This is a genomic window from Cellulophaga geojensis KL-A (assembly GCF_000568425.1).
GTDB classification, from domain to species: domain Bacteria; phylum Bacteroidota; class Bacteroidia; order Flavobacteriales; family Flavobacteriaceae; genus Cellulophaga; species Cellulophaga lytica.
The window spans coordinates 115,343-173,013 of sequence record NZ_ARZX01000002.1 but is presented as its reverse complement, the minus strand read 5'-3'; the positions used below and the strand labels follow the sequence as shown (position 1 = coordinate 173,013).

General features: G+C 30.9%; 57 protein-coding genes, 1 pseudogene and 1 riboswitch (1 of these 59 cut by a window edge). Of the genes and pseudogenes, 40 read left to right on the top strand and 18 right to left on the bottom strand.

Features of this window, described 5'->3' with window-relative positions; translation table 11 throughout:
- Both KLA_RS03090 and KLA_RS03085 read left to right on the top strand, forming a co-directional pair.
- Nucleotides 1-197 carry the 3' end of an AraC family transcriptional regulator gene (locus KLA_RS03090; protein ID WP_034643705.1) on the top strand. The gene continues 619 nt to the left of window position 1, outside the view, so 197 of the gene's 816 nt are visible here — the last part of the coding sequence; its start codon lies beyond the left edge, outside the window; the stop codon is at nucleotides 195-197.
- A gap of 81 nt (nucleotides 198-278) precedes the next feature.
- The gene (locus tag KLA_RS03085; RefSeq protein WP_152536821.1) at nucleotides 279-2,789 is read left to right on the top strand and encodes an outer membrane beta-barrel protein; all 2,511 of its coding nucleotides are present in this window, start codon (nucleotides 279-281) and stop codon (nucleotides 2,787-2,789) included.
- A gap of 66 nt (nucleotides 2,790-2,855) precedes the next feature.
- Here KLA_RS03085 and KLA_RS03080 read toward each other — a convergent pair whose 3' ends face one another.
- Nucleotides 2,856-3,536, bottom strand: coding sequence for a LytR/AlgR family response regulator transcription factor (locus KLA_RS03080; RefSeq protein ID WP_034643703.1), 681 nt, complete (start codon nucleotides 3,534-3,536; stop codon nucleotides 2,856-2,858).
- The gene (locus tag KLA_RS03075) at nucleotides 3,529-4,572 is read right to left on the bottom strand and encodes a sensor histidine kinase (RefSeq protein WP_034643700.1); all 1,044 of its coding nucleotides are present in this window, start codon (nucleotides 4,570-4,572) and stop codon (nucleotides 3,529-3,531) included. Before KLA_RS03075 ends, KLA_RS03080 begins: the two co-directional genes overlap by 8 nt.
- A 192-nt stretch (nucleotides 4,573-4,764) precedes the next feature.
- Here KLA_RS03075 and KLA_RS03070 point away from each other — a divergent pair, with 192 nt between their 5' ends.
- From KLA_RS03070 to KLA_RS03055, 4 genes are read left to right on the top strand one after another with little or no spacing between them, the layout of a single operon-like run.
- Entirely contained in the window at nucleotides 4,765-5,055 is a 291-nt protein-coding gene (locus KLA_RS03070; protein WP_013622411.1) for a hypothetical protein, read from the top strand.
- A 5-nt stretch (nucleotides 5,056-5,060) separates the two neighbouring features.
- Nucleotides 5,061-5,906 carry a YHYH protein gene (locus KLA_RS03065; protein WP_034643696.1) on the top strand — a complete coding sequence of 282 codons (846 nt, stop codon included), beginning with the start codon at nucleotides 5,061-5,063 and terminating at the stop codon, nucleotides 5,904-5,906.
- A 1-nt stretch (nucleotide 5,907) separates the two neighbouring features.
- On the top strand, nucleotides 5,908-6,450 hold the full coding sequence (locus tag KLA_RS03060; protein ID WP_235183512.1) for a toxin-antitoxin system YwqK family antitoxin: 543 nt from the start codon (nucleotides 5,908-5,910) through the stop codon (nucleotides 6,448-6,450).
- Complete coding sequence (locus KLA_RS03055) at nucleotides 6,365-7,093, top strand: SCO family protein (protein ID WP_316931896.1); 729 nt, start codon at nucleotides 6,365-6,367, stop codon at nucleotides 7,091-7,093. The genes KLA_RS03060 and KLA_RS03055 overlap by 86 nt, the downstream gene beginning before the upstream one ends.
- 15 nt (nucleotides 7,094-7,108) lie before the next feature.
- Here KLA_RS03055 and KLA_RS03050 read toward each other — a convergent pair whose 3' ends face one another.
- The 3 genes from KLA_RS03050 to KLA_RS03040 form a co-directional block, all read right to left on the bottom strand.
- Entirely contained in the window at nucleotides 7,109-8,011 is a 903-nt protein-coding gene (locus tag KLA_RS03050; RefSeq protein WP_013622415.1) for a DMT family transporter, read from the bottom strand.
- A gap of 45 nt (nucleotides 8,012-8,056) precedes the next feature.
- Nucleotides 8,057-9,373, bottom strand: coding sequence for a Na+/H+ antiporter NhaC family protein (locus tag KLA_RS03045; protein ID WP_034643690.1), 1,317 nt, complete (start codon nucleotides 9,371-9,373; stop codon nucleotides 8,057-8,059).
- A gap of 50 nt (nucleotides 9,374-9,423) precedes the next feature.
- Nucleotides 9,424-9,524: riboswitch (SAM-I-IV-variant riboswitch) on the bottom strand.
- A gap of 53 nt (nucleotides 9,525-9,577) precedes the next feature.
- Nucleotides 9,578-10,390, bottom strand: coding sequence for a DUF1853 family protein (locus KLA_RS03040; RefSeq protein WP_013622417.1), 813 nt, complete (start codon nucleotides 10,388-10,390; stop codon nucleotides 9,578-9,580).
- Nucleotides 10,391-10,470: 80 nt separating this feature from the next.
- Here KLA_RS03040 and KLA_RS17475 point away from each other — a divergent pair, with 80 nt between their 5' ends.
- From KLA_RS17475 to KLA_RS03025, 3 genes are all read left to right on the top strand, one after another.
- Entirely contained in the window at nucleotides 10,471-11,040 is a 570-nt protein-coding gene (locus tag KLA_RS17475) for a phosphatase PAP2 family protein (protein WP_051456028.1), read from the top strand.
- Nucleotides 11,041-11,179: 139 nt separating this feature from the next.
- Nucleotides 11,180-11,800: a hypothetical protein gene (locus KLA_RS03030; RefSeq protein WP_013622419.1), complete on the top strand. Its 621-nt coding sequence runs from the start codon at nucleotides 11,180-11,182 to the stop codon at nucleotides 11,798-11,800.
- A 381-nt stretch (nucleotides 11,801-12,181) separates the two neighbouring features.
- Nucleotides 12,182-13,609 carry a T9SS type A sorting domain-containing protein gene (locus tag KLA_RS03025; protein ID WP_013622420.1) on the top strand — a complete coding sequence of 476 codons (1,428 nt, stop codon included), beginning with the start codon at nucleotides 12,182-12,184 and terminating at the stop codon, nucleotides 13,607-13,609.
- A gap of 54 nt (nucleotides 13,610-13,663) precedes the next feature.
- On the opposite strand, the gene KLA_RS03020 is transcribed toward KLA_RS03025, so the two are convergent.
- From KLA_RS03020 to KLA_RS03010, 3 genes are all read right to left on the bottom strand, one after another.
- Nucleotides 13,664-14,131, bottom strand: a complete 468-nt coding sequence (locus KLA_RS03020) for a hypothetical protein (RefSeq protein WP_034643686.1) — start codon at nucleotides 14,129-14,131, stop codon at nucleotides 13,664-13,666.
- Nucleotides 14,132-14,198: 67 nt separating this feature from the next.
- Nucleotides 14,199-14,675, bottom strand: coding sequence for an Hsp20/alpha crystallin family protein (locus KLA_RS03015; protein WP_034643684.1), 477 nt, complete (start codon nucleotides 14,673-14,675; stop codon nucleotides 14,199-14,201).
- Between the two features lie 121 nt (nucleotides 14,676-14,796).
- Nucleotides 14,797-15,693 carry an AraC family transcriptional regulator gene (locus tag KLA_RS03010; protein WP_034643682.1) on the bottom strand — a complete coding sequence of 299 codons (897 nt, stop codon included), beginning with the start codon at nucleotides 15,691-15,693 and terminating at the stop codon, nucleotides 14,797-14,799.
- 164 nt (nucleotides 15,694-15,857) lie between these two features.
- Between KLA_RS03010 and KLA_RS03005 the strand changes: the two genes are divergently transcribed.
- The 12 genes from KLA_RS03005 to KLA_RS02950 all read left to right on the top strand — a co-directional run bounded on the left by KLA_RS03005 (nucleotide 15,858) and on the right by KLA_RS02950 (nucleotide 27,383).
- Complete coding sequence (locus KLA_RS03005; RefSeq protein ID WP_034643679.1) at nucleotides 15,858-16,487, top strand: alpha-ketoglutarate-dependent dioxygenase AlkB family protein; 630 nt, start codon at nucleotides 15,858-15,860, stop codon at nucleotides 16,485-16,487.
- A 213-nt stretch (nucleotides 16,488-16,700) separates the two neighbouring features.
- Nucleotides 16,701-17,375, top strand: a complete 675-nt coding sequence (locus tag KLA_RS03000; RefSeq protein ID WP_034643676.1) for an NAD(P)H-dependent oxidoreductase — start codon at nucleotides 16,701-16,703, stop codon at nucleotides 17,373-17,375.
- Nucleotides 17,376-17,383: 8 nt separating this feature from the next.
- Nucleotides 17,384-18,391 (top strand): zinc-binding alcohol dehydrogenase family protein, encoded by a 1,008-nt coding sequence (locus tag KLA_RS02995; protein ID WP_034643952.1) that lies wholly within the window; start codon nucleotides 17,384-17,386, stop codon nucleotides 18,389-18,391.
- A 41-nt stretch (nucleotides 18,392-18,432) separates the two neighbouring features.
- Nucleotides 18,433-19,266 (top strand): DUF4437 domain-containing protein, encoded by an 834-nt coding sequence (locus KLA_RS02990; protein ID WP_083653586.1) that lies wholly within the window; start codon nucleotides 18,433-18,435, stop codon nucleotides 19,264-19,266.
- Nucleotides 19,266-20,375, top strand: a complete 1,110-nt coding sequence (locus KLA_RS02985) for an L-dopachrome tautomerase-related protein (protein WP_034643671.1) — start codon at nucleotides 19,266-19,268, stop codon at nucleotides 20,373-20,375. Before KLA_RS02990 ends, KLA_RS02985 begins: the two co-directional genes overlap by 1 nt.
- A gap of 116 nt (nucleotides 20,376-20,491) precedes the next feature.
- A complete protein-coding gene (locus KLA_RS02980; RefSeq protein WP_034643669.1) occupies nucleotides 20,492-21,358 on the top strand; it encodes an AraC family transcriptional regulator in 867 nt (288 codons plus the stop codon).
- A 211-nt stretch (nucleotides 21,359-21,569) separates the two neighbouring features.
- Nucleotides 21,570-22,415, top strand: coding sequence for an enoyl-CoA hydratase/isomerase family protein (locus tag KLA_RS02975; RefSeq protein ID WP_034643666.1), 846 nt, complete (start codon nucleotides 21,570-21,572; stop codon nucleotides 22,413-22,415).
- A 39-nt stretch (nucleotides 22,416-22,454) separates the two neighbouring features.
- Entirely contained in the window at nucleotides 22,455-23,438 is a 984-nt protein-coding gene (locus KLA_RS02970) for a zinc-dependent alcohol dehydrogenase family protein (RefSeq protein WP_034643664.1), read from the top strand.
- A 229-nt stretch (nucleotides 23,439-23,667) separates the two neighbouring features.
- Nucleotides 23,668-24,450: an SDR family NAD(P)-dependent oxidoreductase gene (locus KLA_RS02965; RefSeq protein WP_034643661.1), complete on the top strand. Its 783-nt coding sequence runs from the start codon at nucleotides 23,668-23,670 to the stop codon at nucleotides 24,448-24,450.
- A 98-nt stretch (nucleotides 24,451-24,548) separates the two neighbouring features.
- A complete protein-coding gene (locus tag KLA_RS02960) occupies nucleotides 24,549-25,142 on the top strand; it encodes an NAD(P)H-dependent oxidoreductase (RefSeq protein WP_034643659.1) in 594 nt (197 codons plus the stop codon).
- Nucleotides 25,143-25,145: 3 nt separating this feature from the next.
- Nucleotides 25,146-27,044: a monovalent cation:proton antiporter-2 (CPA2) family protein gene (locus KLA_RS02955; protein ID WP_034643657.1), complete on the top strand. Its 1,899-nt coding sequence runs from the start codon at nucleotides 25,146-25,148 to the stop codon at nucleotides 27,042-27,044.
- Between the two features lie 6 nt (nucleotides 27,045-27,050).
- Complete coding sequence (locus KLA_RS02950; RefSeq protein ID WP_013622436.1) at nucleotides 27,051-27,383, top strand: TfoX/Sxy family protein; 333 nt, start codon at nucleotides 27,051-27,053, stop codon at nucleotides 27,381-27,383.
- A gap of 56 nt (nucleotides 27,384-27,439) precedes the next feature.
- Here the strand turns inward: KLA_RS02950 and KLA_RS02945 are convergent, their stop codons facing one another.
- Nucleotides 27,440-28,915, bottom strand: coding sequence for an iota-carrageenase (locus KLA_RS02945; protein ID WP_034643654.1), 1,476 nt, complete (start codon nucleotides 28,913-28,915; stop codon nucleotides 27,440-27,442).
- Between the two features lie 432 nt (nucleotides 28,916-29,347).
- Between KLA_RS02945 and KLA_RS02940 the strand changes: the two genes are divergently transcribed.
- Both KLA_RS02940 and KLA_RS02935 read left to right on the top strand, forming a co-directional pair.
- Nucleotides 29,348-30,442: an alkene reductase gene (locus tag KLA_RS02940; RefSeq protein ID WP_034643650.1), complete on the top strand. Its 1,095-nt coding sequence runs from the start codon at nucleotides 29,348-29,350 to the stop codon at nucleotides 30,440-30,442.
- Between the two features lie 196 nt (nucleotides 30,443-30,638).
- On the top strand, nucleotides 30,639-32,102 hold the full coding sequence (locus KLA_RS02935) for a CotH kinase family protein (RefSeq protein ID WP_034643648.1): 1,464 nt from the start codon (nucleotides 30,639-30,641) through the stop codon (nucleotides 32,100-32,102).
- A 349-nt stretch (nucleotides 32,103-32,451) separates the two neighbouring features.
- Here the strand turns inward: KLA_RS02935 and KLA_RS02930 are convergent, their stop codons facing one another.
- Nucleotides 32,452-33,183, bottom strand: a complete 732-nt coding sequence (locus KLA_RS02930) for an NUDIX hydrolase (RefSeq protein WP_013622440.1) — start codon at nucleotides 33,181-33,183, stop codon at nucleotides 32,452-32,454.
- A 263-nt stretch (nucleotides 33,184-33,446) separates the two neighbouring features.
- On the opposite strand from KLA_RS02930, the gene KLA_RS02925 reads away from it, so the two are divergent.
- The 8 genes from KLA_RS02925 to KLA_RS02890 all read left to right on the top strand — a co-directional run bounded on the left by KLA_RS02925 (nucleotide 33,447) and on the right by KLA_RS02890 (nucleotide 41,550).
- The gene (locus KLA_RS02925) at nucleotides 33,447-34,277 is read left to right on the top strand and encodes a hypothetical protein (protein WP_235183511.1); all 831 of its coding nucleotides are present in this window, start codon (nucleotides 33,447-33,449) and stop codon (nucleotides 34,275-34,277) included.
- A gap of 22 nt (nucleotides 34,278-34,299) precedes the next feature.
- Nucleotides 34,300-35,364 (top strand): substrate-binding domain-containing protein, encoded by a 1,065-nt coding sequence (locus tag KLA_RS02920; protein ID WP_034643643.1) that lies wholly within the window; start codon nucleotides 34,300-34,302, stop codon nucleotides 35,362-35,364.
- Nucleotide 35,365: 1 nt separating this feature from the next.
- Complete coding sequence (locus KLA_RS02915) at nucleotides 35,366-36,889, top strand: sugar ABC transporter ATP-binding protein (RefSeq protein ID WP_034643639.1); 1,524 nt, start codon at nucleotides 35,366-35,368, stop codon at nucleotides 36,887-36,889.
- Nucleotides 36,890-36,907: 18 nt separating this feature from the next.
- A complete protein-coding gene (locus tag KLA_RS02910; protein ID WP_013622444.1) occupies nucleotides 36,908-37,876 on the top strand; it encodes an ABC transporter permease in 969 nt (322 codons plus the stop codon).
- Between the two features lie 13 nt (nucleotides 37,877-37,889).
- Nucleotides 37,890-39,386, top strand: coding sequence for a mannitol dehydrogenase family protein (locus KLA_RS02905; protein WP_034643637.1), 1,497 nt, complete (start codon nucleotides 37,890-37,892; stop codon nucleotides 39,384-39,386).
- Nucleotides 39,387-40,271, top strand: coding sequence for a carbohydrate kinase family protein (locus KLA_RS02900; RefSeq protein ID WP_013622446.1), 885 nt, complete (start codon nucleotides 39,387-39,389; stop codon nucleotides 40,269-40,271). It abuts the gene before it with no gap.
- Between the two features lie 156 nt (nucleotides 40,272-40,427).
- Nucleotides 40,428-41,054 carry a TetR/AcrR family transcriptional regulator gene (locus KLA_RS02895; RefSeq protein ID WP_034643635.1) on the top strand — a complete coding sequence of 209 codons (627 nt, stop codon included), beginning with the start codon at nucleotides 40,428-40,430 and terminating at the stop codon, nucleotides 41,052-41,054.
- Nucleotides 41,055-41,064: 10 nt separating this feature from the next.
- Nucleotides 41,065-41,550: a DUF962 domain-containing protein gene (locus KLA_RS02890; RefSeq protein ID WP_034643633.1), complete on the top strand. Its 486-nt coding sequence runs from the start codon at nucleotides 41,065-41,067 to the stop codon at nucleotides 41,548-41,550.
- Between the two features lie 29 nt (nucleotides 41,551-41,579).
- Here KLA_RS02890 and KLA_RS02885 read toward each other — a convergent pair whose 3' ends face one another.
- The 4 genes from KLA_RS02885 to KLA_RS02870 are packed head-to-tail and all read right to left on the bottom strand — an operon-like array spanning nucleotide 41,580 to nucleotide 46,660.
- The gene (locus KLA_RS02885) at nucleotides 41,580-42,968 is read right to left on the bottom strand and encodes a TolC family protein (protein WP_084470671.1); all 1,389 of its coding nucleotides are present in this window, start codon (nucleotides 42,966-42,968) and stop codon (nucleotides 41,580-41,582) included.
- Between the two features lie 4 nt (nucleotides 42,969-42,972).
- Nucleotides 42,973-44,319: an HlyD family secretion protein gene (locus tag KLA_RS02880; RefSeq protein WP_034643631.1), complete on the bottom strand. Its 1,347-nt coding sequence runs from the start codon at nucleotides 44,317-44,319 to the stop codon at nucleotides 42,973-42,975.
- 3 nt (nucleotides 44,320-44,322) lie between these two features.
- Nucleotides 44,323-45,990, bottom strand: coding sequence for a peptidase domain-containing ABC transporter (locus KLA_RS02875; RefSeq protein ID WP_034643628.1), 1,668 nt, complete (start codon nucleotides 45,988-45,990; stop codon nucleotides 44,323-44,325).
- Complete coding sequence (locus KLA_RS02870) at nucleotides 45,980-46,660, bottom strand: TetR/AcrR family transcriptional regulator (RefSeq protein ID WP_013622452.1); 681 nt, start codon at nucleotides 46,658-46,660, stop codon at nucleotides 45,980-45,982. The genes KLA_RS02875 and KLA_RS02870 overlap by 11 nt, the downstream gene beginning before the upstream one ends.
- Before the next feature lie 358 nt (nucleotides 46,661-47,018).
- Between KLA_RS02870 and KLA_RS18215 the strand changes: the two genes are divergently transcribed.
- The gene (locus KLA_RS18215; RefSeq protein ID WP_051456026.1) at nucleotides 47,019-47,789 is read left to right on the top strand and encodes a hypothetical protein; all 771 of its coding nucleotides are present in this window, start codon (nucleotides 47,019-47,021) and stop codon (nucleotides 47,787-47,789) included.
- A 189-nt stretch (nucleotides 47,790-47,978) separates the two neighbouring features.
- The gene (locus tag KLA_RS02860) at nucleotides 47,979-48,569 is read left to right on the top strand and encodes a DUF6515 family protein (protein WP_034643625.1); all 591 of its coding nucleotides are present in this window, start codon (nucleotides 47,979-47,981) and stop codon (nucleotides 48,567-48,569) included.
- An 81-nt stretch (nucleotides 48,570-48,650) separates the two neighbouring features.
- Here KLA_RS02860 and KLA_RS02855 read toward each other — a convergent pair whose 3' ends face one another.
- Nucleotides 48,651-49,394, bottom strand: a complete 744-nt coding sequence (locus tag KLA_RS02855; protein ID WP_034643623.1) for an acyl-CoA desaturase — start codon at nucleotides 49,392-49,394, stop codon at nucleotides 48,651-48,653.
- An 81-nt stretch (nucleotides 49,395-49,475) separates the two neighbouring features.
- Entirely contained in the window at nucleotides 49,476-50,045 is a 570-nt protein-coding gene (locus tag KLA_RS02850) for a Crp/Fnr family transcriptional regulator (protein ID WP_013622456.1), read from the bottom strand.
- 320 nt (nucleotides 50,046-50,365) lie between these two features.
- Here KLA_RS02850 and KLA_RS02845 point away from each other — a divergent pair, with 320 nt between their 5' ends.
- From KLA_RS02845 to KLA_RS02830, 4 genes are all read left to right on the top strand, one after another.
- Complete coding sequence (locus KLA_RS02845) at nucleotides 50,366-50,557, top strand: cold-shock protein (protein ID WP_013622457.1); 192 nt, start codon at nucleotides 50,366-50,368, stop codon at nucleotides 50,555-50,557.
- A gap of 132 nt (nucleotides 50,558-50,689) precedes the next feature.
- A complete protein-coding gene (locus KLA_RS02840) occupies nucleotides 50,690-51,160 on the top strand; it encodes a nucleoside deaminase (RefSeq protein WP_013622458.1) in 471 nt (156 codons plus the stop codon).
- Between the two features lie 163 nt (nucleotides 51,161-51,323).
- The gene (locus tag KLA_RS02835) at nucleotides 51,324-51,845 is read left to right on the top strand and encodes a DUF421 domain-containing protein (RefSeq protein WP_013622459.1); all 522 of its coding nucleotides are present in this window, start codon (nucleotides 51,324-51,326) and stop codon (nucleotides 51,843-51,845) included.
- Between the two features lie 57 nt (nucleotides 51,846-51,902).
- Nucleotides 51,903-52,502 (top strand): DUF6642 family protein, encoded by a 600-nt coding sequence (locus tag KLA_RS02830; protein WP_013622460.1) that lies wholly within the window; start codon nucleotides 51,903-51,905, stop codon nucleotides 52,500-52,502.
- Nucleotides 52,503-52,617: 115 nt separating this feature from the next.
- Here KLA_RS02830 and KLA_RS02825 read toward each other — a convergent pair whose 3' ends face one another.
- Together KLA_RS02825 and KLA_RS02820 are read right to left on the bottom strand one after the other, a co-directional pair.
- Complete coding sequence (locus tag KLA_RS02825) at nucleotides 52,618-53,385, bottom strand: TIGR03915 family putative DNA repair protein (protein WP_034643621.1); 768 nt, start codon at nucleotides 53,383-53,385, stop codon at nucleotides 52,618-52,620.
- 9 nt (nucleotides 53,386-53,394) lie between these two features.
- Nucleotides 53,395-54,657 (bottom strand): putative DNA modification/repair radical SAM protein, encoded by a 1,263-nt coding sequence (locus KLA_RS02820; protein WP_034643945.1) that lies wholly within the window; start codon nucleotides 54,655-54,657, stop codon nucleotides 53,395-53,397.
- Between the two features lie 135 nt (nucleotides 54,658-54,792).
- Here KLA_RS02820 and KLA_RS18320 point away from each other — a divergent pair.
- The 3 genes and pseudogenes from KLA_RS18320 to KLA_RS02805 all read left to right on the top strand — a co-directional run.
- Nucleotides 54,793-54,969 (top strand): annotated as a pseudogene (locus KLA_RS18320) (helix-turn-helix transcriptional regulator); the annotation flags it as partial.
- On the top strand, nucleotides 54,964-55,398 hold the full coding sequence (gene lexA, locus KLA_RS17790; RefSeq protein ID WP_235183516.1) for a transcriptional repressor LexA: 435 nt from the start codon (nucleotides 54,964-54,966) through the stop codon (nucleotides 55,396-55,398). The pseudogene KLA_RS18320 and the gene lexA, both read left to right, overlap by 6 nt.
- A 252-nt stretch (nucleotides 55,399-55,650) precedes the next feature.
- Nucleotides 55,651-57,525, top strand: a complete 1,875-nt coding sequence (locus KLA_RS02805) for a nuclease-related domain-containing DEAD/DEAH box helicase (RefSeq protein ID WP_034643619.1) — start codon at nucleotides 55,651-55,653, stop codon at nucleotides 57,523-57,525.
- Nucleotides 57,526-57,671 lie beyond the last annotated feature (146 nt).

The following is a 57,671-nucleotide window of genomic DNA, read 5'->3' as shown; positions in this document are numbered from 1 at the left end:
TTTTTGGTAAAACAGCATCAGATGTAATAGCAGAGCATATTATAAAAGAAATAAAAAGGCAGCTGCTATTTACAAACAAATCTGTAAGTGATATAGCTTATGATTTAGAGTTTAAAGATACATCACACTTTACAAAATATTTTAAACGTTATGTGTTGCAAACACCTTTGCAATTTAAAAAAGCTGCTAATACATAAATTAGACCATTATTTTGTTAATAACACCATTCTTACGCTAAAACAACTACTACTTTAGCTTTCAATAAAAATAATAGTATTATGAAAATGAAAACGCTTTTTTTACTGATGTTTTTCTGTTTTATTGGGCAAAACCTTATGGCTCAAATAACCGGTAAAGTAATAGATGCAAGCACCAACCAAGCCCTAGAATATGCTACAGTTGCATTGTACAAAAAACAAGATTCTGTTTTAGTTACTGGTGTTATAACAGAGTTAGATGGTTCTTTTAAAATACCAAACATAAAAGCTGGTAGATATTATTTAGAAGCGTCTTTTTTAGGGTATACAACTAAAACTATTAGCCCTGTATTGCTATCTAAAAAAGGAGAAGAACTGAGTTTGGGAGCTATACAATTGACTTTAGGTAACCAATTAAACGAAGTTGTAGTGCAAGCAGAGCGTTTAGCGGTTGTACATAAAATAGACCGTCAGGTTTTTGACACTAAAAAATACCAAAATAGTGAAGGTGGTTCTGCAGTAGATGTTGTAAAAAACTTACCATCTGTAACTTTAAATGGTCAAGGAGAAATAAGTGTTAGAGGTAGCCAAGGTTTTTCGGTACTTGTAAACGGTAAACCAACACAAGGAGATGCTAGTGCTATTTTGGCTCAATTACCTGCAAATGCGTTAGAGTCTGTAGAACTTATTACTGCTCCGTCTTCTAAATACGACCCTGAGGGTAAAGGCGGAATTTTAAATATTATAACTAAAAAAGGAGCTATAAATGGTACCTATGCACAGCTTAATGTACGTGGTGGTTTTCCGTCTATAGAGGAATACAATACAAAAGAAGCAGCACAACGTTACGGAATAGATGCAACATTAAACAAGCGAACAGACAAATGGAATTTTTCTTTAGGCGCTAGTTACCAACGTAATGATAAAACCGGTAGGAGAGAAGGAGATATGTACATTGTTAATGAAGCTGAAAATAAAATGACTTTTTTACCTTCTGATGGTGAGCGTAGTTTTGATGAAGTAAGTTATAACGGAAGATTTAATGTAGATTACACACCTAACAAAAATAATAGTTATTCGGTTGGTTTTTTTGCAGGAAAACATACCAAAGATAGACTGGCAGATATTGTTTATTATGACAACCACGCAATAGCACCAATAGAAAGTGACTCTAGGTTGTATACTTTTACATATTACAACCATAACCTTAGAACAAGAAAAGGTGATTTTGCATTGGGTAGTTTTGATTATGAACATAAGTTTACTAATGAGTCTAAATTAGCGGCATCTATTTTGTATGAATATACATTTTTAGGAGGACCAACGGAGAATGACAACCTTGGTTATCCAGACAATAATATTGTTTACCAGCAAGAATATAATACTAATGATAACCCGTTATATGGTACACGTTTTAATTTAGATTATACTTTTAAACCTTTTACATTTGGAACAGTTGAAACAGGTTATCAATACAGAAATTTAGACCATACAGGTGAATTTGTATACCAAAGAGATGGTGTTTTGGTACCAGAGTTTTCTAGTGATGTTAGTTTAAATAGAACTATACACTCTGGCTACGCACAATTAACAGGAGCTGATAAAAAATGGGATTATGCAGCTGGTTTACGTATAGAGTCTATGGATAGAGAATATGAAGAATCTTTAAAAAGTGAAATTTCTCCTAATAGTTATAAGTATGATTTTGTAAAGCTTTTTCCGTCTGCATCTTTACAATATAAAATTAATGATAAAACAAAACTAAAAACAGCTTATAGTAAAAGGGTAGAGCGTACAACAACTTTTAAAATGAATAGTTTTGCAGAAAGAGAACACTCTGAAGTTTTTGAACAAGGAGACAATAAATTAGAGCCAGAGTTTATAGATTTAGTAGAAGTAGGAATAACAAAAAAGTTGAAGCAAGGAAATTCTTTTTTTGCTACAGCCTATTACAGAGGTGTAGAAAATGTAATAAATAGAGTTAATGTGCTTGCATACCAAGAAAATGGAGCTGTAATAGATACTATTATAAACCGTGTGTATTCTAATGTAGGTAAAAGCAACTCTTATGGTTTAGAAATTGGAGCTACAATAAAACCAACTGAAAACTGGACAAATTTTATTGGAGCAAATGTTTATAGTTATAAAATTAATGGTGTTTTAAACTTTAACCACAGAGATGGTGTTGCACGTACTTACGGTATAAATAGTAAGGCTACTATATACTCTGTAAATCTTAACTCTACTTACAATTTTTGGCAAAATGCAAGTGCACAGTTCTCTTTTAATTATTTATCTGATAGAAATACTGCAATGGGAGAAGACTCTAGGTTTTATTCTCCAAATCTTACGCTTAGAAAATCGTTTTTAGATAATAAATTAACAGCCACGTTACAATGGCAAAATATAGATATGGGCTTATTAAACACTAATGAGCAACGTATTACAACGTCTAGACCTGGTAAATTTTATACTACAACAAATTACAGGTATGAGGTAGATATGGTGTCATTAAATTTATCATATACATTTAATGCAACTAAAAATAAATCTAAATTTATTGATAGTGAATTTGGAAAACGAGAGTTTTAATTAATCTGTTAGATTTGTAAATTAAAAGCCTAGTTAATGTTTGTATAACTGGGCTTTTGCTTTTAGCTAAAATAGCTCTTTCTTTACTTTGTCATAATAACTGTCACTTACTGGTATGTTTATACTAGATAGTAGTAAATCTCTGCCTTTAAGACTTGTAACTTTACTTTTGTTTACAATAAAAGACCTGTGTACACGCATAAATAAATTTGGATCTAAGGTTTTTTCTAAAGATTTTAATGTCTGGTGACTCATTATCTTTTTACCATCTTCTAAATAAAAATTAACGTACTCACTATCACTTTCTATATGCGTAATGTGCTGTAATTGTATTTTATGCAAGTCATAACCAGATTTAATAGTTATAGTAGTATTATTAGTATACTTATTAGGGCTTTCTGTTGTTTCAAGTTTATTTACAGCTTGTAAAAAACGTTCAAAAGTTATAGGTTTTAATAAATAATCTAGAGCGTTTAACTCATAGCCTTGCAAAGCATACTCAGAATAAGCAGTTGTAAAAATTATTTTAGTAGTAGCGGGTATCATTTTAGCAAAATCTGTTCCCTTTAAATTAGGCATTTGTATGTCTAAAAAAATAAGGTCAATTGTATTTGCTTTTAGTGTTTGTATAGCGTCAATAGGGTTTTCGTAATCAGCAACAAGCTCTAGGTAATCTAATTTACTAATATAGCTAGTTAATAAGCCTCTAGCTAGTTCTTCATCATCAATAATAATACATTTATACATTTTGCTGTAAATTTAATTCAACTTTAAAAATACCATCAGTTTTAGAAATAGCTAATGTATGTTTATTAGGGTAAAGTATTTCTAGTCTCTTTTTTACATTATCTAAGCCTATACCTCCTACATTATCTTTTAAAATATCTTTAGTGGCTATGCTATTTTCTACTTTAAAATTAATGTTACCATTGTCTGCCGTTAATTTAATAGTAATAAATGTAGCATTAAATTGTTCTATATTACTATGTTTAATGGCATTTTCTACAAATGGTATAAGTAACATTGGGGCAATTTGTATACTACTATCTTTTACGTTAAATGTAGTGTTTATAGGGTATTTTTTACTGCTTTTTAAGGTGAAAAGTTTTATGTAGTTCTCTATATATTCAATTTCTTTAGAGAGGAGTACAAAAGGTCTCTCGCACTCATATAAAACATACCTTAGCATTGTAGATAAATAACTTATGCTTTCTTGGGTTTTAGCAGTATCTATAGCAGATAACGCATAAATGTTATTTAAAGCATTAAACAAAAAATGCGGATTTATTTGTGACTTTAAAAGTTTTAATTCTGTTTCTAAATTTTCATTTTTACTAATAATTATTTCTTCTTCCTTTTTTTTAGTATACACAATAAACTCTATTACAGTAGCTAAAATATATGCAATAAATAAAAGTAATATTTGTGTAAACTGCCTAGACGGTGGCCTTGGTATGTTTTCCCTATTTATATTAGGTAATTCTGCAGCCTGTGGTATTCTTGGTAAAGGCAAAGGACGTTCTGGAGGGAGTAACACAGACATTAGAGCTATAAAAATACCCAGAGCTATTACAGATATTATAACAAATTGTAAATGTTTTTTAGGGAATAAAAACTTTGGAGCAGTATAAAAAATTAATAATGCTATTAATACTATTTGTCCTAAAAAAGAAAATAAGTTTTGCTCTATAAAATTTGTAGCCCAAGCTTGTTGTGACCATAAAACAAACCACAAAGCAAACCATAAAATGGATTGAGAAATAAATCTAATTGTTGTATTCATACTGCAAATAAATGAAAATAAAAATCAATGTATGTTTAAAAAACAGCCTATTTACCCAGTGTAAAATAGATTTGGCAGAATATAAAAACAGTTTTACAGAAAGCTTAGCTGCATTCACTTAAAACCAAACATCTGCATTAATCTTATGCTCATCTTTGAAATCTAAAATAGTAGAATTTTAAAAATAAAAAGATGAAAAATACAACAGTAAAAAAAGGAGTTTTAGTAGTAGCGTTAGTAGCATTTGGTGCAATGGGATTAAAAGCACAACCACCAAAAGGAGAACAACGTAAAAGACCTACGTTAGAAGAGATTTTTAAACAGATGGACGCTAATGAAGATGGTAAACTTACTAAAGAAGAGGTAAAAGGACCTTTAAAAAAAGATTTTAAGAAAATTGATGCCAATGAGGATGGGTTTTTAACTAAAGAAGAAATAGAAAAAATGCCTAAGCCAGAAAAGAAAGAGAAACCATCTAAATAAAACTTATGAAAATTTCTAAATTAAAATATATACCATTATTTAGTATAGCAACTATTGTTACTGTAGCATTTATTGCCTGCAGTAATGATAGTAATTCTGATGAGGATGCTATAAATAATGATGATACAAGTGCTGAATTACACGCAGCTTTTGCAGAGTTTGATTCTGAGAATGTAACAATTTTATTAAATGGTACAGAAGTAGAAATAGAAACTAACGGAATGCCAAACCATACGTCTCCGTATTGGTCTAATACTACAGAACGTTCTGCTGTAGACCCAATGGGTAATACGTTAACTACAGAAGCAGCAGATAGTAATCATCCTTTATTTGTAGAGCCTACGGTAACTAGTTTTGAAAAAATGGCTCCAGGTAATATTGATGATTTTAATGGATCATATTCTTTGACTGTTCCCCAAACACCAACTAAGGCATCTACAAGTACTTCTACTGGTTTAGGAGCTATTGGTATAGCTGTAAGTGGTGCAATGATTTATAATGATGAAGAAGGACCAAATGTACCTTTAGATGATGCAGTAGGCTCTTTAGATTATACAGCAGCACATACAGGTCCGCAAAGTTACCATTACCATTTGGAAACCAAAGCATGGTCTAATGATGATGAAAATTTAATTGGTATTATGGCCGATGGTTTTTTCTTATATGGTAGAAAATGTAATGCTACAGGCACTTATCCTACAGATTTAGATGCTTCTGGCGGGCATACAAGTACAACACAACACTCAACTGAAGAAGAATATCATTATCACATACAAAATGAGTTATATCTTAACCAATTTTACATTCTATTCCCAGGAGATTACCAAGGTTCGCCAGCTACTATTTTATAAGTTGTTGTTAGTTGTTGCTTTACTGTTTGTAACTAGTTGTACAACGGTTACTGCTGTATCAAAAAAGAACTTAGAAGTAAAAAATAATAAAGGGCTTGTGTATTATAAAAACAAGCCTTTTACTGGCTTAGCTATTAGTTTTTATAAAAATGGTGGCAAGTCTGAAAGTATTAGCTATAAAAATGGAAAAAAAGATGGCAATTACCAAAAATGGTTTTATACGGGTGATCTTAGTTACCAAGCATATTACAAAAACGGAAAAAAAGAGGGCGTGGCTAAGTCTTGGTGGAGTAATGGTAAACTAAGGTCTAGATCTGTTTTTGCAAACGGAATTGTAAACGGTATACAAAAGCAGTGGTACAAAACAGGAGCAAAATTTAAGGAGATGAATATTGTAAACGGAAAGGAAGAAGGCTTGCAAAGAGCATGGCGTAAAAACGGAAAAATATACAATAATTATGAAGCAAAAAACGGTAGAATTTTTGGACTTAAAAGAGCAAATCTTTGTTTTCAATTGGAAGATGAAATTGTACAGGTTAAATAGCTTGTTTACAGCATTTTTACTTGTTTTTACATTGTTAGGATGCAATAATAAATCTAACAGTGAAAAAGAGAGTGCTTTACCTTATTATGGTGAATCTAGTTTTACTCCAAAATGGTTGGCTACAGATAGTAAAGAAGCTATGGAAATGCATAGAATACCCAATTTTAGTTTAATAAACCAAAACGGAGAAGTAATAACACGTAATACTTTTAAAAATAAAATTTATGTAGCAGATTTTTTCTTTACTAGTTGTTCTGGTATTTGTCCTAAAATGACAAGTAATATGTCTGTATTACAAGAAGCTTTTAAAACAGATGATGATGTTTTGTTGTTATCACATACGGTAACTCCGGAGACAGACACAGTAGAAGTTTTAAACGAATATGCAAAAACTAAAGGTGTTACGCCTAACAAATGGCATTTAGTTACTGGTAGTAGAAGTGAAATTTATAACTTAGGTAGAAATGCCTATTTTATAGAGGAAGACTTAGGAGAACTAAAAACAGATGATGATTTTTTACACACAGAAAATTTTGTTTTAATTGATAAAAACCAACACATTAGAGGTATTTATAACGGGTTAAACAAAACTGCTATACAACAACTTATTACTGATATTAAAACTTTAAAAGAAGAGTCTTAATTACTTGTTTTATATTTAGTTAGAATATAATATTAAAGCAACACCTAAAAGTATACCAGCAAGCGGAATAAGCTTTTTTCGTTTGTTTTTTTCTTTAAACAAAATTCCGCCTAATAATACGGCTATTAAAATTTGACTCCTTTTTATGGCAGATAAAAGCATTATTAATGCATCTGGATCTTGTAGTGCTTTAAAGTAAAAATAATCTGCAGTTTGCAATAAAATACCAACAGCGGGTATAGACCAACGCCATTTAAACGCTTTTCTTTTGTCTGCCTTTGGAAACCAAGTTATGGCTAGTATAACTAATAATATTAAAATAGTATACCAGCAAAACCAAAACTGTAGTGTTTGCGGATTTAAATTTACCTGTTGTATTAAAAATTTATCATATAAACCGCTAGATGAGCCTAAAAAGGTAGCACCTATTATAGCAAATATCCATTTGTTCTTTTTAAAATTGATACCTTCTTGTTTTCCAATTCTAGAGTATAAAAAAACAGAAAATATGATTAAGAAAAAGCCAATCCATTGCCAATAATTTGGTCGTTCATGATAAATAAAAATTGCGCCAATAAAAGTAAAAAAAGGTCCGGCGGAACGTATTGGAGTAACAATAGTAATGGGCAAATGTTTTAAGGCTTGGTAAGCCAATACCCAAGAGCCAGCCATTAGCATAGATTTTATAACAATTAATGCGTGGTTTTGCCAAGGAATATCTGTGATGTAAAAACCAATTTCTTTAGTAAACTCAGGATAAAATTTAGATCCTAAATAAAAAGGTAGTAACAGTAAAAAACCAGCAGTTATAGTACCTAAAAGTACAGGAAAAACCTCATTGCCTTGTACAGCATGTTTTTTACACAAATTATGTAACCCTAAAAATAAAGCCGATAAAAGGCCTAAATACATCCACATGGCCGCGAAGATAGTTTTTTAGATAATTTTTAAGAGTGTTGTGTATTATTTTATGTCAGATTTCTTCAATTTAAACGGATTTAAACTAATGTATATTATGGTATAGATAAATAACAGAAGTAAATACCAGGTATTACTTATTAAGTCTGTATATGTTAGTTTTCCTTTAGAAAAGCTTAAAATCATTAACACTTGTGCTCCATAAGGTAATAATCCTTGTGTAATACAGGCAAAAATATCTAATATTGAAGCCGTATTTTTATTGTCTAACTTATACTCATCGTTTATAGTTTTGGCAATAGTACCAGAAATAATTATGGAAACGGTGTTATTTGCAATAGCCATATTAACCGTACTTACTAGTGTGGCAATTCCAAATTGTGCAGATTTTTTACTCTTTATAAGTGTTTTTATTTTATTTAGAATATAGTCTATCCCTCCATTTTTAGCAACCAAAGCAGCTAAGCCACCAGACAATAAGGATAACAAAAAAATCTCTGTCATACTCGTAAATCCTGCATATGCATACTTAGTAGATTCAATTAGCGTAAAGTCACCGTAAAATATACCAATTATTGCAGCTAAAATTACACCAAGTAATAAGGTAACAAAAACGTTTACACCAATAACAGATAGTGCAATTACAAATACATAAGGTACTATTTTTAGTAGGTTATAATTATAGGTTGTATTTTCTAAACTATGCGCATTTAAATCTGCTCCTTTAAAAATTAATACAACAATTGTAATTAAAGCTGCTGGTAATGCAATTTTTATATTTTGTTTAAATTTATCGCTCATTTTAACTCCTAAAGATTGTGTTGCTGCAATAGTTGTATCTGATATTACAGAAAGGTTATCTCCAAACATAGCACCACCTAAAAGTGCACCACAAAGCACGGCTAAAGATGCACCACCTTTATCTGCAAACCCTATAACAATTGGTGTTAAAGCTACAATGGCACCTACAGATGTACCTGTAGATATAGATAAAAAGGCAGCAATAATAAACACTCCAAAATAAATGTATTGTATAGGAATTATATCTAACCCTAAACTCACAATAGCGTCTACACTACCTGTTTCTTTGGTAATTGTTGCAAATGCACCAGCCAACAAATATATAAGGCACATAGTTAGTATTTTACTATCTCCACAGCCTTCTAAAAGTGTATTAATTTTAGCATTAATAGTTTGTTTAAATAATAAAAAAGCGGCTATAATACCTGCAATAACAGCTATAGGCGCTGGTAATGCATAAAAGTCGTTCTGATAAATACCTACGCCTAAAAATGTAAATACAAATACAAATAAGGGTAATAATGCTATAAGCTTTGGTGTACTATTTTTTATTGCAGTCATTTTTATTGTTTTGCAGAATCACAATAAGAAAAAGACAAATAATAAGGAGTTAAATTAACATTTTTTCCAAAGTATTGGCTTATCCTTTTTTAGCACCTTGCTCGTTATTGCAGGTTGCTATCTCTTTTTTTTGAGATTCTTGATAATTAAGTGCGCAAAACTAAAGCATAACAACGAGATAAAATCATAATTTTCTGTTATTTTTTACCACCAAACAACAAAAAACTTTTCTAATTCTCCGTTAGGAAATTTTATCCAGCATAATGGAGACTTTTTGGCAGTAATTAAGGTGTTAACCTCTGCAGTAAATGTATTATATGTTAGCCAGTTTACTTGTGTTTTTACTTCTTGCAGCCAATTAGTTTTGTTAGGTATATAAAACTTACACTTATTAAATTGCTCTAATTGTGCATGCTTAACATAAAAACCTTTTACACAGTTCTTATTTAACTGCTTAAATTTTACACTTCTTTTGTAAGGTGTAAATAGTTGTGCTTTAAAAAATACACGTTGTTTAATTTTATTTAAACTTAAATTTAGCTTTTTAATTATTGGGGTTGTATGGGTGTTGTAGAGTAGTGGTAGTTGCTTATCTTTAAGTTTATCTAACTTTTTAATTAGAGAATCATTTCTGTTTGGTCCAATCCAATAATCTAACTCAGTACTACCAACCGTATCATCAAACAGGTAAAATTTATAAATTATTTCTATATGATAGGCTATTTTGTTTTTTATTAAAATACAGTCTATTTCACCAATAGTAAGCTTATTGTTTTGTATTTGTAGGTTTTCTGCTAAAATAGTAATGTCTTTAGATTGCTTAAAATCTGTGCTAACATAGCGTTCTACCCTTTTTCCTAATCTTAAATTTGTTGGTATCTTATCAGTAAATTTTGGAGTATCATTTTTTTCTAGTTCAAACTGTTTTAAACCATACACGCTGTTGCTTACCCATAGTGTTGGGGTATTTACATAACCAATAAACTGTTGCTCTATGTCTTTGTATTGTAATGTCATTTAAAACAAAGTAAACACTTGTACTAATTAATTAACTATTTCTACAAATAAAACTATATTTGTGATAATAAATGGTTTAAATGAAAATTAAAATAGCTCAATTTATATCTGTATTAGGACACCCGTTGTTGCTATTTCCTTTTTTAATTTTAATTTTTAATCTTAATGATAAGGAAACAGTCTTTTCCCATACCTTATCTCTTATTTATGGCATTTTTTTTCTAGTTTTAATTGCTTGGGTCTATATAGGAAAAAGAAGAGGAAAATATACAGACTTAGATGTGTCTAACAAAAGGGAGCGTAGATCGTTGTATATATTTGCTTTACCACTAATGGTTTTGGTTCTTTTCTTTTTATTTTATACAAACCAGCCTGTTTACATTTGCACTAGCTTTTCTATAGCTACGCTTATGCTTTTAGCTTCTTTCGGAATTAATTTTCTTATAAAAATATCTATGCACGTGGCTATAAACATATATTTAGCACTTGCTATTATATTTGTAAATAGGCGTTTAGGTGTTGTTCTTATATTATTTACATTTTTAGTAATGTGGTCTAGACTTGTATTAAAAAGGCACACACCAAAAGAGGTTGTTACAGGCTTAATTATAGGCTCATTGTTTGGGCTAACCTTAGTACTTATTTCTTAGAAGTTCCTTAAAGTAATTTTAAAACGAAAATATATCAATTACAATTAAATATATATTAGATGGCTACATTTTTATATTCTAATATAAGACTCAGTAACTGTTTGGCTAGTTTTGGAGTGTAAAACAATCAAACATAAAAATGAAAAATACTTTAAAAATTACGTTTCTACTTGTTATGTTGTTAATAACTTCCTGTGGTAGCGATAAAGACACAATCAGAATTTCTACACTAGAAGGCTTACAAGCAGCCAAACAATTAGCAATGACTAGTTTTGGAGCCGATTTAGAAGTTTATAGGTTAGAGTTTTATTCTAAAGAAGATTTAAACTCAGATTTAGGGAGCATTACCATTAAGTATTTAAAAGATGGTAAATTATTTAGCAGACGTTATACCACAAAAACAAATTATGCTGAAGCTACTTTAGAAGATGAAAAGCTTTTGAATGATGCCTTTCAGAAAAAATTTCATATCAAAAATGCACAAGGTAAACTTAAAATTAGTGATCTAGATGTAGATGCTATTTTTTCTAATGTAAATAAAGGTGTTGTACTTATTGAAGAAGAAATGGAAATAGACAACTATCAAGTTAGAGAATACTACGTTGAAGTAGACACTAAGACAAATAAAATATCTTCAGATTTTGAAATACACGTAACAGAACCTAACAATGAAACCATTGAAGGACGTAATATAGTAACTAATTTTTATGAAGTTGAGTTTAAGGTCGATGAAAATGGTGAACTTACCATTAAAGGCTAATAGTAAATATACAATATAAAGCGTTCCCCGCTTTTTACAAAGGTTGTCCTATGTTCCTATAGGCAACCTTTTTTATTTTTAGGACTAAATTACATAGACAAAGTAAGTATATGTAAAAGTTTTTTCTTACAAAAAATATTTTATAAGATAGATTCGTAATTTTATTTTCAGCTGTATTTACCAACAATATAGTTTTTTTACCGATAAAATACATAAGTTTTAATAGGTTATTTATATGCCTGTTGAGTATTTGTCTAGTGTATATTTATCATATTTTTCTTGTTAAATAGTAGTTTCGTGTTAAATAATTTTAGTCTGTTTCCCCAGGATATGAATTTTTTTGAAGAAAATAATTTAATCAATATTTAAACTACATTTTTTATGAAAAAGATTAGCCTACTATCAATTATTATGTTTCTACAATTGCTATTTGTTAATGCTCAGTACGATTGGGATAACATACCTATACCCGCAAATGCCGGATCAGGAAAAACGTGGCAATTACAAGTACAAGCCAGTGACGATTTTAACTACCAATTTTTACCTTCTACCAATGTTACCGATTTTGGCCCAGGAAATAATAAAAAATGGTATAATAAATACCATAATTTACCAAGTGGTGCTCCCAATAATTTTGAAGGTCCAGGACCAACAAAATGGATGCAAAACCACGTAGCTGTTTCTGGAGGTCATTTAAATATTTGGGCATCTAGAATCCCTGGAGCAACCAAGTCTTTTGTTGGCTCTAGCGGAAATTTAATTTCTAGACCAGAAACAAGAGCTGGTTGTATAACTAACAAAACGCGTGTAAAATTCCCTGTATTTGTAGAAGCTAGTATAAAAGTAATGAACTCTTCATTAGCTTCGGATATTTGGCTACTTAGCCCAGATGACACACAGGAAATAGACATTATAGAATGTTATGGAGGGCCAGGAGACGACAATAGAAATGGTTTCTTTGCAAATAAAATACACCTTAGTCATCATGTATTTATTAGGCCTCCAAACTTTAAAGATTACCAACCTGCAGATTTTAATAGTTGGTGGCAAAAAAATGGAGTTAACCAATGGGGAGGAAGAGTTGTAAGAATTGGTGTTAATTGGGTTTCAGCTACAAGATTAGAGTATTATGTAGACGGGCAAATGGTACGTGTTTTAGATGATACTGCAGTACAAACCAGATTAGCAGATGGTACTTGGCAATATACATACCCAGCTGGTGTAACAAGTACTGGTGTTAACGGACAGTTAGTTAGAGAAAATGGATATCAAAAAATGAATATTGCTACTAGTTTAAATGATGCAAAAAACAAGTCTAATATTAGTGTTATAGATCCATTTAATTATTTAAATAACCAGAGAAGATTTACAAAAGAAATGGATATTATTATTAATGTAGAAGACCAAAGTTGGCAAGCAGAGGCTAACAGATCTGCTACAGATAAAGAGTTAGAGAATTTTGAAAATAATAATTTACTTGTAAATTGGATTAGAGTATACAAACCTGTTAATGCTAGTAACTTTGTTAATACAGAGATTTCTAATAATTCTGCTAGAACTTTAACTTTTAATGAAGAAGAAAAGCAAGAGCTAGCAGTATTTCCTATTCCTGCTAAAGACGTTGTAAATATTAGTAGTAAAGACTATGTACAGGCTAAGGTTTATAATTTGCAAGGACTAATTGTTTTAAGAAAAGATGTTGCAGATGGTACACTAAATGTTTCTTCTTTAGAAAAAGGTATTTATGTACTAGAATTAGCCAAAGCAAATGGTGAGTCTACAAAGCAAAAAATTGTAATATCTAAATAACAATTTTCTTTATTAACTTAAAACCCAAAACATAAATTATGTTTTGGGTTTTATTTATAATTTAGTTTTTTCACTTTCCTTAGGTTCAACTTTAGAAGAATATTTTTTAAAAAATTGCTGCTGTTGCTGTAGCATTCTATTTCTAATTTTATCTAACTGCATAAAATCTTCTCCAAAATCACTAGAGAAAAAATCATCATTAAAAAAACTATCCATAAATATAGAGTCTATATCTTGTGGTGTTGGAAAGGAGTGTAAACTAGAGAAAAACTTTGACTTGTAACTGTGTAACAAGCTGTCTTTTTCTAGATCAGATAAGTTGTTGTATGTGTTACTAGATGACCAAGAGTAAATACTATCATACTGTATTAAATTTCCCTTATCATCATACTGTTTATTCACTTTCCAGTCACCTGGCGGAACTTTTTCTGCCGTTTTTGGCGTTGTTTCTTCTTTGTTATTTTGCCCATTACAACTAACGTTTAAGCAAATTAGTAGGGCTAGAGCTAAATACTTTTTCATAGTGTAAAAATTAATTAGACATTATAAAATAACAGGAAGCTAATTGTTAGCTCCCTGTTATTATTAATTAAGATATATTTATTGTTCTAGCAGGCTTTTGCTTTGCCTCTTCTTTTTTTGGTAAGGTAATATGCAAAATACCATCTGTATACTTTGCATCTATACTAGCGTCATTAACAGTTTCTGGTAGTGTAAAAGTTCTTTTAAAAGATGAGTATCCAAACTCTCTACGCGTATAGTGTTGGTTGTTAGTTTCTTCTTCCTCTTTAATTTCTGCAGAAATAGTTAAAGATTGGTTATCTATTTCTACCTGAAAATTAGATTTATCTAACCCAGGAGCAGCCATATAAACTAAAAATGACTCTGGTGTTTCCTTAATATTTACCTTAGGCAAAGTTATACCTGTATTAAAGTTAGATGTAAATACAGTAGGTAAATCTAAATTAAACATATCGTCTATTACTCTAGACCAGCTAGGAAAGTTAATAGGTGAATTTGTGCTTGTTAAACCTCCGTTTTTAGGAACATTAATTAAATTGCTCATAATTACAAAAATTTTAAATTAAACAAAAAATCAAATACTTAATATGTAAGTAGTTAACAGCAAAAAAAATGCCAATTTATAAAACTGACACATTAAAAAAATCTTAATATTAAATACTTTTTTAAGCTCTAATAGATGGTGCACAAGAACCTCGTTTTAATAACATATATTCTCCGTTATTTTTAAACTCTTTAATAGAAGTACCTGCGTAGCGTTTAAATGTTTTAGATAAGTGACTAACATCTGTAAACCCTAATTCATCAGCAATTTCTGTAAGTGTAAAATCAGAGTTTAATAAGCGTATCTCTACTAACTTTAGCTTTCCTTTTATAATATATTCTCTTAGTGACATTTTTACTTGTTTTTTAAAATATTCACTAACATAGGTTGGTGACATCATAAAAACATCTGCCAAATTTTCAACTTTTAACAATTCCGTCTTGTCAATGTTTTCATTTATATATGCAAGCATTTTTGTAATTCTATTATCAGAATTATTGTTAGGAGTTTCAAAATAAGTACTGTTTTTAATATTGCGTATTAATATTTCTAAAATACTAGTCATAAAACTAGTTATTAAGCTAACCGAGTCGTCACCATAACTTCTAGACTCTTGCAATATCATATCTATTAAACTTTCTAAATAATTGCGGTCTATTTCATTTTTAATAATATCTCCAGGCAATTGGTTGTAATTAGATAGTATGTATGATGCTTCTTTAAACCATTCATTTCTATCTATAGTCACTTTATTTACATTTTTAAAAAACGAATCTGTAAATTTTAAAAACACAAAATTAGTAGACTCTTTTATATTAAAAGAATGGCATTTTAAAGGTGGTAACAAAAATATACTACCTTTTTCATATTCATAGTCGTTGTAGTTTATACACTGGGTTCCTTTACCATTTTTTATTAAAACCAACTCAAAAAAATTATTTTTAACAGGTCGCTGTTTCCAGTCTGTTAATTCTATTTCTTGTATTTCAAAAGGTTTATGTGCTTCTAGTACTTGCATTTTTGAGATAATTAAGCTTTAAATGCACTAAAATAGAATATATTTTGAAAATTGTATAAATATTAACCTTTATTTATACAATGCTATCCTGTGTAATTACTTATAAATAGATAATAAAGTGAGTACCTTTGCTAAAGGTATAATTATATTGTTTTAAAAATTAAATGGATTTATTTAATCAAACCAATTTATTTTCAACTAAAGAAGTCCGTAAAACTACTTTTGATTTACCAGGAGCGGATATTACGTTGTTCGAAAATTTCTTCAACATTGAAGAGAGTAACAAGCTGTATAAAAGTCTACTTCATAATACGCCTTGGCAGCAAGAACAAATTAGCATTCACGGTAAATTGGTAGATTATCCTAGATTAACTGCTTGGTATGGAGATGTTGACAAAGACATTAAATACACGAATACAAAAAGTAAAATGCATTTGTGGAATAACGATTTACTTTTCATTAAAGAACATATAGAGAAAGAGGTGGATATAAAATTTACACGCAGTTTACTTAATTATTACCGTGACGGAAAAGATAGCGTAGACTGGCATCAAGACTACAAAGGAGAACAACGAAAAAATACGGTTATAGGTTCAGTTACCTTTGGTGCAACCAGACCTTTTCAGTTAAAACACATATCAAGAACAGATTTAAAACGTGTAGATATTCCATTAGCAAATGGTAGTCTTTTGTTAATGCAAGGCGCTACACAAGAAAATTGGAAACATAAAATACCTAAAACAAAAAAACATATTCTACCTAGAATAAATTTAACCTTTAGGTGGATTGCTTAATTAAAAAAACTTGTATTAATAAAGGTTTAACATTAACTTAATGTACGTTTTAATGCTTTAAATGCTTTTTTTAGGTTGTTTTATGAATATTTTAAGAATAAACCTCTAATTAACCTTTTTTTGTACCTACTTCTCCTTTTTTTGTACTATTAAATAGCTTTATACCCTACATATCTTTGCCTTAAAATTAAACAACATATAAAAAAAGATATAATGAATACACCAAACATTGCAAAGGAAGATATTTTAAACGCGTTTAACTACAGACACGCTACCAAAGAATTTGATGCATCAAAAACATTAACCGATGAGCAAATCAATTTCATCTTAAAAACAGCAAATTTATCTCCAAGTTCATTTGGTTTTGAACCTTGGCATTTTATCGTTGTTCAGGATAAGGAATTACGTGAGCTATTAAAGCCAGTGGCTTGGGGTGCTCCGGTAAAATTAGATACTGCTAGTCACTTCATTTTAGGTTTGGCAATGAAAGCTCCTATGGTAAAGCATGATGCGCCATATATTGAACATATGATGAAAGAGGTAAAACAAATGCCCGAAGATGTTGTTGAAATGTATTCTAAATTTTACAGAGAGTTTCAGGAGCGTGATTTTACCTTAGATTCAGATAAAAAGTTATTCGATTGGTCATCAAAACAGACTTACATTGCTCTAGGTAATATGATGACTGCTGCCGCACTTACAGGAATAGATTCTTGTCCTATTGAAGGTTTCCATATAGAGGATACGGAAGCTTTATTAAGAGATAAATTCGGGGTGGATACAGATAAATATGGAATTTCTTTTATGGCTGCATTCGGATACAGAAAAGCAGATCCTGAATTCCCTAAGTCTAGAAGACCATTAGAGGACATTGTAACTTGGAAATAAGAAATATTATGAAAGCAATAGGGTACAAAGAGAATCTTCCAATTGACAATATAAAGTCTTTACAAGATGTAGAATTGGAAACTCCAAAAGCTACAGGAAGAGATATTTTAGTAGAAATAAAAGCTATTTCCGTAAATCCGGCAGATTATAAGGTACGTGCAGGAATGCCTGCAGAAGGTGACAACTGGAAAGTTATTGGCTGGGATGCAACGGGAATTGTAACTGCTGTTGGAGAAGATGTAACCTTGTTTAATGTAGGAGATGAAGTTTGGTACGCAGGCGATTTTACTCGTCAAGGTAGTTATGCAGAATACCAAATTGTAGATGAGCGTATTGTTGGTAAAAAACCACAAAGCTTATCTTATGCTGAAGCTGCTGCATTACCATTAACCACACTTACAGCCTATGAAATGTTGTTTGATAGGTTAGAGGTATCTAAAGACGATGCCAGCAAATCTATTTTGGTCATCGGTGCCGCTGGTGGTGTAGGTTCTATTTTGGTGCAATTGGCTAAAAAACTGACCAAGTTGAATATTATAGGTACGGCTTCTCGTGAAGAAACTACGTCTTGGTTAAAAGAATTAGGTGCAGACACGGTTATTAACCACCGAAATAAATTGAGCGAAGAGTTCGAGAAATACAATTTACCGGCTCCGGAGTATGTAGTAAGCTTAAATGCTACGGAACACCACGTAGATGAAATTGCTAAACTGATAAAACCTCAAGGGAAATTCGGATTTATAGATGACCCAAAATCGCTAAATGTAATGCCTTTTAAAGGTAAAGCGGTTTCTACGCATATAGAGTTAATGTTTACACGCTCTATGTTTCAGACCGAAGATATGATTGAGCAGCATAATATATTGAACAAAGCTTCTGAATTAATCGACAACGGAACTATTAGAACTACGTTAGGCGAAAATTTTGGAACTATAAACGCTGAAAACCTTAGAAGAGCGCACGCTTTTTTAGAAACAGGTAAAGCAAAAGGTAAAATTGTTTTAGAAGGATTTTAGGCTAATTGAGTTAAATAAAAACATTAATAAAAAATATCAAAATGAAAAAAACAATATTACTTGCATTAGCAATAGCAACAACGGCATATACAAGTGCACAAACACCAACAACGGATCCTGCCAAATCTGTAAATGAGGTGGTAACGGCAGACAATGTAGAATGGGGTTGGTTAAATCCGTTACGTGGAGACAAAAGTCCGGCTGCCGGAAAACTTTGGGGAGATCGTACAAAGAATGAACCTGCAGGTTTTTTAGTGAAATTTAAAAAAGGATTTTCATCGCCTCCACACATTCACAACATTACTTATAGAGGTGTTGTAATACAAGGTTTATTACATAATGATGATGAAAAAGCAGAAAAACAGTGGTTACCAGCAGGATCTTATTGGCAGCAGCCAGCAGGAGAAGCACACATAACTGCAGCAGATGGACAAGAAAATTTAGCTTTTTTAGACATTCAAGAAGGTCCTTATTTGGTACAACCAACATCTGAAGCTTTTGATAATGGCGAAAGACCTATTAATGTAGACAAAACCAATATGGTTTGGCTAAATGCAAAAGATATTAAGTGGGTAAAAGAAAAGAGTAATGTGCAAACTGCCTTTTTATGGGGTAGTCACGAGGAAAACCAATTGCGTGCAACACTTTTAAAATTACCAGCTGGTTTTAGTGGTAGCATTAAAAATTTGAGTCCAAACTTTAGAGCAGTAGTTATTTCTGGTGGTATAACTCATCAGTTTTCTAAAAAAGATGCTAAAAATGAGTTGCAGCCTGGTTCTTATTTTGGAGCTAAAAAAGGTGCTACATCAAAAATTTCAACAGAAAAAGAAACAGTTATTTACATAAGAAGTAACGGTAATTTTGAAGTGAAGTAATGAAGAAAAAGATAAGTATCATATTAAGTTTAGTTACTTCAGTTATGGCTTTGCAAGGACAAAACACCATTTCCGAAGTAGAAACATATGCTACGGTAGATCAAGCGGTGGGGAATATTGCTTTTACCAATGATGGTGAATTAGTTTACAGTCATCATCCATTTTTTTCTCCGGATATAAGAGTGGTGAAGTTTGATAAAAAAACGAATACGACAACGCCTTTTCCTAATTTAGAATGGAATACACCACGAGAAACCGATGATAATTACTTGAGCAATGTTTTAGGAATCCGTAATGATGAAAATGGTGTTATCTGGATGATAGATATGGCGCAACGTAACAATGTAACGCCAAAAATTGTAGGTTGGAATACAAAAACTGATAAATTAGAACGTATATATTACTTGCCAGAGTCAAGTGTACCTTCAATTAGCCAACCTAATGATATGGTGGTTGATACCAAACACGGTTATTTTATTATTGCCGATGAAGGTATTGGTAAAGGAGGAGATGGAAGCAAGGCAGCTTTTATCATCGTAGATATGAAAACGGGAAAAACACGTCGGGTTTTGGAGGGTACACGTACTACAAAACCAGAAAATACCCCAACGGTTATAAATGGTAAGCATCTGGCAGTAAACGGTAAAGATTTGTTGATTGGTAATGACGGAATTACTGCCGATGCTAATTTTGAATACATTTACTACGGACCGTTAAACGGACCAAAAATCTATCGTATTAAAACACTGGATTTGGTAAATGAAACGTTTACAGATGCTGATTTAGATGCTAAAATTGAAACCTATTCTAATAAGCCTAATAATGGAGGAATGTCTATTGATAAAGAAGGAAACATTTACTTAACAGCTTTGGAGACTAAAAGCGTAGCTGTAGTTTTAGCAAAAGACCGTAGTGTAAAAACTATGGTTCAAGATCAAAATATGGTATGGCCAGATGGTGTTAGTTACAATCACACAGATGGGTACATGTATGTGTCTGCAGCACAAGTAAACAAAGGAGCTGTTTTTAATAACGGAAAAAGTATAGCAACACCGCCATTTTATATTTTTAGATTTAAGCCAATTGTTGAAGGTGTTTCTTTTAGATAAAAAATAATATAAATAAACCATTTAGAGGCTGTTTTTTTAGTATATTACTTGAAAGACTGTTCCCCAATGAAAAGTCGCTTTAGGGCGACTTTTCTATTAAAAATAAAACCAACAAAATGCCACGTACGATAATTGAAAATATTGTAATTCAAGAATACAAAGAGCAAACGTTTTTTGAATTTTGTAAATACACAACCATTCGGTTTTTTGAAATTGTTTATTTTGAAAAAGGTACAGGGACCATTAAAATTAATGGTAAAACGGTAAACTATTCGTCTAACAGTATTTTCGTTTTTGTGCCAGACGATATTTATATTGTAAATCCGGAATCGGCAACTACAACTGTAGCCATTAAGTTTTTAAAGAGCTTTTTTAGGGGAGATGCTCCGCAAAATGCAAATCTTCCGGTAAACGATTGGTTTCGTAAAATTGAAGGTATTTTAAACAGTGAAAGTCATCAATTACGTGAAATGCGTTTTGAAACGGAATCGGACAAAATACACCTAATATCACTGATAAAAATGGTGGCTGCGGAAAACGATAAAAAGAAATCGTATGATCTCTTTATCATTCAAAATTCACTTTCTGTAATTCTTCATTTAATTGCACGTAATATTCAGTTTTTAAATGCCGATATGAGCACTAAAATTGTTGAATCATCTAAAATTCAGCAAATCATCAACTTTATTCACGCTAATATTTACAATTCAGAATTGCTTACCACCAAAAACTTGGCAGAAGAGTTTCATATGGCGGACAATTATATTAGTGAGTACTTTAAAAAGCATACCGATGTTTCTTTAAAAAAGTACATTCTTAACTACAAATTAAAACTGGTAGAAACCCGTTTAAAATATACCGATTTGCAGTTTTCAGAAATTGCAATGAAATTAGGGTTTACAGATTCTAGTCACCTTAACAAAACTTTCCAAAGCTACAAGGGGATGACTATTGGGGCGTATAAGGCTAGTATTTCTGCATAATTTTTCAATGAAATAGTTTTTTATTACTGCTGTTATCGATTTTCATAATCGATGATTTTAGCGTATTCTATAGTTTGTTTACCTAAAAAAAATCCATTAACCTTTTTTTTTACCAGAAGCCCTTTGTTTTTTACCCATCTAAAAGTGTATGTCCAAGATACCTTTGTACTGTAATTAATACAGAATAAATATCAACCAAAAACTTAATACTATGGACTACAAGAATTTTCAAACATTTACGGCAAAACAAACAGGAGGAATTTTAACAATTGATATCAACTTTGGACCAGTAAACGTACAAGGACAAGAAATGTTAGCAGATTTAAGCAGCCTTTGTTTACGATTAGAAAGAGATAGAAGTGTAAAAGTAGTCGTTTTTGAATCTTCTAATCCAGATTATTGGGTGTGTCATTATGATACCAACTTGCTTAGAGATATGTCTATAGAAGCAGTACCAAGAAACGAAGTACAGTTATTGGACTTACAAGCTGTTTTAGAACGCTTAAGCAAAGTACCACAAGCAACTATAGCAAAAATTGAAGGTTTTGCGCGTGGTGGCGGACACGAAATGGCATTGGCTTTAGATATGCGTTTTGCAGCCAGAGGAAGAGCCAAATTTATGCAAATGGAAGTAGGTATGGGCATTTTACCCTGTGGTGGTGGAGCTTCACGTATGGCAAGACAAGCAGGATTAGGAAAAGCACTGGAAATAATATTAGGTGCAAGAGATTGGGATGCTGATGAAGCTGAAAAATTTGGAACCATAAACAAAGCTTTAGACGCTGATGAAATAGGACCTTATGTGGATGCTTTGGCAGAACGTATTTCAAAATTTCCGGCAGATTCTATTGCAGCTAGCAAACGCGCAGTTTATGCGTCTATAGACTTACCAATTAAAGAGGCTTTAAAAGAAGAAGCATACCAATTGTTTCAAGCAACAAGTAAAACACCAGCCGTTAAGCGTTTCCAATATGCAGATGATAACGGTGCCCAGTTTGACCATAATAACCAAAAGAATTGGGAGCAAATGGTGATGGATATTCAAGAAGTAAATTAATAAAACAAGAATTATAATTAAATAAAAACAGAGATTGATATGAAAGCAATGTTATTAAACAGTTACGGAGAAAATGCAAATTTTGAAGTTTCAGAAATAGCGAAACCAGAAGTTACCGCAAATCACGTTTTAGTAAAAATAGCGGCATCTAGTGTAAATACTATAGACACTATGATTAAAAATATGGGTAATGATTTGCCTTTGTCACCTGCAACTCCAGCATTATTGGGAATGGATTTTTCAGGTATTGTAGAAGCAGTTGGTGATGGTGTAGAAGGTTTTAATGTAGGTGATGAAGTATATGGTTGTGCAGGCGGACTTGCAGATTTACCAGGTACATTAGCAGAATATATTGTGGCAGATAGCAACTTGATTAGTCATAAACCAAAAGGATTAACAATGCGCGAAACTGCAGCCTTACCATTAGTAGCTATTACAGCTTACGAAGGTTTAACTAGAGCTGGCGTAAAAGCAGGTCAAAAAGTATTGGTGCACGGTGGTTCTGGTGGTGTTGGTCACTTAGCGGTACAATTGGCAAAATATTTTGGAGCCGAAGTTTTTGCTACAGGAACAGGAGAAAACCAAAAAGCAATTGTAGAAAAATTTGGAGCAACCTTTATTGACTTTAAAACTGAAAAGGTAGCAGATTACACAGCAAAATATACCGATGGTGGTTTTGATGTTGTTTTTGATACCGTTGGTGGTCCAAACCTAACCAATTCTATTGAAGCGGTTGCCTTAAACGGACATATTTCTACAACAGTATCATTATGTGAGTTAGATTTAACACCGTTACACTTTAAAGGAGCTACATTACACGTAGTATTTATGTTAATACCAATGTTACATAATTTTAAAAGAGACGTGCACGGAAATGTATTAGAGCGTTTAGCAGAAATTTCTAACGAAGGACACTTAACTCCAATTGTAGATGAAAACAGCTTTTCTTTAGAACAAGTTGGTGATGCTTACGCACATTTACAAAGTGGTAAAGCTATTGGTAAAATAGTAGTAGAAAACTAAAAATAATAGGGATTTGCAATGTATCCTTATGTCTGACTAATAGCTATGAATGCCTCTTTTTTAGAGGCATTTTTCGTTTTTAGAAAGTTAACCTTGTTTTTTACCTAAACTTCCATTTTTGTTACCATTATATAAGAGTAAAGGCATTGTATCTTTGTTATAAGATTATGTATTTAGAAACGGGTTACAAGAGTGTTGGCTAACATATATCAATATTAAAAAAAATAAAATGAAACATATATTAATTACAGGAAGCACAGACGGTATAGGCAAATTATTAGCCTTACGTTTAGCTAAGGAAGGACATTATATTGCCATTCATGGTAGAAGTGAATCTAAATTAGCATTAACCTTAAAAGAAATAAAAGAGCAAGCTAATACAGATAATGTAATTGGTTTTTTAGCAGATTTTTCGGATTTAAATGATGTAAAAAAAATGGCTAGTGAAGTTATTTTAAAAATGCCAAAGATTGATGTATTAGTGAATAATGCCGGTGTTTTAATTTCAAATGGAAAAAGCACAACTACAGACATTAGATTACTGGTAAATTATTTTGCTCCTTATGTATTAACCAATGGATTATTAGCAAATTTAAAAGCATCAGACGCACCAAGAATTGTGAATTTAAGTTCTGCTGCACAGTCTACGGTTAACATACAAGCATTAGAAGGTAAAACTAGTTTAGGTGCCAATGAAGCATATGCACAGAGTAAATTAGCGTTAACAATGTGGAGTTTTTATTTAGCAGTACAAGAGCCTTCTATTACAGTAGTAGCTGTAAATCCAGGTTCTTTATTAAATACAAAAATGGCAAAAGAAGCATACGGACAACACTGGTCTCCTGCAGATAAAGGTGTAGATATTCTTTATGATTTAAGTATGACGGATTTAGCTAAAACAGGCAAGTATTTTGATAATGATAAAGGTACATATGCACCAGCGCACTCAGATGCTTATGACACAAATAAAATTGAAAAATTAATTGAAGCTACAATGCCTAATTTAGTGTAACATAGTTTATTATTGTTGTTTTTTAAAATGAGTTTTTGGTTGTTTAACGCAACTAGAAATTCATTTTTTTGTATCTTATTTTCAACTAAATTCGCAAGATGAAAAAAATATTAGTTTTGTTTTCTCACCCTAATTTTGAAAAATCTAGGGCGAACTCTATTTTAATTGAAAAAATTAAAGAAAAAGAAGGGGTTACAATACATGATTTGTATGAACGTTACCCAGATTTTAATGTAGATGTAGCTGTAGAAAAAGAACTTTTAAATTCTCATGATATAATTATTTGGCACCATCCTTTGTATTGGTATAGTTGCCCTCCTTTAATGAAACAGTGGATGGATATGGTTTTAGAATTTGGTTGGGCTTACGGTCCTAATGGTACCGCTTTGTATGGTAAAAAGTGCTTAAATGTTATAACAACAGGTGGTACAAGAGCTGTTTATTGTAAAGAAGGTACCAATAGTTTTTCTGTAAATGAGTTTTTACGTCCTTTTGAGCAAACAGCAAATTTGTGTGGTATGTATTACTATCCACCATTTACCGTTATGGGAACGCATAAAATTGAAGAAGAAGCATTACATAGTTACGCACATCAATATGATAATTTATTAGATTTACTTAAGCAAGACTTATCTTTAGAAGAAATAGGTGAATTTTCATTTTTAAACGATATACCACAATTAAATACATAGATTATGACAGGTAGTATTCTTTTTGAGGCTATTGTTTTTTTATTAGGGGCAATTATTTGTGTTTCTATAGCCAAACGCTTAGGACTAAGTTCTGTACTTGGCTATTTGTTTGCTGGTGTTTTAATAGGACCTTATGTTTTAGGTTTTATTGGAAAAGAGGGTGAAGACATATTGCACTTTGCAGAGTTTGGAGTGGTAATGATGCTTTTTTTAATTGGTTTAGAAATAGAACCCAAAAATTTCTGGAAAATGAGAAAAACCATTGTAGGTATGGGTGGCTTACAAGTAGCTGGTACAATGCTAATTTCTTATTTTTTATTTTCTCTATTGGGTTTTGATTGGAAAGTGGCGCTAACATTTTCAATGGCAGTAGCATTGTCATCTACAGCAATAGCATTACAAACAATTAAAGAAAAAGGGTTATTAAATACAACATTTGGTGCTTCATCTTTCTCTATACTACTGTTTCAGGATATTATAGTAATTTTTATGTTGGGTGCATTGCCATTGTTAGCAAATACAACTAATAAAGTGTCTGAAAATACCTCTGGACACGCTAATTTATTGCAAAATTTGCCTTTAGGTTTGCAAACACTAGCAATACTAGTTTCTGTAGTTTTAATAATTGTTACAGGTAAATATTTAATAGTACCAATGTTGCGTAAGGTTGCAAAAACAGGAGTTAGAGAACTACTTATAGCTGCTGCCTTACTTATTGTTTTTGGAATCTCATTTTTAATGGAATTAGTAGGTTTGAGTCCAGCATTGGGTGCTTTTTTAGGTGGCGTAGTTTTGTCTAACAGTGAGTTTAAACACGAGTTAGAAAGTACTTTAGAGCCCTTTAAAAATTTACTATTAGGTTTATTTTTTATGGCTGTTGGAGCATCTATTAACTTTGTAGTTATAGCTAAAAGTCCGTTTACTGTAGGCGGTATTTTAGTTGGGGTTATAGTACTAAAAGCTTTGGTACTTTATATAACAGCTACTGTATTTAAACTTAAATTAAATCAGAAATTACAACTAAGTTTTACATTATCGCAGGTAGGAGAGTTTGCGTTTGTTTTGTTATCTTTTGCTTTTTCATTACATATTTTAGAACAAAATCAGTTAGATATTATGTTGGTAGTTACTGCCTTAACAATGACAGTAACGCCAATTATAGGTATGATTAATGAACGCATTATATTACCACGTTTAGGAACTAAAGAGTCTATAAAAAGACCTATGGACCATATTGCCAAATCCCAGAAGATAATTTTAGTAGGTTTTGGACATTTTGGTAGTACAATTGGTCGTTTTTTGCGTACACACGGAGTAGAAGCTACAATTTTAGATCACGACTCTAATCGTGTTGATTTTTTACGTAAAATGGGTTTTGAAGTTTATTACGGTGATGCCACACGTACAGATTTGTTAGAATCTGCAGGTATTGCAGAAGCTAATATTTTAATATGTGCTATGGATAACCCAGACGTTATTAAAAAATTGGCTAAAACAGTAAAGAACAAATATCCACAGGTTAAACTTATGGTACGTGCAAAAAATAGGTATGCTGCTTATGAGTTTTTAAATATGGATATAGATCATATTTACAGAGAATCTTTAGAAACATCATTAAAATTGGCTAGTGAAGTTCTTAGTCAAATGGGTTTTAGAAAGTATACGTTACAACGACAAATACAAAACTTTATAAAATATGATGAAGATAGCCTAAGACGATTAGCAAAAGAAACTAAAATAGGAGATGATAGCTATATTTTTAAAGCCAGAAAAGAATTAGAACAGCAGGAAAAACTGTTAGAACAAGACTTTAAAAGAGGTGTTGTTGAGTTTGATGGACATTGGGATGCAGAAAAAATTAGAATTTCATTAAATAAAAATAAAGCAATTAAAAATGCTTAATTAAATATGGCTGTTTCTGATGGGTTTTTAAAGTATGTTTTAGATCAATTAAAGTTAGATAATATTACCTCAAAGAAAATGTTTGGGGGTGTAGGACTGTATTGTAATGAATTAATGTTTTGTTTACTTTATGAAGATGTTGTAGCGCTAAAAATAGATGACACCAACATAAAAAAATATATAGACGCAGGAGAAACACCTATTAAGGTATTTAAAAACAGAACTCCTATACCATCATATTATACAGTGCCTACTTCAGTTTTAGAAAATAAAAATGTTTTTACAGTTTGGGCAAAAGAATCTTACCAAATACAATTAAATAAAAATAATATATCATAGTAAATATAAAACAGCCATTATATATGTAATGGCTGTTTAGTTTATAGTTTTTTTGCTTAGTTACAAGAATTAATAGTGCCAACACCTTTGTTACAAATTTTAGCCGTATTATGCTTAACACGTAATATGTGGTTGCTAGGAAAACCTTGTACATTAGATGTACTTACGTTTACATTGTAGTTTCCAAGGCTATTATCTCTTTTAGTATTATCTATGGTAACGCCTAAAGACGGACCGTTATACTCAAAACCAGAAGGTCCTGGTTTACACAATTTAGACCATTCTGAGCAAGGCAAATATGGTAAAAAGGCTTGCTTTAGCTTAGCTCCTGTATTTTTGTAAGTTACTTTTACATTTTTTACAGTAGAGTTTTTAAAACTTCCTGGCTTAATACCATTTACAGCTGGGTTAGAGTGGTTGTATGCTATTTCACTAAAATCATTAGCTATTCTTGCAGCCCAAGTTCTTCCATTATTTCGCCTGTATACAGTTTCTACAGAACCTGCACCCAAAATACCCTCTATATAGTTTTTAAAAGCTTCACTGCTAGCTCTATTTTGCTTATCAAAAATCTCTATAAAACCGTGTTCTACACGTACAGCGTAAGCACAACCAATAGCGGTAACATCATCTATGGTTACTTTTCCGTTTTCCATAAAATGAGGAGAAAACATTACTGGTGTTAAACCACTAGTGTTACTAATTTTTGTAGCAAAAATATCTCTTACACCACCTCTGTTAGCAGCTTTCATTGCCAAGTTATCTGTCTCTAAACGTAGTGTTACTCCTCCTTTACATTTAAGGTTTTTAAATAAAATATTATCTGCAGCATAAGCCTGTATTAATCCATAACCAGTATGTGCATTTGTCTGATTTATATTTTGAACTATACCTTTATGCGGCCAAGCATTACCAGGTTTTCCTGTAAAACTTACTAAAATAGATGCAAAAACTGTTTTTTCATCTTTAATAGTAATATTAGATAGTTTAAAGTTTTCTACATTTCCTAAATCAGCAACTATTAAGTTTTTAGAAGAATTACCTCTTAGATCCACAATAAACTTTCCCCCTTTACCAATAATACTTACGTTTTCTATTTTATCTCCTGTTTTGCTGGCAAAATCAAAAATTCTATGATTGCTATTAGCAGCAATGCCTCTAGTAGGATATATTGTAGCTCCATTTTCAATTTCTAAATGGACATTAGATCGCATTCTAATTTTATTTAAGTAATACTTACCCTTTGGTAGTATAACTACACCTCCAGTACTAGCAATATCTTTTATTGCTCTATTCACTTTTTCAGTATCATCTTTAGTGTCTTTATTATTTACTCCGTATCCTGTTACAACATTTACTTTGTTTGCCAGTATAGCTGCTGTTGGAGGAGTATAAAAGTTAGATGATCTTACACTTACTTCTGTAAGTATTTCTGCTTGTTCTGAATTTTCATTTTCTTCAATTTCCTTAGAACATCCAATAGCAAATAAAGCCATAGATGCAACGTAAAAATGTTTTAATTGTACTCTCATAGTAAAAATTTTAAATTAATTTAAGCAATATTAAAATGTATATTCTTACTTATATAGAAGTAAATTACTGTTAATTAGCATTATTTTAACTATTAAACATAATTAATAGGTATAATAATAATTAAATAACATTATTTTTTTGTTGCAAAAAAAATCATTTAAGCATTGATAATTAGGTACTTACGTTTTTGTGTAACTAATAGTTTAGGAGTTAAATTAGTTTTCTTTAAAAATAGCACTACCAATACTTTAGTATAGTTAAAACCTAATAGAACAACACATTGCTAATTATTTAGGTATATTTCCAGAAAATTTAAGTAGAGTGGTTAGCAGTTAAAAAAGTTAAATATATCTTAATTGATATAGGTCAATGAAATTGACAATAAGCTCTTGTAAATTTGTAATTCACCATAATTATAAAAAACATATTTTATGAGTAATCAAAATTTACTAAAACCATATACTAAAAATATAGAGCTTAAAAACAGAGTTGTAATGGCACCAATGACTCGTAGTCGTGCTACAAATAAAGAAAAGGCGGCTACAGATGAGCTGCAAGGACTTTATTATGAGCAAAGAGCTTCTGCAGGGTTGCTAATTACAGAGGGTTCTCAGGTATCAAAAAAGGCTGTAGGTTATATAAATACACCAGGTATATACTCTAGCGAACAAGTAGAAGGCTGGAAAAAAGTTACCAAACGTGTGCATAATAAAGGTGGTAAAATCTTTATACAATTGTGGCACGTAGGTCGTATGTCTCATCCAGATTTTCATAACGGAGAATTACCCCTAGCGCCATCTGCCATAAATCCTAATGAAAAATCTTATACAGAAGAGGGTTTTAAAGATACTGTTACGCCAAAAGCAATGACAATATCAGAAATAAAAGCAACAATACAAGATTTTAAAAATGCTGCTTCAAATGCTGTAAAAGCAGGTTTTGATGGTGTAGAAATTCATTCTTCTAACGGTTATTTGTTTCATCAGTTTTTTACAGCAACGTCTAATAACAGAACAGATGAGTACGGAGATAGTATAGAAAATAGATCTCGTTTTTTCTTTGAAGTTTTAGATGAAATGAAACAAGTAATTCCGCAAGAAAAAATAGGCGTACGTTTTAATCCTTCCTTAAATGGGCTATTTGGTATTACTATGGATGAAGAAACTATACCTACGTTTGAATATATTATAAAAAAATTGAACGATTATAATTTAGCATATGTTCATTTATCAGAACCATTTACAGATGTATCTAACATACCATTTGCGGTTACAGAAATAGCAAAACATTTTAGACCGTTATACAACGGAACATTAATGATTAATTCTGGTTTTGATAAAGAATCAGGGAATAAGGTAATAGAAAATGGTTATGCAGATTTGGTGGCTTATGGTAAACCATATATATCTAATCCGGATTTGGTAGAGCGTTTTAGAGATAATGTGGCACTTGCAGAGTGGGATGAAAGTACTTTTTATGTTCCAGGAGAAAAAGGATATACAGATTATGAAAGGGCAACCAAGTAATATATAAGTATGCATAAAAAAGGGATATTACTTAATTGTAATATCCCTTTTTTAGTTTTAATCGTATTGCATTAATTTTTTACTGTATATATTTTACTTTTCACAGAAGAGAGTCATTGGTTTACAGAAATTCGTTATTTCATTTGTTTCTAATTTTCATATTTGTCATATAATTTAATTTTAATACAAAGTAATAATGAAAAAAAATAATGTATTTACCATACTATTTATAGCTCAGATTTTCTTATTTATATCATGTTCTAGTGATTCTGACGATAGTATAGATACAACAGAGGAACAGCCTGAAACAGAAACTACAGCTTATGTAGAAACATATGAAGATAGTGACTTTGAAGCTATAGACTGGACAGATGCTACACACAGTAAAAGTGCAGATCCTAATTTTGAAGAAGTATTTAGTGATACAGAAGTAAAGAGATTAGATTTAGTAATTACAGAAGAACGTTGGCAAGCAATGTTGGATGATATGACAGCTAATTACGGAGAATTTGGCACAAGTGTTAGTGCTGGTCCGGGTGCTGGTGGTCCGCCTGCAGGTAACGGATTAGTAGATACAGATGAAGACCCTATTTTTGTTCCAGGTGATGTTTATTATGAGGGTAAAGAATGGTATAGAGTGGGATTACGTTTTAAAGGAAACTCTAGCTTACAATCTACTTGGTCTAATGGAAATTTAAAACTATCATTTAAGTTAGATTTTGATGAGTTTGAAGATGAATATCCACAAATAGACAATCAGCGTTTTTATGGATTTAAAAAATTGAGTTTAAAAAACAACTACAACGACAAGTCTATGCTTAGAGAAAAAGTTGCAGCAGATGTATTTACAGCAGCAGGCGTTGTTAGCTCACACACTGCTTTTTATGCAGTATATGTAGATTACGGAGACGGACCTGTGTATTTTGGTTTATACACTATGGTAGAAGAAGTAGATGATACAGTTATAGACACACAATTTGCAGATAATGATGGTAACTTATACAAACCAGATGGTGATGGCGCAAGTTTTGCAGATGGCTCTTTTACTGAAGATGTTTTTGTAAAGAAAACAAATGAAGACGATGAAGATTATACAGATATTTTAAGCATTTTTGAAGCTTTACACGCAGAAAATAGAACTACAGATTCTGAAACTTGGAGAACTAATTTAGAATCGGTTTTTGATACAGATATGTTTTTAAAATATTTAGCTGTAAATACTGTTATACAAAACTGGGATACTTATGGTAGAATGACTCATAATTACTTCTTATACAACAATCCAGATACAGAAAAATTACAATGGATACCTTGGGACAATAATGAAGCATTACAAAATGGTAATATGCAAGGTTCTTTAGCTTTAGATTTTTCTGATGTAAACTCAACAGAATGGCCTTTAATTGGCTATTTATATGCAGATGATATTTATAAAGCTACATATAATGCTTATGTGCAAGATGTAGTAGACAATGCATTTAATACAAGTACAATGCAATCTAAATACGCTAATTATGCATCATTAATAGAACCTTATGCAACTACAGAGTTAGAAGGACATACATTTTTAAACTCTAGTGCAGATTTTTATATAGCAGTAGACGAATTAAAAAATCACGTTAGTGAACGTGCAACAGCAGTTCAAAACTATTTAAATTAGTACCTAAACAACATTAATTTTAAAAGGCCAGTTATAGTATTATAGCTGGCTTTTTTAAGGTTTTTTTGTATGTACCATTAAAAGTATACTAGTGTAAAATACAATTACAGAATTAAACAGGGCATTTACAGAAAACCAGCCCCATTACACAGATAGTACAACATTAGCATTACTAAATACCGCATCTTTGTAGTGTAAATAAGATTTTTTATAATAGTAGTTTTTTAGATTGATTGAGATTTAACTACTTGTAGTTGGTAGTTAAATTGGTTAGTAGTTGAGTTAGTTTTAAAAAACCGGTTATTTTATAAATAACCGGTTTTTTTATGTTTTAATATTTATGAGCTTGTTATATGCTAATTAAATAGTTTTTCTGAAACATTTTATCATATATATCCTTACTAAACATATACAATTGTGCAGGTTTTTTAGAAACCCCAACCTGCTTTTCATCTAAAGCAATTATATATTTTTTATTAATAAGCTTTCGTCTAAAGTTTCTATTATCAATTTCTATGCATAAAATAGACTGGTAAAGATCTTGCACCTCATTTATTGTAAATTTATCTGGCAATAGTTTAAAAATTATTGGTTCAGACAAACACTTTACTTTTAAATCTTCATAAGCTTCTAAAATAATGTTTTTATGGTCAAAACCAACTTCGGGTAAGTTGCTTACCGGAAACCATTTAGCATTGTATTTGTTCTTATTTAAATCTACATCATCTGTCTTTAATAAAAAATAATAGGCTATAGTTATGGTTCGCAAATTAAATTCTTCGTTTTTAATCCAAACAAGGTCCTTTTCATTCATTAATCTATCTGGATCACCAAAGGCTTTAAATTGTTTTTTATATTGATTTTTTAAACCAGTTAATTCCTCTAATACTCTTGTAGCCGTTTGGTCTAAAGTTTCGTTTTCATAAACGTGGTATCCTGTTAATACATAATCATCTACAAGTACTTCTTTATTTTTCTCTAAATACCTTTTAATAAGTAAAACATTTAAAGATTTGGTAATGGTGTCAAAACCAAAAACCACACAATCTACAGATATATTTAATATTTTTTTCTGTTCCATATTATAAATCAATCTAGAGGTGTAAAGTATATTATTTAAGCTAATATACCTATTTTTTAACAATAAACGTAATAATTACGCTTAGATAATTTTCTAATTCTATTGTGAATTTGATAATTTAAAGGTAAAATAATACATATAAGTGTTAAATTACTATATTTTTATTGCTATTTATTAGGTTTTTATGTTTTAATTTATTTACATTTGAAAAATAAACGTAAAAATGACGTTTATAATTTAATGCAGTAAATATGTTACTAGTTATGAAAAATTGTAAGCTATTCTCTTTTAAAAATATTGGTATTTATATGGGTTTATCAATACTTTTTGGAGTAAATTTAAGTCAAGCTCAAAATGATAGTTTAGTTAGTTACAAACCATTTAGCGTTAGTGCTCATATAAAAAATATGCATATATGGCACGGGTTTGTTGTACATTCTGGAGCTGTATTAGCAACAAGTTTAGAGTTTAACTCAAAAAATGAAAAATTTACTTTTGGTTTTTGGGGCGGAGGTAGTTTTGCCACTACAGATGTAACAAATAAAAATACGGGAGAAAATGTAAGTGCTTATTATAAAGAGTTGTCTATTTATACTAAATACCGCTTTTCAGACAAGTTTTTTATAGAAGCTGTTACGCATAACAATTACACAGGAGTAGAAGAAAGAGGAGATAAATTAAGTTATTGGAGTTATGACAAAACTCAAGGTTACAACTTTGTAGATCTAAACTTTGGGTATAATGTTACACCAAATACGCTACTATACTTAGCTACAATTATTAATGGTGGTGCAGGAGATTATGAAATTTTAAATGATGGTAGTTTAAAAAACTCTTGGACACATTATTTTGAAATTAATAGTAAAGTATGGCAAGATAAAAATTCAAGTTTATCTGTTTTTGCTGGTGGGGCTTGGTCTTTTATTACAGATAAAACTTTTTATACAGAAAGTAGTGGTAATATTATAAATGTTGGTACAACTTATAATAAAAACGTAGATATAAAAGGGTATAAGTTGCCTGTAGATGTAACTTTAATGTGGAATCCTGAAGCAGAAAAAGCTGTATTGCAATTAGATATAACCTTATTTTAATAACAACTAAAAAACTTAAACTATGAAAACTATTAACTTTAAAATAGCATTTAATAAGCTATGTGTACCATTACTGGTATTTACTTTGCTTTTTAATATGGTTAGTTGTGCAGAGGAAATTAAAACTAATAAACCAACTAACGGTGATGAAGAAGAAACCGGACAAATTTTTAAAAGTGCAATAGATTTAACAGGTAAAAAAATTGGCTACTGCACACCGTCATTAAATGCTCCTTATTACCAAGCTTTACTACAAAGTATAAAATCTACTACAGAAAAAAACGGAATGGAGTTTATTTCTGCAGATGGTCAAGATGATATAAACAAGCAAGTTGCCGCAGTAGAAGATTTAATTACAAAAGGTGTAGATGTTTTGCTTTTAAACCCAAAAGATCCGGATGCCTTAGTAGGTGTAACTAAATTGGCTAAAGCTTCAGGTATACCTGTGTTTATTATTGATAGCTCTATAAACCCTGCTGCAGAGTTTGTAACAACTATACAGTCTAATAACCTAGCAAATGGTGAGTTGGCAGGTGAATGGTTGGTAAAAAAGATGGGGAAAACTAAAATGAATATTGCCTTATTAAGTGGCAATGCTGGTAACCCTGTTGGTAAAAAACGTAAACAAGGCTTATTGCAAGGTATTACAGAAGAACAATTAAGAACCCAAGGTAAAATAGATTTAAATGTAAAAACCCAAGCTTATACAGATTGGTCTTACGCAGGCGGACTAAAAGCTATGGAAGATATTTTAGTAGCTCACCCAGATATTAATGTAGTAATTACAGAGTCTGATGTTTGTGTACTTGGCGCTATAAAAGCTATTGCACAAGCGGGCAAAACAGATGATATTTTAATTGTAGCTGGTGCAGACGGACAAAAAGAGGCTATAAAGTACATAATGGACACAGATTTTTATGGTTGTACAGCAATGAACAGTCCTGTGCAAATAGGTATTAACTCTGTAAAATATGCAATTGAGTACTTAAATGGAAAAAGAGACTTTGATAAAACATCTTTTACAGCTCCATTATTAATTACTAAAGAGAATGCTGCAAAGTATTACAATCCTAAAGCAATATTTTAATATGGAAAGTTCTACTAACAAGTATCGTTTAGAAATGTCTGGAATCTCTAAAAGTTTTGGAAATGTTTCTGTACTAAAAGATGTAAATATAAAAGTAAAGCACGGAGAAATTCACGCTTTATTAGGTGAAAACGGGGCTGGAAAATCTACTTTAATAAAAATACTTAGTGGTGTGCACCAAAAAGATACAGGTAAGGTGGTTTTAGATGGTGAAGAAATTAAACCAAAAAATACACATGATGGCCAGGTTTTAGGTATAAATGTAGTGTACCAAGAGTTGTCTTTGGTGCAAGATTTGTCTGTTGCAGAAAACATTTATCTGCATAAACTTGGCACTACTAAGTTTTGGATGAATTGGAAAGAATTAACCAATAATGCACAAGAATTATTAGACTCTTTAGGTTTTGAAATTAACGCATCTGCAAGAGTTAGAGACTTAAGTATAGTACAAAAACAAGTAGTAGAAATAGCAAAAGCCATATCTGAAGACACTAAAGTTTTGGTGCTAGATGAGCCAACAACAGTTTTTGATCCTACAGACATAAAAAAATTATTTAGTAACCTATTTAAATTAAAAGAAAAAGGTATTTCTATTATTTATATATCTCATCATTTAGATGAAATTTTTAAAATAGCAGATACCATTACTGTGTTAAGAGATGGTGTAGATACAGGCAGTATGTCTACTTTAGACACAGACAAAGACAGTGTTATTCATTTAATGATTGGTCGTGAGTTAAAAGATTTATACCCTAAAAAAGATAATCTAGTAGGAGAAATTCCTGTTTTTGAAGTTAAAAATTTAACAGCAAAAGATACTATGGTTTATGATGTATCTTTTTCTGTAAAACCAGGAGAAATACTAGGTATTGCAGGTTTGGGAGGTAGTGGAAGAACAGAAACTGCTAAACTTATTTTTGGTGCAGACAAAAAAAAATCGGGCACATTACTTTTAGAAGGAAAAGAAATTAAAACAAATTCTCCTGTAGATGCAGCTGCACACCAAATAGGTTTTGTATCTGAAGACAGAAAAGAGGAAGGTGTGTTTTTGCCATTATCTATTAGGCGTAATATAAGTGTTACCAGCTTTAAATCTATCTCTAGTAAATTAGGTTTTATAAATATAGATAGTGAATATAAAAAGGTATTGGGTTTAATTAAAAAGTTAAATATAAAAACTCCAAACTCAGAGGTTAATGTAAAAAACCTAAGTGGAGGAAATCAGCAAAAAGTAGCATTAGCCAAATGGCTAAGTATAGATAGTAAAGTAATTTTTATAGATGAGCCAACAAGAGGTGTAGATGTTGGTGCTAAAATTGAAATTTATAAGCTTATAAATGAAGTTGCTAAAAAAGGAGTAGGTGTTGTAGTAATATCTTCTGATATGCCAGAAATTATGGGGATTACAGACCGTATTTTGGTAATGCACCAAGGAACAATTTATGGTGAGCTACAAAAGCATCAATTTTCTGAAGAAAACATTTTACGTTACTCCATAGGAGAACCATTAAAACAAACTAATTAATAATATAAAACCAACATTATGGCTATCACATTAAAAGAACAATTAAGCAGCCCAGGTGGTGTTCTTAAGTTTTTAGTAAAATATAATACAGTATTTATTTTTTTATTATTAGTGCTATTTTCTGCACTAATTTCAGATGTGTTTTTTACATCGGTAAACTTGTCTAACTTATTAAAACAAGTATCTGGAATAGGAATTATAAGCATTGGTATGCTTATCGTAATTTTAACTGGTGGTATAGACTTGTCTGTAGGCTCTATGGTAGCGTTATTGGCAGTAACATTTGCTATTTTGGTAAATATATTTGCTTTGCCATTGGCAATTTTAATGACACTTGCCATTGGTTTTGGCTTAGGTAGTATTTCGGGTTATTTAGTTGCTTATCAAAAAATGGCTCCCTTTGTTGCTACATTGGCATTAATGACTATTGCACGTGGTTTAGGTTTTATTTACTCTAAGGGTTCTCCTGTAACTTTTAAGACCTACGGCGGATTATACATGTCTAATTTTGCAAACAACTCTACCTTAGGTATTCCTAACATTGCAATTGTATTTTTTATTATAGTTGGTATTACTATGGTTATGCTTAGGTATAATGTTTTTGGTAGGTTAATAATAGCTATTGGTAGTAATGAAGAAGCCTCTAGACTATCTGGTATTAAGGTAAATAAATATAAATTTTTAGTATATGCTATTTCTGGTACATTGGCAGCAACAGCGGCTATAATTGTAGCTTCAAGAACAAATTTAGGTTCTCCTAATATGGGAATGTCTTGGGAGTTAGATGCCATTGCTGCTGTGGTAATTGGTGGTGCCAGTTTAAATGGTGGTAAAGGAACTGCTATTAATACTTTAATGGGTGTGCTAATTTTAGGACTTATAGGTAATATTTTAAACTTATTAAATGTACCGTCATATCCACAACAAGTGGTTAAAGGTGGTATCATCATATTTGCTGTATTGTTACAAAGGTTTGAGCGTAAATAAAAAAGATTCATCAATGGAAAATTTAAAATTAAATAACAGTAATCTTTCTAAAATATCAGAAAGAGTTTTGATTCCTAATTACAATAGGTCAGATATTAAAACAGGTATTGTGCACGTTGGTATTGGTGGTTTTCACAGGGCTCACCAAGCTTATTACACAGATTTGCTTTTGCAAAACAATAAAAATAAAGATTGGGGAATTTGTGGTGTTGCTCTATTAGATTTTGACACTAAAATTTACAACACCTTAAAGGAACAAGATGGCTTGTATACATTAATAATTAAAGAATTAGACGGCACACATACCAAACAAGTTATAGGATCTATAGTAGAGTATTTATTTGCGCCAGAAGACCCAGTAAAGGTGATAGAAAAAATGGCACATCCTGATGTAAAAATTATTACACTTACCATTACAGAAGGTGGTTATAACTACAATGAAGCTACTAGGGGTTTTGACTTTGGTAATACGCTAATTAAACACGATTTAGAATTTCCTAATAATCCTAAAACCATATACGGTTACTTAACACAAGCCCTTAAATTAAGAAAAGAAAGGGGTTTAAAAGGTTGCACCATACAGTCTTGTGATAATATACAAGAAAACGGACATATGATTAAAAATATGCTACTTAGTTATGTAAAAAAGGCGCAACCAAGCTTAACTAACTGGATTATAGAAAATGTATCTTTTCCTAATGCAATGGTAGACCGTATAACGCCAGCTACATCCTCAGAAGATATTACAAGTTTAAAAAATACATCTGGTATTTTAGATACTTGGCCAGTAGTTTGTGAACCATTTAAACAATGGGTTATAGAAGATAACTTTGCACAAGGTAGACCAGATTGGGAAAATGTAGGAGCACAATTTGTTACTGATGTTGTCCCTTATGAAAAAATGAAATTAAGTTTGTTAAATGCAGGACATTCTGTAATTGGTATTTTAGGTGCTTTACTAGGTTACCAAACCATAGACCAAGCAGTACATAACAAAAACATTAGTACATTTTTACATTTATATATGAATGTAGAAGTTACACCAATACTAGGTAATTTAGAAGGTTTAGACTTAGATTTATATAAGAAAACTCTATTAGAGAGGTTTGGAAACAAAAATATAAAGGATCAAATAGAACGAATTTGTTCTGAGAGCTCTGCTAAATTTCCAATATTTATTTTGCCAACGGTTAAGGCACAATTAAAAAATAATGGTTCTGTAGATTTAGCTGCTTTTATAGTAGCTGCTTGGGCAATATATAGTTTAGGAAAAGATGAAAACGGAGTGCCATTAGTTATAAAAGATGCTAATAAATTGTTGTTAGATGTAAAAGCTACAGCAGCTGTAACCAACCCAGAAGCATTTTTAGAATTAGAAACAATTTTTGGAGAATTAAAAAATTCTACAAAGTTTAAAGAGGCATATATAAAAGCATACAATAACATTACTAATAATGGAGTAGAGCAATGTTTAAGAGAAATAAATAGTAATAGTTTAAGTCATATTTAAATGAAAAAAATTGTATGTTTTGGAGAAGTTCTTTGGGATATTTTTCCTACTCATAAAAAAATTGGAGGCGCACCTTTAAATGTAGCATTAAGGTTAAACTCTTTAACTAATAATGTGTCAATTATTAGCAAAATTGGTGATGATGAAAACGGTGAGTTAATCAAAAAATATATTGATGAACAAGGTGTAAACACCAATAACCTTCAGGTAGATGATGCTTTGCAGACAGGAGAAGTAAAGGTTATGCTTAACTCTAAAGGTTCTGCTACATATGACATACAGTTTCCTAGAGCTTGGGATAATATATCACTAACAACCAACACAAAGGAAATTGTTAAAAGTTCTGATGCTTTTATATACGGTAGTTTAGTTGCTAGAGATACAACTTCTAGAGATACATTGTATAGTTTATTAAAGCTGGCCAAGTTTAAAATTTTTGATGTAAACTTAAGGAGTCCTTATTATACAATTGAAGTTTTAAATTATTTAATGAAAGAGGCTAGTTTTATTAAATTTAATGACGATGAAATTTTTGAGATAGGAAATGCATTACACTCTAAAACACACTCATTAGAACAGAATATTAAGTTTATTGCAGAGCATACCCAAACCAACTCTATATGTGTTACTAAAGGTCGTCATGGAGCAATTTTATATTATAATAATACCTTTTATTACAATAGTGGTTACCAAATAGATGTTGTAGATACAGTAGGAGCAGGTGATTCTTTTTTAGCTACACTAATTAATAAATTATTAAAAGAGAATAATCCACAAAATGCAATAGACTGTGCTTGTGCTGTAGGTGCTTTGGTTGCTGGTAGTGAAGGCGCTAACCCTACAATTAAAACAGAGGATATTGAAAAATTTATACATCCAGATTAAAATATATACCCATTAAAATGGTACTACAGAGGCTATGTAACACCACATAGTCTCTTTTTTTTTATTCATTTTTTATAAAATTAGATTGTATATACTATTTTTCTACATAAATTAGTAAGCGTTTACTAAAACGTTGGTTTTAATCTATATATTTAAATGAAAAGTAAAATAAAAAGTACAGCAATTTCATTATTTAATGCCAATGGTATTGCAAACGTATCTATGAAGCAAGTTGCAGATTGTTTAAAAATTAGTGCAGGAAATTTAAGCTATCACTATAAAAACAAAGCAATATTATTAGCTGTTATTTATACAGATATGTATGAAGAAACCTTAGATTATATACTTCCTGAAAACAGCTATATCACATTATTTCATTTTGAAGAAATGATGCTTAAGTTTGATGATTTACAACAACGTTACTGTTTCTTTTTTAATGACATAGTACATATAATAAAAACCTACCCAGAAATTGCTAAAAAGTATGAAGCATCTAACCTTATTAGGTTTAAAGACGCTAGAAAACTTATAGATTATTACATAGAAACAGACCGTATTATACCTGAAAATGATAGTATAGATTACAATAAAACTATTTATAATATTTGGATGACAAGTACATTTTGGCAATCACAAAAACTAGCAATACACACAGCTAGTTACACAATTAATAAATGTGGGTCTATAAAAATGCTGTGGAGTATTTTATTGCCATACCTAACAACAAAAGGCCTAGAAGAATACCAGCAGCTTAGAAAATTTGTAAAATTACCAACCAACTAAATATACAACTATGAGAAAAATTGATATGCTATTGGCAGAATACGCAGTAAGTCATCAAACAAAACTAAATATAGCTATACACTACATTTGTGTGCCGCTTATTTTTTTTAGTTTAATTGGTTTATTAGCCAGTATACCTATCCCAAACGTTATTACAAATGCATTACCAGTTTTTTTAGTGCCTTATGCTCATTTAGGCACACTTGTTATAATTTTTGGCTTATTGTATTACCTTAAACTATCTAAAGCTTTGTTTGTAGGAATGTTATTTTTTTCTGCCTTAGTTTTATTAACCATAAATTTTGTGTCCTTATTTGTTGCTGTACCTTTATGGTTAATTATGCTACTAATTTTTGTTGTTGCTTGGATAGGGCAATTTATAGGGCATAACCACGAGGGTAAAAAGCCATCTTTTTTAAAAGATTTACAGTTTTTAATGATTGGTCCGGCTTGGACAATGAGTCATTTGTTTGATGCTTTAGATATTAAGTTTTAATATGTAATAACCACTACTATTAAGTGTTGTTAAAGCATATTAATAACACTTAGTAGTTTAGATTTACTTAAAAATAAGTTGTACTCTGTATCTATTTCTTTAAGCTGAGTCTCTATTAATTTTACTTCTCTGTAATTTACTAAAAATAGGGAGCCTTCACCTAAGTTAAACTTTCGTTCTTCTGTATACACTAGTTTTTTATAATCTTTAACCAAGTCTTTAATAATAGTATGTTGGTTGTTGTAAGATTCTATTTGTTGTAAACCACTTTCTATTTTGTTACTAAGGTTAACCTTAGTTGCCATAATATCAAAATCTATATCTTTTAATTTTACCTTGGTTAATTTTAAATCTGCTCTTTCTTTTCTTAAAAATAAAGGAAAACTAACTGCTAATCCTGTTTTATAGTTTGATGTATTAAAACTATCTAAGTTTTGATAATCTGAACTTAAAAAATTGTATTGCAAATCTATTTTAGGCAACAAATTATTGGTTTTGTACCTTTTATCTATCGTTAAAATGTTTTTCTTAATCTGTAACTCTTTTAATTTAGGGTGATTTTCTACCAATTCTTCAGTAGTATTAAGTAATGAGCTATTTAAAACAGTATTTATGCTATTAATTGTTGTTGTATCTGGAGTAATAGCATCTGTAATTTCTAATGGTAAATTATTCTGTAGCCACAAAAAGTTAGATACTTCTAATTTAGATTTTATGTATCCTATTCTTGCTTTTTCAATGTCTAGCAATCTATTTTTATAATTAATACTAGCTTCTAGTGTATCTACCGCAGGTTTATCACCCGCAAAAAAGCTCTTTTTTACATTTAACAATCTAACTTCTGCATTTTTTAAATATGCAGAATATACAAGTTTAGCCTTGTAGTTTTTTAACCAATTAAAATAAGCCTCTGTGGCATCAAACAAAAAGTCGTTTACAACTAATTTTTGCTTGGCAGCAGCTTGTTGGGTGTATAATTTAGCTTGTTTTAATGTTGCCATTCTTTTATTAGTAAGCAACCCTTTAGCTAAAGAAACAGAAACTCCAGCACTGTATAAACCGTCTTCTGGCGTATTATATTCGGGGTTTAAATAGGTACCTTCGTTATTTTCATAGTTTGCTTTTAGTTCTACGCCATACCATGTAGGAATTTTAAAAGCAGCATTTAATTTATCATAATATGTAGTTCCTTTAAATTCTTTATTGCTAAAATCTACTTCTAATTTAGGATCAAAAGCACCTCTAGATTTTAATAGTTTTGCTTCACTCTCTGTAGTTATTAAACGTGCTTGTTTTACTATAGGATGGTATTTTTTTACATAACCTAAGTATTCTTCTAAGCTTAATATGCTATCTGTTTCTTGGGCTTGTGAGGTAAAGCACAGTATAGAAAAAAATAGAATTATATATTTATTCATTCGTTTATTTTTTATCAGAAGTTGATGTTTTAGGAGTGTAATAATTTGGAGGAAAACTGTTTATTTGTCTCCAAATTTCAAACCAAATAGGGACATTTTCTAATAGTGCAATTGTTTTGGCACCAGAACCAACACGTATAGCCTCTGGCCAAGGAGCATCTTCTGCATTTGGCTTTAATAACACTCTATATTTTCCATTTGTACTTATAAAGTTTTCTATTGCTACTATTTTTGCTCCGTAGGTACCGTATGATACGTTTGGCCAACCACTAAATACAATTGCTGGCCAACCATCAAACTGTACACGTACATCTTCACCAATATGTATTAAAGGCAAATCTATTGGGCTAACATACATTTCTACAGCCAAATCATAATTAGCAGGCATAATATGCACCAAAGGCTCTCCTTCTTTAAAAGTTTCTCCTAAACCAGCCTTAATTGTTTTGTTAATATAACCAGCTTGCGGAGCTGTAATGTATAACAAACTACTTCTTTTTTTGTAATTAGCTAAACTGGTTTCTAGTTTAGATACTTGTGCTTCAGTGTCTAAACCACTAGATTCTGCAGTATATAAACTACTTTGTGCTTTTGCTATTTTATCTGCATAAGTGGCCCTTAATGTAGCAATAGCAAGTTTACTATTTACCAAGTCTTGCTTAGTACTTAGTAACTTGTTTTGTTGTGAGGTTAGCTTAGCATTAACTTCTTGCAATTTAGATTGCTTTTCTTCTACATCCTTTACAGCTTTTATACCTTCTGCCTGTAAAGCAATTGCACGCTGGTATTGAGTATTTGCAATATCTGCCTTAATTTTAATAGCTTCTAAATCTATACTGTCACTAGTTACTTTTAAAGCCGTTTGCGCTACTTTGTTTTTAGCTTGCTCTAGTTTTAAAACACGTTCTTGCTCTAGGGCTTTAATTTGGTTTTTTAAAGCATCAGTTTTGTTTTTGTAAGCTACTACAGAAGAAGACTTAGCAGTTAACTGGTCATTAGTTCTTTGTGCAAGGTTTTCATCAAAATAATCACTTTTAACTTCAGATATACGTAAAATAGTATCTCCCTTTTTCACAAAATTACCTTCTTGTACATACCATTGTTCTACACGACCTGGAATCTGAGATTGCAGTGTTTGTGGTCTTTGGTTAGGCTTAAGCGTAGTAACATTACCTTGACTTGTAATATTTTGTGTCCACGGTAAAAACAAAATTAGCAACAAAAAGATACTAAAAAACTTAAGAAAATTTTTAAAACCTTTGTGATACTCTTTATTAAATATTTCTTTTCCAGACCTATAGTTAGATAAGTCTATATTTTTAGCTACTTGATTTTCAGATATATTTAGCATAGCTTATGATTTAGAAGAGATTATAACACCATTTTTTAATGTTATTTTCTTATTACATTTCTTTTCCCAATTTTTATTATTACTAACAATTATTAAACTCCAAGGGTGCGTTTTTAACGATAAATAATCTATAATTTGGTTTGCTTCTTGTTCTTCAAATAAATCTAATGGATTTTCTAAAATTAGTACCTTGGGTTGTTTAACTATAGCTCTAGCTAAAACCAATTTTTTAGTTGTTGTATAGGCAATTTGTTTGCCTTCTGGAATTAATATTGTATTTAAACCTAGAGTTTGTTGCTTTAAAAAATCTATTAGCCCTAAGTGCTGAAAGGTTGTGTATATAGCTTCATCACTAATTTCTTCGTTTCCAAAGGTTACATTTTCCCTAATACTACCTTCAAAAGTAGTTTCTTCAAATAAAGACATTCCTAAGTTTGCTCTGTAGTTGTTTATAAGTAAACCGCTAATAGCCAAGTCGTTCACGTGCAAATAGCCACTTGTAGGTAACACAAGACCAGCCATTAATTGTAATAAAGTAGACTTTCCAGATCCACTTTCACCAGTAACTAAAACTCTATCTTTAGGATTAACAGTAAAAGATATGTCTTTTAAAATTGTTTTATTTCTTTCCCCTACGGTATATGATATGTTATTTAATTCTAAGGTAAAATCATCCTTTTCATTAATAATTTCACCTGTTTGTGGTTCCAAAGGTTTGTCTACAATTTGACCAAGTTTTTCAATAGAAGTTAAAACATCGTAAAAAGACTCTAAGCCTAATATCAATTTTTCAACAGAATTAATAACAAGTAAAATTATAATTTCAGCAGCAACAAACTGACCAATATTCATACGTTGGTCTAGTACTAAAAAACCTCCAATAGATAGTAAGCCAGCTGTAACTATAACTTTAAACCCTATCATTTGTAAAAATTGCACCTTTAAAATAGAAAAGTGACTTTCTCTAGATTTTAAATAGTTATCTACTAGGTAATCTGTTTTTTCTAGAGCTAATGATGTTTTTCCGGATAGTTTAAAACTAATTACAGATCTAGAAATTTCTTGTAACCAGTGGGCAACTCTGTACTTATTTTTAGATTCATTTAAACTAGTGTCTAAACCTTTTTGAGAAGTGTATTTAAAAACAACATACGCTAAAAGAACCAACAATATTCCAAATAGAATAAAGAACGGATGATAAAAGGAAAGTAAAATTAAAGCAAAAATTATTTGTAAAAGGGCAGAGGGGACATCTATTAAAATTTTAGATAATCCTTTTTGTATTGTTAGGGTATCAAAAAACCTATTTGCCAATTCAGGAAAATGTAAATTTCTTAATTCTACCATTTTTATTTTAGGAAAACGATAGCTTAACTCAAACGAGGCACGTGTAAAAATTCGTTGTTGTATGGTTTCTATAATTCTTATTTGCATTAGTTTTAAAACACCAGAAAAGGCAACTCCTATAGTAACTAAAACAATTAAAACTACCCAAGAAGCAGATACTTGGGCGCCTTGTAGTAAATTTATAATGGTTTGTATACCAATAGGTAAACTAAGGGCTACTATACCTTCAAAAACAGCATAATAACCAATTTGTAATATATCTTTACGCTCTAACTGCAATAGCCCTAAAAATCGTTTCCAAGGTGTTAAAGTTTTATTTGGCATTTGTTAGTGTTTTAAAAGTTAAGTCTGTATAAAAATCTGTTGGTGTAATTTTGCTATTACAGTTGGTAATAGACTTAAAATGTAGCTTTAAAAAATGCTGGTGTAACGCACCTTCTACCAAACTACTAGCAAAACTTAAAGCGTAGTTGTAATTAGGGTTATAAGCTGCTATTATTTCTGCTATACGTTGTACAGTACGTTTATAAGGCATAAAAAAACCTTCTTTATTATCTTGGTCTACACCTTTGGTGTAATATGCTTTAGAGTTTTCATTAATAATAATGGTATATAACAACTCTTCGTTAATATGACTATACTTATTATCTTGCTCAGTAGTTTTGGTAACCACCTCTATTGCTTTTTTTAATTTTTCTTTAGTATTGCTAATGCTGTACGTTTCTATAACCAATTGGTACTCTATCCAACCCCAGTACCAAGCAGTTAAATACATCAATAGTTTATGTTTACTCTCAAAATATCTATATATAGAACTTTCATTAGAACCAATATTTTTACCTAGTTTTTTAAATGTAAAATCTTCAAAACCAATTTCTTCTAAAAGCGTAATACTGTGTTCAATAATTTTTTTCCCTAGTGTAGATGATTCCGGGTCTTTTAAATAGATTCCTTCAGGTATTTCTATTTTAATATTTGATAGTAATTTTTTCATAACTAAAACTATTATATGCAAATATAATAGTAATACTATTAAAAAAGAAACACGTTCTATTAACGTACTAATATTTAATAGGTTAAAATTAACTAAAACACTAATAAAATAAGGTCTTTGGCGAGTTAATTAAATATGTGTTAAATGTTATTAATGTTTATTTTAAAACAAAAAATTAAAGGTTTGTATCAGTTTTTAATACAAATTATACTAGCAATACAACACCTTACATATACTTAAAACACCTAAAAACTAAGGTTTCACAGAAAACCTAAGGGTGTTTACAGAAAGTTACTTTTTTACATAGTTACTATACATAGATTTGAAATAAAAATAGAAATTAATATAGAACAGGACTATGAAACTAAAATTAACAACAGTACTTTTTTTAATCTGCACCGCACTTATAGCTCAGAATAAAGAAACGTTTACAGGTAGTGAAGATAATGTAGAATATAAAGCCATTTTTGATGGGCAAAATGTTTATTTAACATTGCGCACGGAGTTTAAAGAGACTATGCAATCTATGTTGCACCGTGGTTACACCATTTATTTTGATATAAAAGGAAAGAAAAAGAAAAATGTAAGTATACAGTATCCGTTAAAAGCAGAACGTCCAGAAAAAGGAGCTAGACCAGAAAGAGGTGAGCGTAGAGAAAATAGAGAGAATAGCGAGCAAAAAGGACCAGATATTGCAAAAATGATAGAAAACTTGCCTAAAAAAGCAAATTACTCCTATTTTGATACTTCTGAAGATTTTAATTTAGATATGAATAATTTGGGTATTGTAATGAATTACAGCTATTCTGAAAATGAAGAAGAAGGTCCTGTTTTAGAATACCATTTAAAAATACCAGCATCTAAAATATCCACAGAAACTGGCAATCTCTCTAAGCTGTCTATTGGAATTGTATCTACTAAACAAGAACAAAAAAACAGCCAACAAAAGCCTAATATTAATATGGGTGGCAGACAAGGTGGTGGTGGCCAAGGCGGACGTTCTGGTGGTGGCAGATCTGGTGGTGCAGGAAGAGGAAGTGGCGGAGGAAGACCACCACAAGCAGACACAGATTCACAAGTAGAGAAAATAGATTTTTGGTTTAAACTATATCCAAAAAAGAAAAAATAAAGAAGAAACACTAACCATAAATAATTTTTTAGTTTGTTTTCTTTAAGCCGGTTACGTTGTGGTAATCGGTTTTTTAATTTAAGAAGTAATTAACTATAAAAGCTAAGTTTTTTTAGATGCTTGTTTAAACTTTTAACAAAAACCAGTGTCTTATATGTATAGAAAGTATAATCTTAAAATGTATTAGTTATGAAAACATTAATAAAAAAATACATCATACCTGTAACACTTTTAGTTGCAATAACAGCTCAGGCTACTGCACAAAGAAAACGTACAGTAAATGAGAAAACGGTAGTAAAAACTACAACCACAAGAACAACAGTAAGCAAAAGAGTACCAAGTACAAAAGTTACTTATAAAACTCCTAAAAAGAAAGTTGTATCTGTAAGAACAATTCCTAACAGAACCGTTATAAAACACAGAGGTACTAATTATTACTATGCTAATAATAAGTTTTATACACAGTCTAGAGGTAGGTATATTGTAATTGCTCCAAAAGTAGGGTTTAGAATACATGTATTACCACCAAACTATAAAAGAGTACGTTTTAAAAACCATAATTATTACACTGCACAAGGTATTTTTTATGTTCAGGTAAATAATGAATATGAGGTTGTAGAACCTGAGGTAGGTACTGTTGTATATGAGCTACCAAGTGATTATGAGAAAGTTAATTTAGACGGACAAACCTATTACGAGTATGCCAATGTACTATATGAAAAAGTACAGGTAAATGGTACTAGAGCTTATGAAGTAGTTGGTATTATAGATATGGATTAACGCAAGTAACTACTGCATTTACAGTAGTTTATTGCTACAAAAAGAGGATAACTAGCATCTAGTTATCCTCTTTTTTTTGTTTTATTTTTGCGCAACGGCAACAGGTTTAAGCCTTATAATACCAAAGGTATTAAGTATTTTAATAATAACGTAAGTAACATCTACCTCGTACCATTTTACACCAAAATTAGCTCTACTAGCATATTTATGGTGGTTGTTATGGTAACCTTCTCCCATCATTAAAAAATCGAATCTAAAAAGGTTTTTACTCGTGTTTTTCATTTTAAAATTTACATAGCCATAAATATGTCCAAACCAGTTTATAATAACGCCATGTATTGGTGCCATTAAAAATGTAATTGGCAACAAAGCCCATTGCCAAGCGGCTGTAGTAAAGTAAACAAAAAATAAAATGTATAATGTAATCCAAAGTAATCTAGAGAATCTAGAGCTTGCAAATGCATCAAAAGATTTCCATTGTGGTACGTTTTTAGTAAACCGTTTGTCTACTGCAATACGCTCTTTATTAATGTCTTGGTAAACCGTTTTTGTGCGCCACATCATAGAAAACAAATTGTCGTCATAAGCAGGGGAGTGCGGGTCTTTTTCTGTGTCTGTATACGCGTGGTGCATACGGTGCATAACACCATAACCATAGGCACTTAAGTAACTAGACCCTTGAAAAATCCACGTAAGTACAAAGGTAATACGCTCTGTAGTTTTAGACATTGTAAATACTTGGTGTGCGGCATAACGGTGTAAAAAGAACGACTGAAAAAACAGACCTCCATACCATAATACCAAAACAAAAATGACTATTGCCATATAACTTTTTTTTGCAAAGGTAAACGGGAGTTTTTCGCAAAACAATGAACCTAAGTCAATAAAAAGCCACTATATGTAGGCTTATAGGCGCTTTCTTATACGGCTTAGAGCCTGTGCTGTAATACCAATGTAAGAACTTATGTACTTAAGCGGAATTACCTTTAAAAGTTCTGGTCTTTCTTTAAACAATTTTAAGTAACGTTCTTCTGCGGTAAGGTTAAGTAAGTTTTGCTCTCGTTTAGATTTTATTAAAAATAAACGCTCTGCAGTTAGCCTACCTATAAAATTACCAATTTGTGTTTTAGCGTAAACCTCTTGCAAATCGTTATAAGTTATGCTTAAAAGTGTTGTTTTTGTTAACGCTTGTAATTGGTATGCAGAGGGCTGCTGAGTTAAAAAGGAATCGTATGCACTAATAAATTGGTTGTTAAAACTAAACCCAAACGTAATTTCTTTTTCTGGGTTGTCTTTTGGTATAAACAAACGCACAACACCAGTTTCTATAAAAGAAATATGATTTTCTATCTCGTTTACTTTTAAAAATATATCCTTTTTAGGAATTTCTCTACGTTGTAATTTAGAGGTAAAAAACGCCCAATCTTCATTAGAAATTGTTGCAATCTGATCTAAATATGCCTTTATCTGCTCCAAACCTTAATATTACTAGTGTTTTAAGTTGGTAAAGATACGTATTACTGTTTTTTTAAGCATCAAATTAATTAATATATAACGTATTCATATTCGTCTTGCATAAACGTGTAGACTATATGTTTTTACACTAAAACTTACCTTAATTTTAATTGTATTATTTGCAGATACAATTCAGCTAAAAATCATTTTAATTAGTACTTTAAATATTTTTCATAAATTATTTATTAATAATAAGTTACAAAAAAGAGCCTTTCTATTTTTATTGGCACTATCTTTGCACTATTGATATCAAATTATCAAATTATTAATACAATATTATTATGAGTAAAGGAACAGTAAAGTTTTTCAACGACACAAAAGGATTCGGATTTATAACTGAAGAAGGAGTAGAGAAAGATCATTTTGTACACATTTCAGGATTAGTTGATGAAATCCGTGAAGGTGATGTAGTTGAATATGACTTACAAGAAGGAAACAAAGGATTAAATGCAGTAAACGTAAAAGTTATCTAAATATATATTTCAAGTTTTTACAAAAGTCCATCATTAGTTTGATGGACTTTTTTTATGTCCAAAAACGAGTAATTGCAATAAATGTGAGCTTATTTTAAAATGATTTGTATTTTGCTAAAAAATAGAAATAAAATGAGTGATGACAAGTTTATGCAAGAAGCTGTAAATGCAGCTTTAAAAGGAATGCAAAACAATGAAGGCGGGCCATTTGGTTGCGTTATAGTAAAAGACGGTAAAATTATAGGCAAAGGAAATAATAAAGTAACATCTACTAACGACCCAACTGCACATGCAGAGGTTACAGCAATTAGAGATGCGTGTAAAAACCTAAACTCTTTTCAGTTAGATGGTTGTATAATTTACACCTCTTGTGAGCCTTGCCCTATGTGTTTAGGAGCTATTTACTGGGCAAGACCAGAAAAAGTATACTATGGTAGTAGCCAAGCAGACGCTGCTAATATTGGTTTTGATGACGAGTTTATTTATAAAGAAATTCCGCTACCTTACAATGAAAGAAGTATACCTTTTGAGCAATTGTCTCCTGAAATTGCAATAAAGCCTTTTCAAGAATGGACTAAAAAAGAAGATAAAACAGAGTACTAATTATAAGTTACTTGGTTTTAAAGCACTACTTAAACGAGTTAAATACTGGTTTAAGTAGTGCTTTTTTATTGATTGGAGAATAAATGTATAGCGTTAACAAAAATTTTAATTACGATAATACCAAAATACCAATACCTATAATTTTGACTTTAAAAAAATAGATATGGAAAATTGGTTGTTTGCCTCAGGTGAAATTATAGGAAAAGTTATACTAAGTATTTTAGCAATTTTTACAATAGTTATTGTAATTACCAGAATATCTGGCTTACGTACTTTTGCCAAAATGTCTAGTTTTGACTTTGCATCTACCATTGCAATAGGCTCTATACTAGCGTCTATAGTTTTAAATTCTAGCCAATCTATTACTAAAGGTGCAATAGCTTTAGGTGGTATTATATTATTTCAATCTGTTTTTTCATATTGCAAACGTAATTTTGAATGGTTTAATAATTTGTTTACCAATAAACCAATGTTATTAATGGATAATGGGGAATTTATACTTAACAATTTAAGAAAAACAAATGTAGATGCTAAAGATGTGTATGCTAAGCTTAGAGAAGCTAATGTAAAAGATAAAAGCGAAGTTTTAGCCGTAATATTAGAAAGCACCGGAGATATATCTGTACTACATAAAAGTAAAGATGTTGAGCTGTCTAAAGACATTTTAACGGGTGTTAAAAAGTAAACAGACTAAAAGATATGCATTACTTTTGTACTAATTAGGTATTATAAAAACTATAATTTGTTAGAAAAAAGGCAACAATTACCCTCAGAGCAATTAACAGATACAGACTATTTTATTTACTGCTTAGAGGCTGTAGAAGATATAGAAATTGATACGGTTACCACTGCACAAAAAAAGTTAGCAGAATTAACCAAGCAATATGGTGTAGCCAGTATTTACAAAACATGCGATACTATAGAAGGTTTAGAAGCTAGTTTAAATACATTGCTTTTAGATGATCATAACTTTAAAAATTACGAGGTAATTTACCTTGTTATTACAGGCGAGGCTAATAGCATTTGTTTAAATGATTATTACTATAGTTTACAAGAAATTGCAGAAATTTTTGAAGGAAGATTGCAAAATAAGATTCTACATTTTTCTAATGCCAAAATTTTAGATTTAGACGAAGAAGAAGCACAGTATTTTATAGATATTACAGGTGCTAAAGGTGTATCTGGTTACGGTAATGCTTATAATGGTATATCTAGCGCAGATTTAGATAAAGCATTTTTTAATTTATTTAAAGAAGATGATAATATGTTTGATGTTGTAGAAGAACTACACCAAAGACATTATAAAATGTGTAAACTATTAGATTTTAGAATGTATTACTAAATACAATTACAGCATATTAAACTGTTTATTTACTATAGCAATTATTATTTTTCTATTTTATATAGAGATAATTAGTAATACTTTTTAATAATACAATAACCACTACTTATGTGTATTAAATGTGTTTTTCACTTAAATATTTCCAATAGCGTTTAGGAACATGTTGTATATGTAGTTTCATATTTTTTCTAGAAGCAATGTTTGTGCTCTTAAAGTAATCGTTCCATAATTGCTGAAACTCTAACTCTACAGCAGCAAAAATTTCTGAAGATGTTTTGGTAGGGTCAAAATCTGCACCTAATTCTAGCGTAATAATATCTACTTTATCTAAGTTATAATACAAGCCATACTTCCGTTTTAAATCGTAAATAAGCCATTTTTGGTCTGCATAACGTTTTTCAAAATGTCTTTTTATAAGTGGCAGTACATTAAAATCTGGCTCTATATTAGCAAAGTAAATACCATCTTTAGTTAGTTTAAAACGTACAAAAGCTTCCATTCTGTGTTTTTCTCGTCCTACGTTTTTAGTAAGTTTGGCTATCTCTAAAATATGAGCGTTTGTAAAGTCAGACCCTACATTTTTGTTAGCAGCAAAAACATACACTATTGCATTAAATAAAGTATCTTCTACAGTAGGTTTTTCACTTAAAAAGGCATAGTAAAACCTGCGTAATTCATCTGTAGACATCTTCTTTTTTAAGCCAGCCCAAACACGGTTACTTTTTTCTTGGTCTGTATACACCGTATCAAAACTTCCAAATAAAGGCTGCTGAAAACGCTGTTCTGTAACAATTTTAACGGTCTTTAATTTTAGCTCAAAAGCAGTAAAAACGGCAGTTAAAAACCCATCAAAAGTAGCGTCATAAATTAGCGTAGTTTCCATTTTAAAAATCTATCCAAAAAGGTTTAATTGGTTGCTAAGCATATCTGTATACTTACTTTTAGAATTTTGTAAAATAAGGCCTTTAATTTTCTCGGCTGTTAAATCTCTGCTTTCAAATTTGTTAGATGCACATACCAAAAAGTATTGCGCACGGTTTAAAGACACCCCAATAGCTTTTAAATGCTCCCAATTAAGTTGCCTGTACCGCCTAGCTTTTAGTATTTTGTATACAGATTTCATTCCTAAACCAGGTATTCTTGCTAGCATATGCTTATCTGCCTTGTTTACATCTACAGGAAACTCGTGCATATTACGCAATGCCCAACCCAGTTTAGGGTCAATATCCAAATCTAAATGCTGGTGTTGCTCGTTTAAAATTTCTTCAATATTAAAACCATAAAAACGTAACAACCAGTCTGTTTGGTACAGTCTGTTTTCGCGTAACATAGGTACAGGAGTGCCAATTTGCGGTAAGCGTGTATCATAACTAATAGGCACATAACCAGAGTAGTACACACGTTTTAAATTAAAATTTTTGTAAAAATAATTAGAGGTGTACATAATTTGCATATCATTTTCACCACTGGCACCAACAATCATTTGTGTACTTTGCCCACCAGGAGCATATTTTGGAGTACTTTTAATAAGTTTTTTCTCGTTTTTGTACTGTATAATTTCATTTTTCACCTTAATCATAGGTTTAATAAAATCTTCTCTATTTTTATCTGGAGCCAAAAGTTTTAACCCTTTTTTAGTCGGAATTTCAATATTTACACTAAGTCTGTCTGCATACAAACCAGCCTCACGCATTAGCTCATCACTAGCACCCGGAATAGATTTTAAATGTATGTATCCATTAAAATTTTCTTCTAAACGCAATTTTTTAGCCACAGCAACCAAACGCTCCATAGTATAGTCGGCACTTTTAAAAATACCAGAGCTTAAAAAAAGTCCTTCAATATAATTACGTCTGTAAAAATTTATAGTTAAATCTACCACCTCTTGTACTTTAAAAGCAGCACGTTTAATGTCATTACTTTTACGCGTAACACAGTAGGCACAATCAAATATACAATAGTTGGTAAGTAGTATTTTTAGTAGTGATACACAACGGCCGTCTTCTGTATACGTATGGCAAATACCAGAAGCAGATGCATTACCTAATCCCTTATTAGTGTTGGTTCTGTTGCTACCGCTAGAGGAGCATGATACATCATACTTTGCAGCATCTGCAAGGATGTTTAATTTTTCTTGTACACGTTGAAAAGACATACCTAAAAATTTGAGTTTAGACTGTAAAGATACAATGTAAACAAATAAAAAACACATTTTGTAATTAATTTATATCTCATATTATGATATATAAAAGTGTAATTTACTATATTTGACACTGAAAATAATGCAGTTATGAACCGTATTAAGTACATATTAGAAGACAAGGGTATAAAGCAAACTTGGTTAGCAGAAAAGCTAGGTAAAAGTTACAATATGGTAAATTCTTATGTACAGAATAGGAGGCAACCCAGTTTAGAATTGTTATATGAAATTGCCCATATTTTACAAGTAGAAGCCAGAGATTTGTTAGATGGCAACCAAGCAGTTTTTAACACCAATAATACAGTTAAAACAGACACCGTTAGTATACCTTTAGTAGGCTCTGTAGCTTGCGGATTGCCAATTTTTGCAGAAGAACATATTGAAGCTAAAATTGAAGTTTCTACCAAGCTAGTAAAAAAACCTTCAGATTATTTTTTGCTAAGAGCCACAGGAGACTCTATGAACAAAAAAGGAATAAACAGTGGCGATTTATTACTTATTAAACGCCAACATACTGCAGAAACCGGAGATTTAGTACTTGCCTTGTTAGATGATGAAGCTACGGTTAAAGAGTTTATAAACAACGGTAGCAACCTTGTTTTAAAACCGCACTCTACAAACCCAAAACACCAACCAATTATTTTAACTACAGACTTTAAAGTACAAGGTATTGTAGCAGATGTTATTAAGGTGTAGTTAAATACATAAGTTTTTTAGTATTTTCTTTTGTACAAAGTAGGAGGGAAGTTGTATTTTCTTCCCAACTGTAGATGATGTTATCTGTAATTAATTTTATACCATTTATAAATAAATAGTACCCAAGTATACATATCTGTAATTACACTTAAAAAAATAGTTTTACATTGTAGGGGAATTAAACAACCAAAAGTAAAGTAAACTATATAATGTGCGTTTATATGTAGTTACCATTAATACTGAAGAAACACCTTGACACCAAACAATCGCCTTTATCCAAATTGGGAACAAATTTCCAAACTTAAAAATCCACTTACTGCTGGAGAGATAAAATTGATTGAATTTTTAGATAACAATTTACCTAAAGATGCCAATTGGAGAGATGGAGACAAATTATCGGATTATAAAGGTTGGTTGCTTTTTGCCCAACCTTTCTTAAACGGAACAAGACCTGATGTAATTGTTTACAATCCGTTTGTCGGAATGGTAATATTTGAGGTTAAAGATTGGAATAAAAAACACTATGAGTGGAAAGACCGAAAATTGTATGTTTCAGATGCAAAAGGCTCATATGAAATAAAAAGTCCATTAACACAAGTAAATCACTACAAGGAAAAAATTATTGGACAGTTAGTACCAATAATTGGAGAAACTATTGACGAAGACAAAAAAAATTATGGACTAATAAAAACTGCTCTTTATTTCCATAAAATGACAACAACCGAATCAAGAGATATGTTTGGTTCAAGAATTAAAAATTACGCCTATTTTCCTCTCTTTGGCTATGATTTTCTGAAAACAGAAAATCTTTCTGAAATTGTTCCAGAAGTTAAATACTCAAATAGTAGATATTGGAAACGTGAATGGAATGATGAATTAATGTTTTGGTTAAAACCACCTTATCACAGCATTGAACAAGGAATCCCGCTAAATTTAAGAGGTAATAAAAATAAAGTAGCTCAACCAGCAATAGGTCATCACCGAATTCGAGGAGTAGCAGGAAGTGGAAAAACCCAAGCATTAGCGTATAGAGCAGGAAATCTTGCATCTAAAAATTTTAATGTCTTAATAATATCTTTCAATATAACACTTTGGCACTACATTCGAGATATGATTGCGAGAGCACCATTCGGATTTAGTTGGGAGCAAATTACTTTTACTCACTTTCACGGATTTTGCAAGGACAAACTAAACCAGTTTGGAGCAAAATGGCCTAAATCACCTCAAAGGCAAAATTTCGGTAACCAAGAAGACTACGAAAATGCGTTAGATTATTTTTTTCAAACAACAGTACCAAATACTGTTAGAGGAACATTAGAAGAAAAGGAATATGAAAAATATGATGCAATCTTAATTGACGAGGGACAAGATTATCACTATGATTGGTACAGTTTATTAAATGACCTATTCTTGAATGAAAGAGATGAACTTTTAGTAGTAAGTGATAAAAAACAAAACATTTACGATAGAAAATTGGATTGGGTTGACAAAAGAGTTACTACGTCTGGATTAGATAAGTTTAAAAACCCATATATCGATTTGACTTCAAGTTTCAGAATGCCTGCAAAAGTGGCTGATATGTCAAATGAATTTAGCGACAAATTTGATTTAAATCAAGAATTGAGAGTTGCAAAAATTGTTGGTTCGCCTGTCCTTTTCCATAGTCAACATATAGTTTGGTTAAACATCAACGAAAATAATTGGCTCGATATGATTTTCAAATCCTTCAAAAGGCTACAGAAAGAGGAATATAGTCCGTCCGATATGGTAATTTTACTACCAAGTTTAAAATATGGAATTGAAGCAGTAGCTTTTTTTGAGTCTAAAAATATAAAAGTAAATCACGTTTTTGAGACTGATACAGAAAAACGCTATCATCCACATAAAAAAGCTTTTTGGATGGGAGATAGTAGATTAAAAATTTCAACTATTCACAGCTTCAAGGGTTGGGAATTATTGAATATCGTTCTTTACATACCAAAAAGAGCACCTGAATCGAATAAAAAGCTAGATGCAATAGTTTATACCGCAATTACTCGGACAAGGGAGAATTTAATAGTTTTGAACTCGAATAATAGATATGCCGAATTTGGAAAAAAATTCCCAAAGAAATGGCAAGAGCAATAAAGCACTAATGGCAACAATGTATATAAAAAATAACGATTTTAGTGTTTAATCGAAACAAAATGAATAAATTAATGGTTAGTTATAATCTGAAAAGTTAGTAAGCAGAATTCCTCTACTTTTCATATACAAGACCACTGCCAGCAATA

Bases quoted from the DNA above. Each gene is read 5' to 3' on its own strand.
- KLA_RS03085 (WP_152536821.1), top strand. From the start codon at position 279: ATGAAAATGAAAACGCTTTTTTTACTGATGTTTTTCTGTTTTATTGGG.
- KLA_RS03080 (WP_034643703.1), bottom strand. From the start codon at position 3,536: ATGTATAAATGTATTATTATTGATGATGAAGAACTAGCTAGAGGCTTA.
- KLA_RS03075 (WP_034643700.1), bottom strand. From the start codon at position 4,572: ATGAATACAACAATTAGATTTATTTCTCAATCCATTTTATGGTTTGCT.
- KLA_RS03070 (WP_013622411.1), top strand. From the start codon at position 4,765: ATGAAAAATACAACAGTAAAAAAAGGAGTTTTAGTAGTAGCGTTAGTA.
- KLA_RS03065 (WP_034643696.1), top strand. From the start codon at position 5,061: ATGAAAATTTCTAAATTAAAATATATACCATTATTTAGTATAGCAACT.
- KLA_RS03055 (WP_316931896.1), top strand. From the start codon at position 6,365: ATGAAGCAAAAAACGGTAGAATTTTTGGACTTAAAAGAGCAAATCTTT.
- KLA_RS03050 (WP_013622415.1), bottom strand. From the start codon at position 8,011: ATGTGGATGTATTTAGGCCTTTTATCGGCTTTATTTTTAGGGTTACAT.
- KLA_RS03045 (WP_034643690.1), bottom strand. From the start codon at position 9,373: ATGACTGCAATAAAAAATAGTACACCAAAGCTTATAGCATTATTACCC.
- KLA_RS03040 (WP_013622417.1), bottom strand. From the start codon at position 10,390: ATGACATTACAATACAAAGACATAGAGCAACAGTTTATTGGTTATGTA.
- KLA_RS17475 (WP_051456028.1), top strand. From the start codon at position 10,471: ATGAAAATTAAAATAGCTCAATTTATATCTGTATTAGGACACCCGTTG.
- KLA_RS03030 (WP_013622419.1), top strand. From the start codon at position 11,180: ATGAAAAATACTTTAAAAATTACGTTTCTACTTGTTATGTTGTTAATA.
- KLA_RS03025 (WP_013622420.1), top strand. From the start codon at position 12,182: ATGAAAAAGATTAGCCTACTATCAATTATTATGTTTCTACAATTGCTA.
- KLA_RS03020 (WP_034643686.1), bottom strand. From the start codon at position 14,131: ATGAAAAAGTATTTAGCTCTAGCCCTACTAATTTGCTTAAACGTTAGT.
- KLA_RS03015 (WP_034643684.1), bottom strand. From the start codon at position 14,675: ATGAGCAATTTAATTAATGTTCCTAAAAACGGAGGTTTAACAAGCACA.
- KLA_RS03010 (WP_034643682.1), bottom strand. From the start codon at position 15,693: ATGCAAGTACTAGAAGCACATAAACCTTTTGAAATACAAGAAATAGAA.
- KLA_RS03005 (WP_034643679.1), top strand. From the start codon at position 15,858: ATGGATTTATTTAATCAAACCAATTTATTTTCAACTAAAGAAGTCCGT.
- KLA_RS03000 (WP_034643676.1), top strand. From the start codon at position 16,701: ATGAATACACCAAACATTGCAAAGGAAGATATTTTAAACGCGTTTAAC.
- KLA_RS02995 (WP_034643952.1), top strand. From the start codon at position 17,384: ATGAAAGCAATAGGGTACAAAGAGAATCTTCCAATTGACAATATAAAG.
- KLA_RS02990 (WP_083653586.1), top strand. From the start codon at position 18,433: ATGAAAAAAACAATATTACTTGCATTAGCAATAGCAACAACGGCATAT.
- KLA_RS02985 (WP_034643671.1), top strand. From the start codon at position 19,266: ATGAAGAAAAAGATAAGTATCATATTAAGTTTAGTTACTTCAGTTATG.
- KLA_RS02980 (WP_034643669.1), top strand. From the start codon at position 20,492: ATGCCACGTACGATAATTGAAAATATTGTAATTCAAGAATACAAAGAG.
- KLA_RS02975 (WP_034643666.1), top strand. From the start codon at position 21,570: ATGGACTACAAGAATTTTCAAACATTTACGGCAAAACAAACAGGAGGA.
- KLA_RS02970 (WP_034643664.1), top strand. From the start codon at position 22,455: ATGAAAGCAATGTTATTAAACAGTTACGGAGAAAATGCAAATTTTGAA.
- KLA_RS02965 (WP_034643661.1), top strand. From the start codon at position 23,668: ATGAAACATATATTAATTACAGGAAGCACAGACGGTATAGGCAAATTA.
- KLA_RS02960 (WP_034643659.1), top strand. From the start codon at position 24,549: ATGAAAAAAATATTAGTTTTGTTTTCTCACCCTAATTTTGAAAAATCT.
- KLA_RS02955 (WP_034643657.1), top strand. From the start codon at position 25,146: ATGACAGGTAGTATTCTTTTTGAGGCTATTGTTTTTTTATTAGGGGCA.
- KLA_RS02950 (WP_013622436.1), top strand. From the start codon at position 27,051: ATGGCTGTTTCTGATGGGTTTTTAAAGTATGTTTTAGATCAATTAAAG.
- KLA_RS02945 (WP_034643654.1), bottom strand. From the start codon at position 28,915: ATGAGAGTACAATTAAAACATTTTTACGTTGCATCTATGGCTTTATTT.
- KLA_RS02940 (WP_034643650.1), top strand. From the start codon at position 29,348: ATGAGTAATCAAAATTTACTAAAACCATATACTAAAAATATAGAGCTT.
- KLA_RS02935 (WP_034643648.1), top strand. From the start codon at position 30,639: ATGAAAAAAAATAATGTATTTACCATACTATTTATAGCTCAGATTTTC.
- KLA_RS02930 (WP_013622440.1), bottom strand. From the start codon at position 33,183: ATGGAACAGAAAAAAATATTAAATATATCTGTAGATTGTGTGGTTTTT.
- KLA_RS02925 (WP_235183511.1), top strand. From the start codon at position 33,447: ATGAAAAATTGTAAGCTATTCTCTTTTAAAAATATTGGTATTTATATG.
- KLA_RS02920 (WP_034643643.1), top strand. From the start codon at position 34,300: ATGAAAACTATTAACTTTAAAATAGCATTTAATAAGCTATGTGTACCA.
- KLA_RS02915 (WP_034643639.1), top strand. From the start codon at position 35,366: ATGGAAAGTTCTACTAACAAGTATCGTTTAGAAATGTCTGGAATCTCT.
- KLA_RS02910 (WP_013622444.1), top strand. From the start codon at position 36,908: ATGGCTATCACATTAAAAGAACAATTAAGCAGCCCAGGTGGTGTTCTT.
- KLA_RS02905 (WP_034643637.1), top strand. From the start codon at position 37,890: ATGGAAAATTTAAAATTAAATAACAGTAATCTTTCTAAAATATCAGAA.
- KLA_RS02900 (WP_013622446.1), top strand. From the start codon at position 39,387: ATGAAAAAAATTGTATGTTTTGGAGAAGTTCTTTGGGATATTTTTCCT.
- KLA_RS02895 (WP_034643635.1), top strand. From the start codon at position 40,428: ATGAAAAGTAAAATAAAAAGTACAGCAATTTCATTATTTAATGCCAAT.
- KLA_RS02890 (WP_034643633.1), top strand. From the start codon at position 41,065: ATGAGAAAAATTGATATGCTATTGGCAGAATACGCAGTAAGTCATCAA.
- KLA_RS02885 (WP_084470671.1), bottom strand. From the start codon at position 42,968: ATGAATAAATATATAATTCTATTTTTTTCTATACTGTGCTTTACCTCA.
- KLA_RS02880 (WP_034643631.1), bottom strand. From the start codon at position 44,319: ATGCTAAATATATCTGAAAATCAAGTAGCTAAAAATATAGACTTATCT.
- KLA_RS02875 (WP_034643628.1), bottom strand. From the start codon at position 45,990: ATGCCAAATAAAACTTTAACACCTTGGAAACGATTTTTAGGGCTATTG.
- KLA_RS02870 (WP_013622452.1), bottom strand. From the start codon at position 46,660: ATGAAAAAATTACTATCAAATATTAAAATAGAAATACCTGAAGGAATC.
- KLA_RS18215 (WP_051456026.1), top strand. From the start codon at position 47,019: ATGAAACTAAAATTAACAACAGTACTTTTTTTAATCTGCACCGCACTT.
- KLA_RS02860 (WP_034643625.1), top strand. From the start codon at position 47,979: ATGAAAACATTAATAAAAAAATACATCATACCTGTAACACTTTTAGTT.
- KLA_RS02855 (WP_034643623.1), bottom strand. From the start codon at position 49,394: ATGGCAATAGTCATTTTTGTTTTGGTATTATGGTATGGAGGTCTGTTT.
- KLA_RS02845 (WP_013622457.1), top strand. From the start codon at position 50,366: ATGAGTAAAGGAACAGTAAAGTTTTTCAACGACACAAAAGGATTCGGA.
- KLA_RS02840 (WP_013622458.1), top strand. From the start codon at position 50,690: ATGAGTGATGACAAGTTTATGCAAGAAGCTGTAAATGCAGCTTTAAAA.
- KLA_RS02835 (WP_013622459.1), top strand. From the start codon at position 51,324: ATGGAAAATTGGTTGTTTGCCTCAGGTGAAATTATAGGAAAAGTTATA.
- KLA_RS02825 (WP_034643621.1), bottom strand. From the start codon at position 53,385: ATGGAAACTACGCTAATTTATGACGCTACTTTTGATGGGTTTTTAACT.
- KLA_RS02820 (WP_034643945.1), bottom strand. From the start codon at position 54,657: ATGTCTTTTCAACGTGTACAAGAAAAATTAAACATCCTTGCAGATGCT.